Source organism: Erwinia sp. 009765445, from assembly GCF_058137865.1.
Genome location: NZ_JBYUWC010000007.1, coordinates 1 through 56,192, shown reverse-complemented (window position 1 = coordinate 56,192; position 56,192 = coordinate 1). Strand labels below are relative to the sequence as shown.

Here is a 56,192-nt window from a genome sequence, read left to right as displayed (position 1 = left end):
GACGGCAACGGAGAAGGGGTCGCCAGGCTGGATGGCATGGTGCACGAGGCCGCCATTCCAGTGGCTTAGCATGGTGAACACCGGAAAGCCGGTGGTCAGGTCATCATGTACTTCCGGCGTGCACCACACCTGATGCGGGCAGCCTTCGCGCAGGCTCAGCAGGCCGGTAGTGTGATCGATCTGGCTGTCGGTCAGGATAACAGAGCCAATCGCCGTGCCGCGCAGTACGCCTTCTTTGTTCAGCGCAGGCGTGGCCGCTATCTGATGGGCAATGTCCGGAGAAGCGTTGCACAGCACAAAGTCGATGCCGTCATCGCTGATAGCGATGGAAGACTGAGTGCGCGCGGAAGTTTTCAGGGTGCCGTTACGCACCCCCTGACAGTTTCTGCAGTTGCAGTTCCACTGAGGGAAACCACCGCCCGCCGCAGAACCCAGAACGTTAATCTGCATGTTTTTACCAGGTGAAAAAGAAGATGCCCACAGCTGGCCGTGGGCATGGGTGATTAGCGGTTAGAGATGTACAGCGTAACTTCCAGACCTAAGCGTAAATCAACAAATTTAGGTTTAGTCCACATAGTCATGTTCCTCTTGATGTTAACGAAAGAACCGCCTTTAAGTTCGGCAGGTAAACAGCTTATTGTCAAATATCGAAGATTCGGCGGCGCAGATGTTACGCCTATGTCACATCGATATCAACCCTGTGTTCGGCAGGAATTTGGGTGGAAAAATGCCTGAACGTTCCAGGTGGTTCATTCTCCCCATGTTTTTTTCAGAACCCGTAACCAGTTGCGCCAGCAGATTTTTTCAATCAGCCGATCTGAATATCCCGCTGCAACCATCGCATCGATCAGACGCGGCAGCCCGGCGACATCGCCCAACCCGGCGGGCACGCTGATGCCGTCAAAATCCGACCCCAGGCCGATCCGATCTTCGCCCAGCTTGTCCATCAGGCCATCCAGATGCCGGACGATCTCGCCGAGCGGCGTGTCGCTGTCACGCTTGCCATCCGCACGAAGAAACGCATTGCCGAAGTTCACGCCCACAAAGCCGTCGCTTTCGGCAATGGCCGCCAGCTGACGGGCGGTGAGGTTACGCGGCTGCGGACACAGCGCATGCACGTTAGAGTGGGTGGCAACCAGCGGTGCGGAGCTGTGTTGAGCGGTCTGCCAGAAGGCTTTCTCATTCATATGAGACAGGTCGATCAGCAGTCTCTTCTGATTACAGAGCCGCAGCAGATTCAGTCCGGCGAGCGTCAGACCTTCACCCCTGTCCGGCGAGCCGGGAAAATCACCTGTCACTCCGGTGCCAAAGACGTTTTGCAGATTCCACAGCGGACCGATGCTGCGCAGCCCGGCAGCGATCCAGCTATCAAGCTGGCTGCACTCTTCGTCCAGCGCTTCAGCCCCTTCGATATGCAACACCATCGCCAGCACGCCTTGCGAGAGGCACTGTTCAATTTCAGCGGCGGTACGGCAGAGACGGGCCATCCCCTCTGACTGGTCTGCAATTCTGTGCAGCAGGGCGATCTGTGCTTCAGTGATGGCTAACGGGCTGTGCTGCGCTTCATCATAAGCTGCATTATTCTGCTTAACGTACTGAGCTGGTGGCACAAAAACAGCGAACAAACCGCCAGCAAAACCTCCCTGACGCATACGTGGCAGATCAAGATGCCCCCTCCCCGACCCATGAAGAAAATCAGCCACGGCGGTATCTGCAGACGGCTGCAGCCACAGACGCAGCAGCAGATCGTTGTGGCCGTCAAAGACAGGCTGAAGAGAAACGGAAGACTTTGGGTTCAGGATGTTAGTCAAATCAGGCTCAGTGTTATGAATCAGCAGGTATGTTTTTAATAAAAAAATGATACCCCGGAACAGACTGAGAGTGCCCGGCTAAAAAGTGCGGTCAAAGTTAAAGAAATCGCATGGCTGGCCGGTTTTCCGCCAGAAATTGTTACCGGTGCTTGACGGCGTGACACGATGTGTCTGATTGTTACTGCTGAAAAATTCGCCGATCTGCTTACCTGCCTGAAAGGAGCACTCTGATGTCCCGACTGACCGCGAAAGATTTCTCTCCCGAACTGCTCGAGATTTATGATTACTACGTTCACGGCAAAATTAATAAGCGTGAGTTTCTGTCTCTGGCCGGTAAGTTTGCGGTCGGCGGGCTGACAGCGGCGGCGCTGTTGGCCTCGCTCAGCCCCAATTATGCGCTGGCGGAACAGGTAGAGTTCACCGATCCGGACATCCTGCCGGAATATATTCACTACCCTTCACCCAACGGTAATCAGACCGTGCGCGGCTATCTGGTGCGTCCGGCGAAAGCAACCGGCAAGGTGCCTGCCGTAGTTGTGGTGCATGAGAATCGTGGACTCAATCCCTATATCGAAGACGTCGCGCGCCGCGTGGCGAAGGCCGGTTTTATCGCGCTGGCCCCGGATGGGCTGAGCGTGATGGGCGGCTATCCCGGCAATGATGAAAAGGGCCGCGAGATGCAGCAGCAGATCGACCCGACCAAATTGATGAACGACTTTTTCGCCGCGATCGAATTTTTGATTAAGGATGATCGAACGACCGGGAAAGTGGGCATTACCGGTTTCTGCTATGGAGGCGGCGTTGCTAATGCGGCGGCAGTGGCTTATCCGGAGCTGGCCTGCGCCGTGCCGTTTTATGGTCGCCAGCCGGATGCCAAAGATGTGGCCCGTATTAAAGCTCCGCTGCTGCTGCATTATGCCGGACTGGACACGCGGATTACCGAAGGCTGGCCTGCTTATGAGGCGGCGCTGAAGGAGAATCATAAAATTTATGAGGCACATATTTACCCGGAAGTGAACCACGGCTTCCATAACGACTCGACTCCTCGCTACGATAAAAAAGCCGCCGACCTGGCCTGGGAGAGAACGGTAAGCTGGTTCAATAAGTATCTGGTGTAACGAGAAAAAAGTCTGGCAGGCCGCCAGTCAATAATCTTTGCGAAGGAGTACTCAAAAAGGCCAGCTATCTTTTGACCGGGCGTTTTTTGTTCAGCATTATTAGCCGGTAGAGAAGACCAGGGAGGGGATATGAGTGCTCAGGCGAAACCAGCAAACGGATTTTCCCGGTTTGCAGAGTCCAGAAAAGAAAGGAGGCAAACTATGAACGGTGAGGGTTGTGCCACTCGTTTCGCCCGCCTTGAATCGGATATGTCATATGTTAAGCGTGACATCATTGAGATAAAAGGCGAGCTGAAAGATATTCGCGCTGACATGAAAGATTTTCGCACAGTAGTCCGCGATGACATTAAAGACCTCCGCACAGATATGCGCACCGGTTTCCGGCTGATGTTCGGTGCACTGATTTCCGTTGCTGTCACGCTGGCCGGGATTATGGCAAGGGGATTTAACTGGCTTTAACGCCCGCACTCCAGATTGGGTACTGATTACCTGCTCGTTGTAAAAAGGTTGATTGACGGGAGCCGATAATTGCTTATCGTAATGTAACCAGATATATAACGAAGAGCACCTCATGATCTCCAGATTCAATATATTAACTCCGGCCCGCCTGGCGGGTGCCGTTGCTGTTGTCCTGTCTCTTTCCGGCTACGCCCATGCTGCAGAAGATTTCCGTGTGACCTACGCGGGTTCAATGGGCGTGGTGATGGACAAAGCGCTGGGTCCGGCCTTTGCCAAAAGCAATCAGGTGAATTATCAGGGGCAGGGGCAGGGGGCCTACGGGATGGCGAACCTGCTTGCGTCGAAAAAAGTGGTGGCAGATGTGTTCGTTTCTATCACCCCAGGCCCGATTGCCGTGCTGCAAAAAGCCGGACTGGTGGATAAAGCTGAACCGGTTGCCAGCACCAGCATGGTGATTGCGTATAACCCCAAAGGGAAATACGCGGAAGCCTTCAACGCTATCCGTGACAACAAGGCTGGCGCGGAGCCGTGGTGGAAAGTGCTGCAAACGCCTTCTCTGCGCTTTGGGCGCACCGATCCGGCTACCGATCCGCAGGGGCAGAACATCATTTTCACCATGATGCTGGCCAGCCGCTATTACCAGCAGCCGGACCTGGTGGAAAAAGTGTTGGGTGAAACACAGAATCCGCACCAGGTGTTTGCTGAGGGCGGCTTGCTGACGCGACTGGAAGCCGGACAGGTTGATGCCGCTTCCGGTTATGAGAGCGCCACGCGTTCCGCCCATCTGCCCTACATCAGGCTGCCGGATGAAATTAACCTGAGCAATCCGGAGATGGATGCCAGCTGGTACAGCAAGGTGAGTTTTGATATCACCAATGCTAAAGGCCAGAAAAAAACGCTGCACACTCAGCAGCTGGTATTTTATGCAGCAGTGCTGAAAAACGCGCCACATCCGGAGCTGGCGCAGAAGTTTATGAAGTTTATGCAGAGCAAAGAAGGCCAGGCGCTGTTTGAGAAAAACGGTTATGGCGCGCCAAAAGGCGGGGCAATGTAATTTGCGTTCGCTCTGGCTGGGGATGCCGGCAGTTCTGCTGCTGCTCATCCCCTTTCTGACCCTGGCATGGCTGACGCCGTGGTCCGGCTTTCATCTTGCTTATGGCGACGGTCAGGCCGTTGCCACATCGCTGGGGATGAGCGCGATTGCTCTCCCGCTGATTATTCTGCTGGGGTTGCCACTGGCGTTATGGCTGGCGAGAACCGGCTCCCGCTGGCGCGGTGTAGTGGAGGTGGCGGTACTGATCCCCCTGCTGGCACCACCTCTGGCGATGGGGATCCTGCTGGTCTCTGTATTCGGGCCTTACGGGTCAATTGGTGAGGCGCTTTCCGCGATTGGTCTGGCGCTGAATAACAACGCTGGCGCTTTTGTGACAGCGCAGATTTATGGCGGGCTGCCTTATTTTGTATTGGCAGCCCGGGCCGCTTTTGAAAACGTGCCGGTGGAGATTGAAGAAGCCGGGCAGACACTGGGTGCTTCAGCCTGGCAAATCTTCTGGCGACTGACTCTGCCGCAGGCGGCAAGAGGGCTGGCCGCTGCGCTGGCAATCACCTGGGTAAGGGTGATTGGCGAATTCGGCATCGTACTGGTGTTCAGTTACTTCCCGCAGGGTATCCCGGTGAAACTCTTTATCAACCTGCAAAATGACGGCGTTGATTCCGTCTATGCCCTGCTGTGGGTGCTGCTGGTGACCACTTTGCCACTGCCGTTATGGTGTGTGATGCGCGCCGGACGCAAAGCCTTTTAAGAGGCCAGCGGCCCATATCACGAAGCCTTCGCTACTGTCCGTTTACTCTTCTGAACCCTCAGCGCACCCGGCGTGGAACCTGTCGTGCGTTTAAACGCCCGGCTGAAGGCGGCCAGCGAGCCGTAACCCAGTCGCCATGCCACGGTTTCAATCGCTTCACCTTCCCGTCCAATCCACTGCATTGCCAGCTGCATGCGCAGCTCCGTCAGGTAGCGCACCGGCGTCATACCCGTTACCGCCAGAAACCGCTCGGCAAACACCGAGCGCGAGCTGCCCATTTCAGCTGCCAGCTGCGCTACGGTCCAGTTTTTTCCCGGTTCGCGATGCAGGGCAACCAGCGCTTTGCCCAGCCGTGGATCGCGAAGCGCCTGCAGCCAGCCACCGGCATCGCCACAGCCAGATTCCACCCAGCCACGGACGATAAATGCTGCCACCACGTCAGCCAGCCTTGAAAGGATCCCCGCATAGCCCGCACGTCTCGCCAGCGACTCCCGCTCCATCGCCTCCAGCATTGGCTGCAGTTCCGGGTATTTGCGCATCAGCGTATCTGCCAGCAGTACCTCCGGCATGGCGCTGACCAGCATCTGCATGCCGCCGAGGTCGAACTCCATGCAGCCGCTGAAAATCAGCGTAGTGGATCCCTGCAATTCCTGTGGTTCCTGCGGGCAGGATTTAACGCAGCAGACATTGCCGCAGACCGGGGTGGTATCGAAGGCGCGAATGTCCTTACAGGGGACATCTGGCGAAGAGAGCAGCACATGATCGATCCCCTGTGGCAGCAGCAGTGCATCGCCCGTATTGAGGGAATAAACGGTGCCGGTACCGGTGCGCAACAGCACCGGGCCACGACTGACAAAGTGAAACTGGGCACGACCTGGTGCATTGATAAAACCGATACCGAACGGCGCGGTCAGTTCAATACGCCGGTATTGCACACCCAGCAGACGCATGCCCAGCAGCAGCTCACTGGCCAGATCGTGGTTTTCTGCAGCCATTTTTCACCTTCCGGACGATTAATCAATAATTGCGGATTTTACATCATAGACCATCCGGTGCCAGCCTTTTACGCTTAGACTAACTTAATCCTGACGGAAAATTCCAGATGAACACACAACAACAGGCCATACCGGCTGATGAAAAGCCCCAGTGGGGCGCAGTCTTTTCCATGGCGCTTGGCGTGTTCGGACTGGTCACCGCAGAGTTCCTGCCGGCCAGCCTGCTGACGCCGATGGCCGCCAGCCTTGGCGTAACTGAAGGAATAACCGGCCAGGCCGTAACGGTGACCGCCGTCTTCGCGCTGCTGACCAGCTTTTTCAGCGCCGCAGTGACCCGCCGGATGGATCGTCGCTGGGTGATGCTGACCTTCTCAGCGATGTTGATTGTCTCGAACCTGCTGGTGGCCTTTGCCCCGAACCTCTCCTTTATCCTCGTTGCCCGCGTGCTGCTGGGGATTGCGATTGGTGGCTTCTGGACGCTGGCCGCCGCCACGGCAATGAGGCTGGTGCCCGAAGCGATGATCCCGCGTGCTTTATCGATCGTCTTCAGCGGCGTCTCGGTAGCGACAATCGTTGCCGCGCCAATGGGCAGCTACTTTGGCCATCTGATTGGCTGGCGCAACGTGTTTATCGCCGCCTCGCTGATTGGCCTGCTGGCGCTGGTCTGCCAGACGATCACTCTGCCTAAAATGCCGCCGAATCCGCTGAGCAAAGGTAGCTCGATCCTCTCGCTGATTGGGCGTCCTGGCATGCAGACCGCACTGCTGGCGATCATCATGGTCTTCTCCGGCCACTTCGCTTTCTTTACCTATCTGCGACCGTTCCTTGAAAGCGTCACCGGCGTGGGAGTGAACGGTTTATCGATGATCCTGCTGGGCTTTGGCGTTGCCAACTTTGCCGGTACGCTGATAGCAGGGATGCTGCTGGAGCGTAATCTGCACCTGACGCTGATCGGCATGCCGCTGGCGATGGGGCTGCTCGGCGTGGCGCTGGTCGGATTGGGATCTGCCCCAGTCAGCGACGCGATCCTGGTGGCGCTGTGGGGCATGGCCTTTGGCGCTGGCCCGGTGGGCTGGTCAACCTGGATCACCCGCACCATGCCGGAAGAGGCTGAAAGTGGTGGTGGTCTGCTGGTGGCGGCGATCCAGCTGGCAATTACTATCGGTGCGGCTGCAGGAGGTGTGGTGTTCAATGCCACCGGCGCTAAAGGCGTATTTATGGGCAGTGCGCTGGCGCTGCTGGTGGCCACGCTGATCATCTTTAGCGCATTACGCCCGAAAATCGCTTCCGTCTGTACTGCCGACAGCGACTGATTTTGCGGCCAGCAGAAAGGCTATTTCCTGCGGCCAGCAATACTTAATTCGCTTGAAAATAACGTCGGGAAACCATTTTCCCGGCGTTGCTCTTACCCTAACAGGCAATTTCCCCGAGCATCTTCGTCAGCTGGTCTGATAACTTTCGGCAATTTACGTTGACGATAATAGTGAAGAGAACCTAATCTGAGGTTACAAGCCACGCCCCACGTACTCTCCCGGCAATCACGTGGATATAACTTCTGGAAAAATCATGGTATCAACAACGACAATGCTGGCTGGACAGCAGCAGGCAGACCGGGTTTCTCTTGCCCGGATTTATCACCAGGCAGGTGTGCTGATGCTGTTTATCCGTTGGGGCCTGCTGTTGATTTCGGCACTCCTGGGCTGGTTTTTTGCTGAACTGCAGCTGGCCCTGATCGCAGGGGGGGATCCTGACGCTCAGCGCCACTGTTGTTAAAGTGTTGCTGCCGGGAAGCCTGTTTACCCGCCTCTATTTTTCCGTTGTCCTGCTGGCCTACGCCGCTTTGCTGATCCAACTGGGGGAGGGCGATACCGAATATCACTTCTCCATTTTTGTGCTGCTTTCCGCGCTGCTGGCCTATCGCGATTACAGACCGTTACTGGTGGGGGCTGCAACCGCCGCAGTTCATCACGCGCTGTTTAACTATCTTCAGGAACACGATTTATTTGGCGTGATGGTGTTTATGCATCCCGGATTTCATATGGTGGTGTTCCATGCGCTGTTTGTGGTGGCGCAGACCGCTATTCTGATTTACATCGCACTGAATATGGCCGCCGATGCCCGCTCCGCCCGCGAAGTGGCGCATCTGGCCTCCTGGATCACCCGCGAGCCGGGCAAGCTGACGCTGGCGCAGGATGAGGAGGCGACAAAGACCGAATTTGGCAAAACCTTTAACAATACCCTCGGCACCATGGGCAACACGCTTTGTCGGGTCAGTTCCGGCGTCGGTGAACTGCTGACGGCATCGGAAAGCATCCTCAAACGTAATGCGGCCCTGTCAGCGCGAACCGATGAGTAGGCGAGGGCGCTGGACTCAGCCGCCAGTGCGATGGAGCAGATGAATTCCGCTGCGACACTGACCAGTGCAAAAGCGCAGGAAGCTCGTGAGTTGGCGAATGGAGCCAGCAAACTGGCGTTAAAAGGCGGCAGTAATATTTACGATGCAGTGGATTCCATGGCGCAAATCAGCGACGCATCCCGTCGCATCAACGCCATTCTGGAATTGATCGACAGCATCGCTTTCCAGACCAATATTCTGTCGCTGAATGCCTCAGTAGAAGCCGCCAGCGCCGGTATGCACGGCAAAGGTTTTGCGGTGGTGGCTTCTGAAGTTCGCACTCTGGCAATTCGCTGTGAAGAGGCTGCAAAGGATATCCGCCAGACGATCGGCAACTCAGTCGAAGCGACCCATAACGGTTCACAGCAGGTCGAACATGCCGGAAAAACAATGGAGGAGATCATCTTCAGTATTGAGGAGCTGACTCAGCTGGTCGGTGAGCTGTCAGAGATGAGCGAACAGCAGCGCAGCAGTATCGCCCAGATGCGCGACAGTATTGCCAGCATCGACCGCAGCGTGCAGGACAACGTTGAGCACGTGGCGGAAACGGTCCAGGTGGCGCAGCTTCAGCAGCAGGCGGATGCGGTAAACCAGGCGATAGGGGTGTTCAGATTCGCCTGAACAGGCTGCGGGAACTGTTCGTCCCAGGCGGGAGAACTGGTCGGACGATAAACTCGCCCGGCCAACATGTCAGATCCCATCAGTGGAGCTGACGGCAGTATTCTTGCGGTCGGCCACTTCTCTCAGCCGTGCGAAAATTCTGTCCAGGTATATCCCTCAGCAGCCGGATTGACCTGGCCGACAGCGCTACCAGAGAAGTGGACGGTGAAAAGGGTGGCCTGATGGCGTGAGGCATAATCAAGCAGCCAGGCTCTGGCGCTGCAGGCCGCCGGTTTATCGCGGCAGAAAACTGAAGAGAGCCCGGGATGGGGTACCTGCAATTTGTTGTGCATCACATCGCCAGTAAATAACGCCACCTGTCCCGCCGATTCAAAGGCAATACTCATGTGGCTGGCGCTGTGGCCGTGAGTCGGCAGGAAGCGGATACCCGGCAAATATTCCCCGCCGTCCTCGGCCATTGTTTCCACTTTCCCGGCATCGATCAGCGGCTGCACGCTGTCGGCAAAAACGATCGCGCGCGGGGCGGCTTCAGCCGTCTGATACCATGCTATTTCCCCTGCAGGGATCACCCATTTTGCATTGGGGAAGGAAGGCACCCAGCGCTCGCCGTTCCGGATGGTGTTCCACCCCACATGATCGGTATGCAGGTGAGTGTGCAGAACACCGTCGATATCTTCCGGGCGCAGGCCGGTTGCCAGCAGATTGTCCATCCACGGGCTGTTCAATTGATCAAAGAGCGGGCTGAACGGGCGCGATTTGCCGTTTCCCGTGGCGGTATCAATCAGAAAGTGCCCCTGTGGTGATTCCACCAGCCAGCTGTGGACGCTCATTTCCAGCGGGCTTTCCAGCGTCATACCTTCCGGTAGCTGGCTTTCAGCGAGGTCCGGAAGGAGTTTTGCTGCGGGCAGGCTGAACGATTGTTCAATGAGTTTAGTGATTTTCAGTTCACCAACGGTCCATGAGGGCAGAGTGGTCATATCGTTCCTTATTTTGTGGCTAAATCAGGGCGTCAGGTTTTATCAATATGCCCTAAATCCCGCTCCGGGAAACAGACATTCCGCACCCGCTGCTTCAACTCCTTCACTTCCGGAAAACCGCCATCGATTTTGCGATCCCAAATAAGCTGTCCGTTGATGGCGATCTGATAAATACCGCCAGTGCCCGGGACCAGGGTAACCGAGGCCAGATCGGTGCTGAAGGTATGCAGCAATTCCTGCGCCATCCAGCCGGCACGCAGCAGCCAGTTGCACTGGGAACAGTACTCAATAGTTACGGCGGGAGACGTTTTCATGGTGGGGGTCCTCAAAAAATCAGGCCCTCATCTTCTGGTGACGAATGAGGACTGTCAACCTGGTGGTTTACTGAATTGTGAATAAATTATGGAGATCGTTGATATAAAGAATCAATCTGATTATCATTCTCATTTGTAACTCTGGGTCAGGGATCGACATCCATAACGCGCAGCAGGCGCAGGCTTTTTTTTCGCGGTTTTTCACGCCAGCGGCAGCAATGTATGAGTCGATACTAATAAAGAATAAAGGCTTACTAAAATGCGTAAACTCTTTTCCTCACAGGGAATTGTCCACACCACGGTGCTGTTCGGCACGCTGGTGACCTCCGGCTATTCCGTCGGGGCTGAAACAGCCACCGATACCACCTCAGCGACCACCACCTCTGGCAAGCCGCTAAAAGTCTCCGCAAAAAAAAACACGCCTTCTGAACCGCTGATGGTTGTTACCGCCCCACGGCAGGAGCAAGAAGCGGGCAGCAAAACCACCGTCACCGCCGAAGAGATGCAGAACAAAGGTGCCAATGATTTTGGCTCCATCATGCGCTATGAACCGTTGATCAGCGCCACCGGAACCAGCGGCGGCTCTTCGGCAGGCAAGAGCGGCTTCGACCGTAGTGGTTACACTGGCTATAACATTCGTGGTCTGGAAAGTAACCGTGTCGGGCTGGATGTGGATGGCATTCCACAACCTGCTGCAACCGGCCGCAGCTATGTCGGGCGTGCCGGTCTGAATACCTTTGGTATCGGGCGCGATTACATCGACCCCTATATGTATGGTCAGGTGGATATCGAATCGGGTGCCACCTCAACCTCGAAGGCCAATAACGCCATCGGCGGCGCAGTTTCATTCGTGCCGAAATCGGCGGATGATTATCTGTCTCTGGACAAGTCCACTTACTTTGGTTATCAGTCGGATTATGACTCCTCCAACCGCAGCTGGCACAACGGCATCACTGCCGCTGCTGGTGATGAAACGCTGCGTGGCGTGTTCGTCTACAGCCGCCGCGACGGTCAGGAAACCCGTAATAACAGCGGAACGATCGATGCGTATCCGGCCAACTGGCATTCCAACGCGCTGATGGCTTCAGGTATCTGGCAGCCCAACGATGAGCACAAGCTGACCGGCACCGTCGACTATTACGACAAGACCAACCATACCCATTACGACGCCTGGGACAGCACTGGCAAAACCATCTGGGGCACCGCGCAGCAGCAGAGTAACACCCGCCGCTGGGGCGTCAGCCTCAAGGATGAGTGGACGCCTGCCAATGCGTTTATCGACAGCCTGACTTCACGGGTGTTCTGGCAGCAGACCCAGGCGCACGACAACACCTATATGCCTTCCAGCGCCACGGCGATGGAGCGGGTCTATTCCGATTATGATGTCGATACCTGGGGCTTTGACACCCAGCTGGCAAAAATGCTTGGGCGTCATGAGCTGAGCGGCGGCCTGAACGGCAGCATCAGCGACACCAAACGTCCGTTTCGCCAGGAGCCTCCGGCCAGCCAGTACAGCGTGATCATGCAGCCGGACGCCAACAGCCGCAGCTACACGCTGGGCGGTTATGTGCAGGATAAAATCCACTTCGATCTCGACGGCCATGACTTCAGCGTTGTGCCGGGCGTTCGTGTGGCTCATCAGTCCACTAAACCTGAAAACCTCAGCAGCCTGACCACCGGTAGCAGCGTGCTGACGGAGGACCAGCTGCAAACCCTGTATGGCAAAGAGAACACCGATACCCAGCTGCTGCCATCGCTGAGCTTTAACTACGATCTGACACCAACGCTGATGACCTACGTGATGTACAAGCGCGGCGCACAGTTCCCGAATGCCAGCCAGCTGTATGGTTCCTGGAACCTCGGTTCAAGCTATGCCGGATCGCAGCAGTACGCATTAATCGGCAACAGCGATCTGAAAACAGAAACCAGCGACAACTACGAATGGGGCCTGAAAGGGGAGCCGGTGGAGGGCGTCTCGCTGAACGCAGCGATGTTCTATAACACCTATAAGAACTTTATCGCCTACACCCGCTATACCCGCTCCGGCAACCCGTCGATGTTCGGCAATGTTCCGTCGAATATCTACACTATTTATCAGGCTGAGAACCGTGATAAGGCCTATATCTATGGTGGCCAGCTCAGCACTAAACTGAACTTCGGCACCTGGTTTGAAGAGGTCAACGGCCTGAGCGCCACCTTCGCGCTGGGCTACAGTGAAGGGAAGTCTAAATCCAGCTACTCCGGCGACAGCTATGTCGACCTGGACAGCGTGGCTCCGGTGAAAGCCATTGTCGGCGTGGCGTGGGACGATCCTGCCAAACGTTACGGTGCTGCCGTGACCGCGACCTTTGTCAAAGGCAAGCGCGCCACCGACACTAACCGTGAAAGCTATACCAACAACGGTACTGCTCTGACGGACTCTACCAGCGAGTATATGCGCGTGCCGGGCTACGGTATGGTGGATATGACGGCTTACTGGCAGGTGGCGAAAAATGTCCGGGTGAACGGTGGCATCTATAACCTGACTGACCGTAAATACTGGGATTATCTGAGCAGCCGTAACCTGACAGAAAGCACCAATCAGGATGCTTATGATAAAGCGCTGGCAGTGATGCCCGGCCGCACCTTCCAGCTGGGCGTCAATGTCGACTTCTGATCGTAACGCCTTCTAATTAACCACACGTTGCCCTGCGCACTTCGCAGGGCTCAAAGGAGAGCAAATGCGGAGTACCCTATACCAACGTTTTCAGGCGCTGAAGACAGAGCAGCCGAAAAAATATGCCCGTGAGCTGGCTGGCCTGCTTGGCGTCAGTGAAGCTGAGCTGACTCAGGCCCGCACTCAGGATGATGCGGTGGCGCTGAAGCCCGATTTCACCGCGTTATTACCGGCGCTGGAAGCGGTGGGTGAAACCAAATCTATTACCCGTAACGAGTATGCCGTGCATGAGCAGATAGGGCGTTATGAAAACTTACATCTGGGCGGGCATGCCGGGCTGATCCTCAACCCACGTGCGCTTGACCAGCGTATATTCCCTTCACAGTGGAAAAGTGCCTTTGCGCTGCTGGAGCAAACCGCGCGTGGCGATCGCCACAGCATCCAGATTTTCGATGCGCACGGTGATGCCATCCTGAAAATTTACACCACGCCAGAAACTAACATGACGGCCTGGCAGGCGTTAGTGGCGGAGTTCACCGCCAAAGAGTCCCCTGCGCTGACCGTTACTCCGGCGCAGCCGGTGGCGTTAAATCAGCAACCGGACAATGCGCTGATCGAGCAGGAATGGCGTGCCATGACGGACGTACATCAGTTCTTTGGCCTGTTAAAACGCCACAACATTTCCCGTCAGCAGGCGTTTCGTGCCGTGGCCAGCGATCTGGCAATCAGGGTGGATAACAGCGCGCTGAGCGAGCTGCTGAAGCTGGCGCAGAACGATGGCAACGAGATCATGATTTTCATCGGTAACCGCGGCTGCGTGCAGATCTTCACCGGCGTGGTGGAGAAGCTGATGCCGATGGAGAACTGGCTGAACATCTTCAACCCGACATTCACTCTGCACCTGATGGAAGACTCCATCGCCGAGAGCTGGGTAACCCGCAAATCAACGGCAAACGGCACGGTGACCAGTCTGGAACTCTTTGCTGCCGATGGCACGCAGATTGTCCAGCTGTACGGTCAGCGCACCGAAGGTGAGCCGGAACAAGCCCGCTGGCGCGAACAGATCGCCATCCTGACTGATGAAGGAGCCGCCGCATGAAAGCGTGGCTGATAGCATTGCTGGCGCTGCCTTTATCGCTGATGGCGGAACAGCGGGTAGTGTCGATTGGCGGTGACGTGACGGAAATCATCTACGCGCTGGATGCGCAGCAGAGCCTGGTGGCCCGCGATTCCACCAGCCTGCAGCCTGCTGTGGCCACTAAACTGCCTGACGTAGGCTATATGCGCCAGCTGAATGCGGAAGGGATCCTGGCGATGAAGCCGACGCTGGTGATTGCCAGCGAGCTGGCAAAACCCTCTATTGCGCTGCAACAGGTTGAGCAGGCTGGCGTGAAGGTGGTGACGGTGACGGGCGAACCTTCGCTGAGCGCCATCCATCGGAAAATTGCCACCATCGCCAGCACGCTGAACCGGGAAGAACAGGGCAAAGCGCTGGAAGCGAAGATGGACAGCCAGCTGTCTGGCGTGTCGGACAAGCCGCTGCCGGTTAAGGTGCTCTATATCCTTAATCCCTCCGGCATGAAGGCGATGGCGGCCGGAACGGATACCGCCGCAGATGGCGCGATCCGCAGCGCAGGGTTGCAGAACGCCATGGGCAACATTCCGCACTATCAGGCGCTGACCCAGGAAGGCATTGTGGCGAGTGCGCCACAGCTGGTGGTGATTGGCGAAGACGGGCTGAAGGCGATGGGCGACGAAGATAAAATCTGGCAGTTGCCTGGTCTGGCGCTGACTCCGGCAGGGAAAAATCACAACCTGCTGGTGGTGGACGAGATGTCGCTGCTGGGCTTTGGTCTGCAAACCCCGGCCGCGATTTCCAGACTGCGTAACGCAGCAGAAGCCGTGGCGCAATGAAAACGGTGAACGTGCAGCGCGGGCTGCTGGTGATGCTGGTATTGATGGTGGCGATGGTACTGCTGGCGGCGAATATCGGCGCGATGCGACTGTCCCTGCCCGTGGTCTGGCACGCCCCAGCTGACAGCATGATCTGGAAGATCTGGTGGAATATCCGTTTGCCGCGCGTTCTCCTTGCCGTGCTGGTGGGTGCCGCGCTGGCACTCTCCGGCGCGATGATGCAGGGCCTGTTTCGTAACCCTCTGGCCGATCCCGGCCTGATGGGGATCAGCAGCGGCGCTTCGCTGATGCTGGCTTTTTCCATTGTTATCCCTGTGGCTCTGCCCGCTGCGCTGGCACTATGGTGGCCGATGCTGGCCGCCTTTGTGGGCAGTATTACGGTAACGGTGATTATTTTTATCCTCAGCCGCCACAGCAGTGCCACGCTTTCCCGGCTGTTACTGGCCGGAATAGCCATTAATGCTCTTTGTGGTGCGGCAGTAGGGATCCTGTCGTGGCTCAGCAACGATCAGCAACTGCGCCAGCTTTCGCTTTGGGGTATGGGCTCGCTGGGCCAGGCGCAGTGGTCAACGGTGCTGGCCTGTGCTGCGGTGATCCTGCCTGCCATGCTGGCGACTCAGTGGCAGGCGCGTCGGCTTAATTTATTGCAGCTGGGCGATGAAGAAGCGCATTACCTCGGCGTGGATGTTCGCCGCACCCAGCGGATCCTGCTGGTGCTCAGCGCGCTGATGGTTGCTGCTGCAGTGGCGGTCAGTGGCATCATCGGTTTTGTCGGGTTGGTGGTGCCACATCTGATCCGTCTGTGCATGGGCGGCGATCACCGCTGGCTGCTGCCGGGCGCGACATTACTCGGGGCTATTCTGATGCTGCTGGCTGACACCCTGGCCCGCACGATGGTGGCTCCGGCTGAAATGCCGGTAGGGTTGTTGACCAGCCTGCTTGGTGCTCCGTGGTTTTTATGGCTGATCCTGCGTCGCCAGGAAGGTCGAGATGAGTAGAATTTTACAGGCGGTTGGCGCTTCTTATCGGGCAGGGCAGCGGTTGCTGATTGACCATGTGTCACTGACGCTGCAGCCGGGCGAAATGGTCTCGCTGATTGGACCGAATGGTGCAGGTAAATCCACGCTTCTGCGGATGCTGACCGGATTTCTGCCAGCAAGCCAGGGGAGCTGTACCCTTGATAACCGGCTGATTGAAAGCTGGCCGCGCGATCGTCTGGCCCGCAGCAGGGCGGTGATGCGTCAGCAGAGCCACGTTGAGTTTGCCGTGCCGGTGCGGGACGTGGTGGCAATGGGCCGTGCGCCCTGGCCGGGACGGGCCAGCCAGCGAATGGTCGACGAAGTGATGCAGCTTACGGGCTGCGACGATCTGGCAAACCGCGACTATCGCTATCTTTCCGGTGGCGAGCAGCAGCGGGTGCAGCTCGCCAGAGCACTGGCACAGCTGTGGCATGATGATGGCCCACAGGGCTGGCTGTTTCTGGATGAGCCGACCTCGGCGCTGGATCTCTATCACCAGCAGCACGCTTTACGACTGCTGCATCAACTGACCCGCAAGGGCCAGCTGGCGGTATGTTGCGTCCTGCACGAACTGAATCTGGCGGCCTTGTGGTCAGACAGAATGTTGCTGCTGCATCAGGGCTCACTGGTGGCCAGTGGCACGCCAGCAGAGGTGATGACTGAAGAGACGCTAACCCGCTGGTATCAGGCCGATCTGCAGGTTCATCACCACAGCCAGGACGCGGTGCCACAAATCGTCCTGCGGCGATAAAAGCAGGAAGCCCTGAAGATTGTCGCAGCCAGCTTCTTCCCGTATCTGCCGCTGCGCTTCCGTCTCCACGCCTTCCGCCGTCACCTCCAGCCCCAGCGAATGCCCAAGCCGGATCACCGTTTCCACTATGGTGGTGGCATTCGGCTGGATGCCGGGCATCCGGGCAAAGCAGCGGTCAATCTTCGGGAACTGCGTCAGGTAATTCAGACTGGAATAGCCGGTGCCAAAATCATCCAGCGCGATCCGGTATCTTTTCCCCGCAGCGATATCAGGCTCTTATGAAGTAAAGACATTATTCCATAGTCTGTTACCGGCAAAGGGTAACTCATTCTTTTACGGGAAATTATTCAGTCCACTTTAAAATCATGCAGCGCATCGCGGTTAATTTCGATACCCAGCCCTGGGCCTGTCGGGATTGCCACCCGTCCCTGATGATGGGTTATCGGCGTGGTCAGGATGGCCTGACGGATTGGGTGCTCGGTGCGGTCAAACTCCAGCAGAGGCTCGGTGGGGGACAGCGATACCGGCGTGTGCGACGGCACCAGCGCCATCCACTGCAGCGAGGCGGCGATGCCGATACCGGTGCCCCAGACGTGAGGATTAGTCCGGATGCTGAAGGCCATCGCCATATCGGCGATTTTCTTGCACTCAGACAGGCCGCCAGCGGAACAGATGTCCGGTTGCAGAATATCCATCGCGCCGTGGTCAGAAGCCAGCATCAGCGTGGTCTCGTCATCCATCTCTTGCAGCAGTTTACCAATGCTCTTATCCAGCACCTTGTAGCACTCGCGCATCACATCATCGTAAGCCTGCGCCTTGCCTGCCTCATAAAATGGTGATTGTGGATCCACCTGGCCGAGGCAGTTATGGTGCGACTCGTCTGCCAGGCGGTGCACGGTGGCCCACAGGGAGAAGTCATGTTTCTGTGTCAGGCTAATGGCGGTGTCGCACAGCCAAAGGGATTGCTCATCACCCTCCTGCAGCGTGGCTGGCAGATAGCTCTCCTGCGGGGATGCCTTCACCACCCACTTGCTGTAAAACGGGCCGAAATTCTTCAGCAGCTCGTTGCCCAACGCCTGGTCGGACGTCAGGCGATCCTTGCGGGTGACCTGGCTTTGCAGGATCTCAATCTCATTCAGTGCAGGCTGATAGCGTACGAGGAAGAAGCGCACGCTGCCCTCCACGCCGTGGTTGCTCAGCGGCAGCCAGTCGCTCCACTGGCCCAGAGTCAGAGTGACATTTTCATCTGCCAGGCGCAGCACTGGCTGGCTGGCGGACTCGTCGAGGGTCATTGCCAGCGAAAGCCCCTGCTGAGCCTGCATGGTCAGGCGGGTGGTGCCCTCGTGCTGCTCCAGCGGCTGCCAGGCCCCCTTTTCGTGATAGGCCAGCGAGGAGGAGGGCGGCCAGCCCAGCTTCTGCTGCCGGGCCTGCTTATTGCCGGTGTGCTGTTCATAAAGGGTGGTGTGGCCCATTGCTTTAAACTGCTCGGCAGGCCATGCCGCCGCGCGTCCCCAGTAGGGCGCAAAGCTGAAATGCGGCGAGTCCGCAGCGACGGTTTCCGGGAAATGACCAGAGATGCCCGCAGCCCTTTGTTTTTCATCAGTGAAAGCAGATTACCGGTCGCTGCATTGTCGGCCGGACTGCCCTGACCAATCCATGAGGTTCCGGGGCACTGACCGGCCATAAACGTCACCCAGTTCACGTCGCCCCAGGCGGAAATAAACGGCAGCAGCTCGCAGGCGGCACCCCGCTGAAAAAGAGTGCGGATATGGGGCAGGATCCCCTCGTCGGAGTACCTTTTCAGCAGGGGCATCGTCAGCCCGTCGACCCCAAATACGATGACTTTACGCATGTCTTCTCCTTAAATAAGTGCCTTCAGCGGGCAGAGACTGAAATGGAAACGGACTGGCCATACAGCGGCGTTTTATTGATGATGCAGTCCATTACGCTGTTCATACTGCTGCGAATATGCTGGCGCATTGCCTCTTCCGCGCGGTTCTCATCGCGTGCCAGCAGCGCCAGCAGCACCTCGCGGTGTTCATAATAGGACTGCAATTTGCGACCGGGCAGGCGGCTGGCGATGATGTGAAACTGCCGCAGCCGGTCGATGTAGTTGGTCATGATGGTATTGATGTAGTGGTTGTCGATGCAGGTGCAAATCATCTCGTGCAGCGAATCGCCGGGATCGCTGACCGCCGCCTCATCTGCCAGCAGGCTGGTTTCAATCGAGGCGAGGTAGTGCTGCATCTGCTGCAGTTGCTCTTCGCTCAGCCGGTGAGTGGCGTTGCGGGTGGCGATGCCCTCCAGCGCCTCGCGGATCAGAAACAGCTCCTGAATATCCCGCAGCTTAATTTCCGCGACGAACCAGCCCTTGCGCGGGGCCAGCTCAACGAAGCTCTCCTGCTGCAGCCGGTAGAGCGCTTCACGTACCGGCGTGCGGCTCATTGCCAGCTGCTCAATCAGCCCCATTTCCGTCAGCGAGCTGCCCGGCGCGATCTCCATATTGAGGATCATCTCTTTGATCCTCTCGTAGGCGATAAAGCTCAGCGATTTTTTGATATTGCCCGTTGTGGCAGGAGACATAGTCACACTCCTTCTTTTATCTGGCATCTTGCTCAGGGGGGATCTCTTTCAGCTGAAAGCGCTGGATCTTGCCGACCATAAACAGATAGCAAAGCACCACCACTACCGCATGAGCGACCACGAACAGCAGGACGCCGTTGAACGAGCAGAATAAAGCCGATGGCGATAGGTGTGGTGATGCTGGAGGCATTGCTGAAGGTATTCAGCACGCTGCCTGACAGGCCGGAAATCTGCGACGGCGCGGTGTCGGCGTTGACCGTCCATCCCATGCCACCAATACCTTTGCCGAGGAAAGAGAGCGTCATAATAAAGACCACCGCGCTTTCGGAAGAGGTGTAGTTTCACAGCACCATCATCGTACAGAGCACCATGCCGCTGACAATCGGGATTTTGCGTGCCACAGAAACGGAGGTGCCGCGCTTAATCAGCAGATCGGAAACAAAACCACCCAGCAAGCCGCCGAGGAAGCCACAAATCGCCGGAACCGCGGCCACCATGCCCGCCTTCATAATGTTCATGTGCTTTTCCTGCACCAGATAGACCGGAAACCAGGTAATAAAGAAGAAGCCGATGGCGTTGAGGCAGTACTGCGCCAGAGAGATACCCAGCATCATCCGGCTGGTCAGCAACTGTTTCAGGTAGCCCAGATGCGGTCCTTTCTGGTCTGCACGCCCGCCGCCATCCATGTCCACCAGCGCACCGCCGCTGGTCATGTACTCCAGCTCCGCGTCATTGACTTTGGGATGATCTTTCGGGTTGTGGATCCACTTTTTCCAGACTGGCAGAAACGCTATCCCCGGCAAGCCCATCACGGTAAAGGCGGCGTGCCAGCCGTAGCTGTGGATCAGCCAGCCCATTAGCGGCGCAAAGAACACGGTGGAGCCATATTGCGCCGAGTTAAAGATGGCGGCAGCGGTGCCACGTTCCGCAGCAGGGAACCAGGCGGCGACAATCCGGCTGTTGGCAGGGAAAGAGGGGGCTTCTGAGCCGCCGACCAGGAAGCGCAGCACAAACAGCACTGCCACCGCCGCCGCGCCGGTCACGAAGCCTGCCAGCCCGGTCATCAGGGTGAACAGTGACCAGAAAAAGATGCTGAAAGCATGGATTTTTTTCGAGCCAAAGTGGTCAAGCAGCCAGCCGCCGGGCAACTGAAAAATCACGTAGGCCCAGCCGAAGGCGGAGAAGATAAAGCCCATATCCACCGGGCTGAGGCCCAGCTCATTCGCCATACTGGGGCCGGCGAGGGAGATGGTGGCCCGGTCGGCGTAATTAATCAGCGTGATAAAGAACAACACAAAAACCACTACCCAGCGGGTATTGGTCCTTTTTGCTGTCAGTGCGTCTTCCGTCAGCGGAAGAACTTTCTGGTCACCCTGCTGCTGATGCATAGCGGAACCCCTTGTCTGATAACGCCTGGTGGCATTGTTAATGCATTGCATTTAATTTGTATATGAATTGTATGCAACGTAGAAAGGGCGGATTTTCACGTCAAGCAACGAGGCAAAGCAGATCGGGGTTCTGTGAGGCTGAACACGAAACGAGCAGGAGAAAGGCGTTGTGAAGTGGAGTCTGATGCAGGCGGGCAGCCTGAAACTGCCCGCTACTGTGCTGTGATATTACTGGAAGGATCGGCGGTCACCGGCATCGGTGCGACGTCAGATGGCAGGAAGATATGGTCGAGAATATTCCTTGCCAGCGGCGCAGCGGTTACACCGTTAACTCCACCGTTTTCCAGGATCAATGCCATCGCCACCTTAGGATTATTGAACGGCGCAAAGGCAGTATAGAAAATATGGTCGCGCAGACGCTGCGGGATCATCTTAGCGTTATAGACCTGGTTCTGCTTCAGGCCAAATACCTGCGAGGTGCCACTTTTCGCCGCGATGCCGTAAGGCGCGGTATGAAAATACTTATAACCGGTGCCGTTTGGCGCATTTGCCATACCAAACATCGCATGGCGTACCAGGCTCCAGTAAGGCGAGTTGGCATCACCAATCTGCTGGGCAGGGATCGTCTGCCTCCACGGCACCACTTCTTTGCCCTGTTTCTCTTCGTACATCAGGTGTGGCTGGATCACCCGGCCATTGTTGATCAGCGTATCCAGCGCCTTCACCATCTGGATCGGTGTGGCAATCCAGTAGCCCTGGCCGATCCCCACCGAGACGGTATCCCCCTGATACCAGCCTTTTTTATGCACTCTCTGCTTCCATTCCCGGCTTGGCAACAGCCCGTTGTACTCTTCGTTCAGGTCGATGCCGGTGGACTTACCGTAACCGAACTGGCTGAGCATGGTGTGAATACGGTCAATGCCCATCATAAACGCCACCTGATAGAAGAAAGTGTCCGCTGACTCCTCAATCGCCCGGGTGACATCCAGCATGCCGTGGCCGGATTTTTTCCAGTCGCGATACTTGCGCTGGGTGCCCGGCAGTGTCCATGTGGAAGCTCCAAAGAAGGAGGTTGAAGGCGTGATCACGTGGGTTAACAGCGCCGACATCGCCATATAAGGCTTAACGGTGGAAGCCGGTGGATAAAGTCCCTGGGTGACGCGATTAATCAACGGCAGATCTTTATTCCCCAGCAGCTCTTTATATGCCTTATAGCTGATGCCCTTCACAAACGGATTGGGATCGTAACTGGGGCTGGAGACCATTGCCAGCACTTCGCCATCTTTGGGGTTTTCGATCAGCACTGCGGCACGCTGCCCGACCAGCTGGGTTTCAACATACTGCTGCAGGCGCAGATCCAGCGTCAGATAAATATTTTTACCCGCAACCGGAGGGACTTCTTTCAGTACGCGGATCACCCGGCCATGGTTATCCACTTCCACTTCCTGATAACCCGTTTTGCCGTGCAGCACCGATTCATAATAGCCCTCGATGCCCTGCTTACCGATATTGTGATCGGCGGCGTAGTTCTCCCCGATACCTTCTTTGTCCAGCCGTTTGAAATCGTTATCGTTGATTTTAGAGACGTAGCCGACCACATGAGCCAGGTCAGGACCGTAAGGGTACTGGCGATCTTCGTAGCTGTTGATATCCACGCCGGTGAACTTGTACTGGTTCACCGAGAAGCGGGCGACTTCTTCATCAGTCAGCTCGGTTTTCAGTACCACTGGCTTGTAGCGGCTGTTGGCGTGCAGCGCACGGGTAAAAGTATCGATATCGTCTGGAGAGAGATCGACAATGGGTGCCAGCTGGACCAGCAATGACTTCATATCCTGGACTTTGTACGGCAGGATCTCGATGTCATACCAGGTGACGTTTTTAACCAGTGGAATGCCATCGCGGTCGAAGATGATGCCGCGCGTTGGCGCAATGGGGATCATCTTGATGTCGTTCTGGTTAGAACGTGTCTGATAATACTGATTTTGCTCGATCTGCAGATGCCAGAGATTCACCACCAACGTGACGAATCCTGCCAGTACGACCCCAAAGGCGATTAAAGCCCTGCGAACAAACAGCCTCTCTTCTTCTTCAAAATCTCTGAATTTCATTACCGGGCAATCGCGTTATTATTTTTCATTTTCCTGCTTAATGATAAAGATTACGCAACAAATCACGACCCGAAAGATGCATCCCGGGCCGTTAAAGTGTGACATTTGTTGAAGATGTAACAAGGTGAGTCATTATGAGCAGTGCATTGTGCGGCAGAGTCAGCCCTGGCTGAAATACGTCTCAGAGAGCTTGCGGCATCTGGAAGTGCTGCTTCAGAAAGCTGACGGCCTCTGCTGCCCGGCTGGACAGAGGCCACTCCGCGCGGTGGATCAGCCAGATGGTATCCATCACCGGTGCTCCGCACTCCACCACGCTGATCTCCTGCTGGCGTAAAAAGGCCAGACGCGCAAACTGAGGGATGACCGCAAAACCCAAACCCCTGGCCACGGGTTCAAGGATCAGGCTGACCTGGTTACTGAAGCCGCGCTGAGGCAGATTGCGGATTCCGGGGTTGCCGGGAAACCGACGGCTGAGCAGACGGGTGGCCATCGGATGCCCGTCTGGGTGATCGATAAAGCCGATACGCTCCAGATCCTGCCAGCTATGCACCTCCTCTCCGCGTGGGATCACCAGCTCCAGTGGCTCTTCAGTAAAGGGTTCGGCGAGCAGTCGCCGGTCATCCGGTCTCAGGGTAATCAGCCCCATCTCAAACCGGTTGTGCAGCACTGCGTCCATCACTTCAGCGTCCGGCGCAAAGCGATGGCGGATTACCAGTTGCGGATGCTGTTGCTGCAGTGAAAGCAGCAGGGGATACAAACGCAGTCCAATACTGCCGGGACTGATCAGGCCGATTTCTCCGCAGGTGACGTCGGTTTCACTCATGCGCAATGTCAGGCGTTTTTCGGCCAGATCCAGCTCGTGGCAGTAATCCAGCAGCGCCTGTCCGGAAGGCGTCAGCTCCAGCGGCCGTTTGGTGCGCAGGATCAGCGGCCCGAGCTGCTGTTCCAGATGCCGGATATGCTGGCTGACCGCAGCCTGGGTAATGCCCAGACGCCCGGCAGTCCCGGTAAAGCTGCCGACTTCGGTCAGTACAGCAAAGGATTTCAACCACTGGGGATGCAGCATAATGAAATTTTATAATCCCTATAACCATAAGCCTGTTTTCATTATAGTCCGCCCGGCGTAGCCTGAACATCTCTTAAACCAGGGTCTCTGCCCATGGCAGAAAGGTATTTATGAGCACTGAACAAACATCAGGTCTTCCACAGAGCTGGCGCGGCTGGGTCTGGCTGGGCGGTGAGTCTCTGCTGGCGTTGCAGGAAAAGACCATTGAAGCGGAGCCGCTGCAGCCCGGTCAGGTGCTGGTGCGCAACGCGGCGGCGGGGCTGAACCCGGTCGACTGGAAGGTGCTGGAACCCAAAATCGGGCTGGCTCCCGGTGTTGACGGGGCCGGAACGGTGGTGGTCACAGGGCGCAGCGTGGCGGAAAGCTGGCTGGGCCAGCGGGTGGCTTACCACCAGAATCTGCATGCCCAGGCAGCTTTGCCGCTTACACCCCGCTGGCGGAAGAGGTGCTAATCCGCGTGCCGGATGCCCTCAGTTTTGCCCAGGCTGCCGCCATTCCCTGTCCGGCCCTGACCGCATGGCAGGCGCTGGAAAAGCTGCCGCAGCGGGCGGGAGCCGAAGTGATGATTGCCGGAGCCGGAGGGTCGGTTGGGCATTTTCTGCTGCAGCTGGCGGTGGCGAGAGGCTACCGGGTGACGGTGATGTGCCACGAGCGCCACTGGCAACGTCTGCAGGCGCTGGGTGCGGAAAGCTGTCTGGCCGATCCGGTTTCTGGCGAAAACCAGATGGGGAATGACCACCAGCGGCGTTACTTCGCGCTGATTGACTGCGTTGGAGCAGCCCATGCGCTGGCTCTGAGCGACGTGCTGAAGGCCAACGGCCATCTCGTCTGCATCATGGGACGTGCAGCAGAGTGGCCGTGCGAGCCTTTTGGCCGTGCGCTCTCCCTGCATGAAGTGGCACTGGGTGCCCTGCATCAGCACGGTAATCATGACGACTGGCGTGCATTAACGGCCAGCGGCGAACAGATCCTGCAGCAGCTGGCAACAGGAACGCTGCAGCATGAACAGCAGTTGGAGTTCTCCTTTGATCAACTGCCGCAGCAGCTGACAGCACTGCAACACCGCAACTTCAGCGGTAAACAAATCATTCTTTTCTGACCGAGGTAACTATGGCCGGGCTTTTTACTCCTTTTACGCTGAAAGACGTGACATTACGCAACCGCATTGCGGTCCCTCCGATGTGCCAGTACAGCGCAGTTGATGGCGTCAGCAATGACTGGCATCGGGTACATTACAACAGCCTGGCGCGCGGTGGTGCGGGGCTGGTTATTGTGGAGGCCACGGCGGTGTCGCCGGAAGGGCGCATTACACCAGCCTGCCTGGGGATCTGGAACGATGAGCAAGCTGCAAAGCTGGCGGAAATCGCCGGTGAGATTAAAGCCGCCGGTGCCGTACCGGGGATCCAGATTGCTCACGCCGGGCGAAAGGCCAGCGCCAATAAACCGTGGGAGGGCGATGATCACATCGCGAAAACTGATCCACGCAGCTGGGAAACGCTTGCCCCTTCCGCTACCGCCTTCGGGGCGAACCTGCCACAGGTGCCGCACGAAATGACGCTGGAAGAGATTGCCCGCGTGCGTAACGACTTTGCCGTGGCAGCCCGCCGCGCCCGGGATGCCGGGTTTGAGTGGCTTGAGCTGCATTTTGCACACGGTTATCTGGCTCAGAGCTTTTTCTCGGTGCATGCCAACCAGCGTCAGGATCGGTATGGCGGCAACCTGGAAGGACGCAGTCGCTTCCTGCTGGAAACACTGGCCGCTGTGCGGAATGAGTGGCCGGAAAATCTGCCGCTGACCGCACGCTTTGGCGTAATTGAATATGATGGCCGCGATGAACAGACGCTGGAAGAAGCCATTACGCTGACCCGCCAGTTCCGTGCCGGTGGGCTGGATCTGCTCAGCGTCAGCGTCGGCTTCTCCACCCCGGATGCCAGTATTCCCTGGGGACCGGCTTTTCTCGCTCCGATTGCTGAACGTGTCCGCCGTGAAGCCCAGATCCCGGTGGCTTCAGCCTGGGGGATTGACTCTCCGCTGATTGCTGACCAGACCATTGAAAACGGTGAGCTGGACCTGGTCATGGTGGGCAGGGCGCACCTCTCTAACCCGAACTGGCCCTATCAGGCGGCGCTGGCGCTGAAAAAGGAGCAGGCTTCCTGGGTGCTGCCTGCTCCTTATGCTCACTGGCTGGATCGTTATCGCGTCAGTGAATAGCTTCTGACCTTCTCAGGCGGGGAGTTAGCGCTCCCTGCCTGTCCCGCAGGTAAACAGTTGAATCTGGCATAAAGATTGATGATCTGCCGGTAGCAAAGCAGCGACATATCGTTGAGCCGGGACATGCCCAGTTTACGAAACGCATTCTGCTTATGGGAGCTGATGGTTTTCGCCGACAGGTTCAGTTTGCGGGAAATAAAATGGGGCGAGCGTCCGCCCGCCAGCTCCCGCAGCACGATATTTTCTTTTCTGGAAAGATGTTCAGTCTGATTGCGGTCATTACTGGTTAACTGTTTCAGCAGCGGCAGGATTTTTTTAAACGGACATTTTTTAGAAATGAGCCAGTACGGATGAAAACCGCTGTATTCTCCCTGCAGAGGCAAATCGACCACAAAAACAACATTTACGTTGAAATAACGGGTATGGCAGTTAATTTGGGGGGACTGGAAATGACAGGAGTAATTCACATCAACAATAACAATATCTTCTTGTCTGAAAGTGCAATAATAAAAAAGCAGTAAGCCACTCTCATAATTAAACACTTTCATCTCTGTACCGCTGGCGGCCATAACGCTTTTGAGTCCACTGACAAAAAATTTGTCATCAGAAATAATATAGATGCACATAATTCCCTCTGCGATTAATTATCCATAAACATGCGGTGGGGCTGCTGGTTTTCGTTCAGTAATAATAAATAGTGAACGTGGCGGTCGCTTCTGCTTTACCCGGAGTGACGTGCGGTGCAGTCTGAATATAGCGGGCTACAAGCGGTACTGACTGCTGAGCCGCGCCATTATCCGGCAGGGTGAACAACCGGCTGACACCAAAAGTAACCGGTTGGGGTGAGGGATCGCTTTTCTCTCCCCATGCGAGCTGAATGCCGATGCCAGTAGCGCTTTCCTTGCTACTTCTGAGGCCCATAATGCCCAGCCCGCTGTCGAGGATTTGGGTATTAGGGGAAAGCGTGACGCTGATGCTGTTACTGATTTTCCTCCCTTGTATCATCTGGCCATTCGCGTCAACTCCGCTGCCGACCATGCCATAAAACCGGGGGCAGCCAGTCAGCTTAATAGAAGCATCCTGCCACGGACTGACACTGCCGTTACTTTTAAAAGTTTTTGAAATCTCATAGCTACCCATCGGAACGGAAACATCCGGTGTGGTACATGTTCTTGATACAATGTTAATAGCGCCGGAAAAACTCAGGCTGCCAATATTAACCTGAGGCTGGCCAACCGAATAAAAGTAGTAATTGACCTTCGGTAAACGTTCTCCGCCAATGCTGCCCGGTATAATAACGCCGGTTTTAATTAATACAATGTCAAATTCAATTCCCGGTTGGGGTGTCCATGTGGAATCATTATTTTTCTGCAAACTGGTCAGTGGGTAATTAAAGGGGACCGTATATTGCGTACTGTTCCAGGCATACACCGCCATCCCGATACCGGGTACTTCTGTTTGATAAACCGTTCCAGCAGGGAAAGTGCTGTCAGACCAGTCAGAGACACGGCCTGAACCGCTGAATTCTCCAATGATCGCGGGTTGATCGGGGCCGGCGCTGTTGTCACAGTCAATCATCACCGGGCTGCCGGGCCTGAAGTGTTGACGATAAATTATGGTTCCGTTGCTGGCATCCGGACCGATGGTCAGAGCGCTGCTTTGCAGAGGTAAAACGGCGGCATGCAGCGCCGAATCCCTGATCCCGCAGGCCGCCAGCAGGGAGGAGGAATAGCCTGCCAGCAGCAGGGCGGAGAGGACCAGAATCTCAGGTCTGATAAGATTTTTCATGCTTAAATTCCTCGTTTATTCAGCCAGTTAACTGGCGGTTGTTAACGGACTGCCGGTCCCGGTTTTTCGCATGGACTGTCGAAACGCTGCAGGCGTGGAGAGCGGGCTTTTTCAGCGGGCTGCAGGAGATAGTTCACCGTGCAGTAGCCGTCCTGACCTTCTCCCCACTTCACCCTGAGCTGCCCCTGCATTTCGCTGACCCGGACATAAATCTGTCCTGCCTGGCCCACTGACCCCAGAGGGGTTCCGTCGCTGTCACTGATCTCTGCACCAAATCGCACCGGTTCTCCGTCATAAAGAGCATTGATCAGCAGCGGAGTGCCCTGGCGGGTGGCGTACTTCACTGCCACCACCGCGCCGGAGCGAGGGACAACCTGCTGGGTGGTGTTTTCCAGCTCAACCTCACTGGAAGCGCCGACGGGATCGATGCTGACTTCATTAATCTGATAGGCATCCAGATAAGGCACGGCGGCAAATCCGGCATGGTCAACGTAAATGCCCGGATACGAAGAGACCCTGGCACCCTCGGCTCCACGAGCTTCGACAAGGGCAAAGGTGTCTGAGGTGTAAGGCGTCAGGGTGAGGCCGCCCGCATGGGCCAGCACCGTCCCGCTGAGGCTGAGCGTGCCGCTCTGATAGCCGGTACCCTTGCTGAGAGAACTGCTGATGGAGGCCAGCTGACTGCGATAGCTGCCGGTAACCGATCCCATACTGCTACCCGCAGCGGTTCTGGCTGCGGTTACGCCATAGCTGAAGGGGTTATCCTTGCCCACCGAGCCTGAGACAGTGGCCTGTTCGGCATAGCGCCCGCTGCCGTCACGGGTCAAATCAACCCGGAGCTGCGGCACTGAATGCGTGTCGCTCCTGCCCAGAGGGAAACTGAAATTCATCAGATAGTTATCCTCTGCAATCCCGGTGGAGGACCAGGTTCGGTTGGCGCTCAGCCCCCAGCTGAGTGGGCCGAATCTGTTGCTGTAGCTGAGCTGGAACTGACGGGTATTGCCATCCCGGTTCCAGTAATCCTGCTGGTAGCCGCTGAAGGTGAACTGGCCAAAGCCGTCCGGCAGCGTCTGGATGGCGGTCAGCATCAGCCGCTGTCTGGCACGCCAGGCCAGCGCGGAGAACCGATCGTTTGCAAATGCTTCACGGTTTTGCAAAGTACTCAGCAAATCCTGATAGCCTTTAGTCGAGAACCGCCAGGCAGACAGGGAAAGGTTGCTGTTGGTGGCCTCAATGATTTTGCTGTAGCTGAGGCGATAGCTCTCACCGCCGGAGCCCTGCTGGCTGCCTGGCAGTGGGGCGGTATCGCGGGAATGTGTGACATCCAGCGCAAATGCTCCCACCTCTGTCCCTATCGCTGCTCCCAGCTGCAGCGCGGCATAACGATCGCTGAGCTGCAGACCACCCCAGCCCGTGACGGCATTGCTGATACCCTGTTGCCAGCTGGCCTGCCACAGGGCCGGATGACTGCGCAGGCTGCTGCTGCGAATTTTTCCGGCGGTGAAGTCATATCGGTAATTGCCCGGTCGCAACAGCTGAGCAATGGCGGAGTAAGGCACGCTGAAATGTTGCTCCGTTCCGTCCGATTCATGGACCGTGACGGCCAGATCGCTGCCATAGCCAGCAGGATAGAGGTCGTTAATCAGAAACTCTCCGGGAGAGACGGTTGTTTCATAAATCAGCCGGTCGTTCTGCCGGACGCTGACGCGGGCCGTTGTCCGCGCAATGCCCCGAATTTCTGGCGCGTAGCCACGAAGGGCGTCAGGCAGCATGCGGTCATCGCTGGCAAGCTGGACTCCGGTAAAGGGCAGGGTATCGAAGATCTCACCCGGCGTGGAGGTCTGGCCTGCCAGCATCCGACCCTGCAGAAAAGGGACATCCCGCTGGACATAGGTGTTCAGCGAGCTGTAGCTGCCTTGCTGATGCTCCTGCCAGCTGGCGCTGCCGTTATGCCGCAGATACCAGCTCCCAAGATTCAGCCCGGCATTAAGGGTGCCCCAGGCGGACTGATAAACTTCTCCCCGGCTTTCACTGCGCCAGGCACTGACGGTATAGCCCAGCGGCAGGGCGGGGATGCCGCTGTCCCACAGGGAGGGATCGGTTGCCCCGCGGGCGGTCCTGGCCAGGTAAATCTGCGGCACGTTAATATCCAGCCGCTGTTCATTGCTGTCATAAATCACCTGCGCCTGAGGGAATTTTTTCTGCAGATCGCTACAGGCTGAGGGCTTGTTTTCGTCGCTGAACAGACCCGGCGGGATCCTGCTTGCGGCGAAGGGGATTTTTTTTAACAGGGATTGATCAAGGCAGGCATAAATTGAGCCGTCCGGGCGGGCGACCATGCGAATTTTATATTGTCCGGTAGTTCGGTTATTGATATAGACCGCCGTGAGGTATGTGCCGGGCATTGCCGCTGCGCTTTTGGCGAAGCGGCTCAGGTCAACGGAACTTTTGTCGCTGACATACAAAAATGAGTTATCAAACTCAGCGTCTTCCGCATCTGCGGGGGGGGCGGAGGGCGGTTCAGTCGCCGCCGGGCCCGGGCAGGAAAAATGCACCAGAAAACAAAAAAGCAGCATCCGGGCTCCTTTTCTGCCCTTGCCACGCAGGGAAGTTTTCATTGAAATCCTTTTCAGAAAGCATCCAGGTCAGTCGTTGCCGTGACCGGGCGTTGGGACAGAAATCATGCTGGCTGCTACTCCTGCAGCGTGGCGCTGAAATCGATGATTGCGCCAAAGTCATTGACGAATTCACCGTTAATTGTATCGCCCTGTTTGCCGGACAAATTGAACGTCTGAGACTGAAATGGCGCGACCATTTTTCCGTCAACCTTTTTCCCGCCCAGTGTGATACTCGCCAGCGAAGCGTAATAAGGCGTGAGATTACTGGCAGTAATTTGTCCATCGCGGGAATACCACTTCATGGTTTTCACCGTATCGCTGGCGTGACCTGACAGCCCGGCAGGACGGTAGAAAAATTTGATCCGGGTACGAAAGGCCATCTGCAGATAATTTGTCTCTTTAAGCAGCTTATTCTTCGCCGGAACTTCCAGCACGTTCAGCCAGAATAAAGTCTCCCGGTCTTCGGGTAAGGTTGGATCGGTCTGGCTGATGCGCAGAGTCTGTCCTTTACCGGCATCAATGCGGTTAAAGGGGGGAGTCAGAACAAAAGGAACGTGGATATTTTCCGGTTTGCTCTTCATATCGCCGTCGTCAAGCCAGCTTTGGATCAGCACCGGACGCTCGCCCATGTTGGTCACTTTAACGCTGACTTCACGGGAATCTGACGGATAGATAACCCTTGTCCCGCTGACCACAATGCTGGCAGATAGCAGGGGACTGAATAATGTAAAAAATATCGCACAACAGAGGGCAGGAGAGAATGAAATAGTTTTATTCATGCCGTTTTTCTTTATCCAGTAAAAAAGGCAGAGGAATAAATTCCTCTGCCACTGCTGTTATTTATAAATGATGGAATAAGTTACGCTGCTATTCACCAGGCCTGGGATGGTCGCCTGGTTGGCATAATACTCAACCAGGTATGGCAGGCTTAAACTGCCATTAGCGATATCACCGTAGAAGTTATTGGTTTCCTGGCTTGTGTTACCAACTATAATAACCGGTGTATTGGTATTGCTGCCGTCGCGCAGCTGCAGGGATACGTTGGTACCAGCCGAGCCGGTGTTGCTCAGACGACCGTTGCTGTCCACGTTCTGGCCGGATTCAAAGAATGCCGTGGCGGTATTCAGCGTGCCTTCACAGTTGCTCAGGTCAATGCTGAATTTGGTCTGACCCGCGGTAGCGCCGGCAGTGGAAAGCTGGCTGACGCCAACTACAGGAAGAGTAACGTTGGCATCGGAACCCTGCCCATCGACAGACACATTACAGGTTGTTGCCTGCAGTTCACCATTAAAGGTAATGGTGCCATCAGAGGCTGAAGCGATATTCACTGAAGAGAGCGCAGCCACAATGACCGCCGAGAACGTTGCGTATTTCATAGACAATCCTTTAATTTCAGATGATTTAAGTAAATCCATTTTTTCTGGACGAAATCTACATTTTTCCTCGCAGAGAGGTATTTGCAGGTAGACAGCTGCAAATTATTTTCTATTCGTAGTAATAAATAGCTTTTACTTTATTTTCGGCGATTTGATATCCCCGGAGAGGACCTGTTTCCACTCGGGTGATAAAATCATCCGAAAGCCCCAGAAGGGAAAGCTTGTTGCGCAAGCATTGCATAACCTGCCACAGGCGCTGCGAGGATGAACTGAGGCCATGTTTATCCCAGACATTCAGTAAAATATCTTCATGCTGAATGATTTTTCCCTCAGAGTTTTCCAACAGATAAATAAACAGCCGCATCATGGTTTTTCTCATCTGTACCACGGACGAGTTATCCCGACTCAGCTGGCTGATATTGATGACTCTGTTTTGAAAAATATTGACCTGTATATCCCTTTCAATCACATAACCAAAAACCTTCCTGTTATGTTGATCCATTTTACTGCCTCCTTGGCGAACCATCGTAACGATGTTTCAGGAACGTCTTCGCACCCTGTGACCTCAACGGTTGCGATAAATATTACCTTTTCTAATGAAAGTTCCTCAACCACAGTGAAAAAACGACCGGTCTGGATAATTGTGAGTTAATTTAGTATTAAAACCCGACCATTAAGTAAATGGCGGTTTAAAGTGTTAATTTTAAGTGGGTATAAAAGAATTAAATTCTGATTTGATTGGCGACCAAATCATCAACATGTAATTCTTTTTTTATTGAGTAAGGGAGTTTTAAATATCGGCTGTCTGAATAAGTATTGCATTTATGTTAAAAGGTAATGCTGTAAAAATTTCTGAAAATATTCAAAAACAATGTCGGTTAATTTTGTTTTTCTTTAGGTATTAGTAAGTTGTTTTTTTTCGGGTTTTCGAATAATCACCCTGAAGGTAAATGAAGTGTGAAAAACGGCAGGGTAAAAAACCAGGCGGAATCTGAGTTGTGATAAATTTTAACCAAAAACATCAATGGCCCACCCTTTTATATAAGAGTTAATAAGAATTTTCCCATATTATCCTGGCAGTAAGGGGCGTGAGAAGAATAATTCTAAATATGAGAAGTTTGTCGCAAAAAATTACTGAGGCAGAGTTCACGGGAAACCTGCCTCTTTTTTAAATTACCGTGTTCAGGAAATGGCCTGCCGGATTTTGTGTGCGTACTGCATGGCTCCCGTTCACTCTTTTAATCCTCCTGCAGGGCGGCGGGAGAGCGACTGCAGAGGCCGACGGCCGTGCTTCTCCGGTTGTGACAGGCAACAGAAATAACATGCCTTCACGTTTTCACCAAAGCGAACTTTGGCGACGGTCAGTGCCTGCAGGGAGTTATACAAACTCCCGATAAAGACCAGCGCATTTTTCGCGGGCAGCTTGCTGCATCCTCCCCGATGAAGTAAATGAAAGTCTGTATGATCGGTTTGCTTCGTAACATAATAATATTCAGCTGGCATTCTGATTGGCCCACCTTTAAGGGACTAAAAATGGATGTAAGAAATGTAGGTTTAATGTTGCGGGGCCATTATAAAACGATTAGCACCCACCAAATTATTTTACAGATTAACCCCCGGTGAAGTTGATTAGGTGAGGTTATCAATCAGTGGAATGGAGGGGGGGGTTACTTATGATACACATCCGACCAGATCGGCTATCTGTTTCAGTCTGTGTCTGCAAGTGCGAAAAATCTCATTCAAGATGTTTAACTTTTTGCTCCGGAGTAAGCGCACTGTGAAAGGGGGGGGCGGGAAATAAATCTACAGAAAATCAGGAGTGTTTACGTTTATTGACATAAAAAGGTTTCGTTCCGCATGAACGGATCGCCCTGTTTACGTAAACAGTCGCGTATTGTTGAGCGTTTCGTTCAGACATCGGGAGACGATCTGATACGGCGTAAATTATCAATGCTGATAATTTTCACCGCGAAAAAACTTCAGCGCTGTGCAACTAAAAAATTATTTTTCACTACGTTAAGGAAGCCCGCCGTTGGGATTCATCAACAGAAATGCTAAATTATTTCCCTTTATCTGCAGGCATCAAAATTCGCAGGCAGGCATCAATCCCTTGTTTTAACTGGACCTTATTTGCGGCAGAAAGTTGCTGGTAACGCTGGATAGCTCCCTGCGCTGAAGCCGGGTCAAACTTTATCTTATCTACAGCATAGGAGGAATTTTCATTGATGATCACTTCCTGCAGCTTTTCTTTAAACTCTCCGGCTGAAGCTGGCTCGCCCATATCATTAATGACCACGCAGACGGCAGCATAATAGTGGGGGTCCTGCTGATGTGGTCTGAAGGCCAGATAAAGCCCGACAGCAATAAGCAGCAGGAGGGTAACAGCAATGGTGAGTCTGGTTTTCATACGGTCGGTTCAGAGTGCTGAAAAAAAGTGCAGGGAGCTTACCTGCCTGCCCGAGGAACTGCCAGCACTAAATCCTTCGCGGCCAGGCCATATCGGCATTGACCAGATGCAGGCCGGGCGCCGTTTGCCAGAGGAGCGCTGGCGCTGGATCAGAACACCCGTCGACATGCGCAGCTCTCGGTCGATATGCTGCTGCGTTATCTCGAAAAGGGCGAAGCGCCGTCCGGGGATGAGGGATAAGGTGAAATTTATGATCTATACCGAAGAGAATTATGGCTGAGGGCAGTATCAGAGGATAACCCGCCAGCAGTAACCAAATCAGGTCACGCCAGTCACGGCCACCTAATCAGGTCACCGTCCGGATTACGCTCAGCTTACGCTGCCGCTGTTCGCTCCAGACGGTGAACAGCCCCGCCGTCGCCACAATGACCGCGCCAGTTATCGTACTGGTGGTGGGCAGGCTGTTGAGGAACAGATAGCCAATCAGCATTGACCACACCAGCGTGGTGTAGTCGAACGGTGCCAGCAGCGAAGCATCAGCATAGCGCAGGCTCAGGGTGATCAGGATTTGCGCCATCCCGCCAAAGAAACCACAGCCGATCAGCAGCAACAGCTGAGTGCTGTCCGGCACCGCCCAGCCAAATAACACCGTGGTCAGGCCAATCAGCATGGTCATCAGCGAGAAATAAAACACGATCGCACCAGGCCGTTCCATGCCGTTTAAAAAGCGAATTTGTACGGATGATACGGCGGTGCAAAGCGCGGCCAGCAGAGCAAGAATAATCCCCAGCCCGGCACTGATATCCACCCTATGGCCGGAGAGCAACGAACCGCCTTCACTCAGATGCGCCGAGAGCATCACCAGAATGCCGGAGAAGCCGACAATCACCGCCAGCCAGCGGGAAAAGCGTACGGTTTCCTTCAGCAGCAGCGCGGCCAGGATTACCGTGAACAGCGGGGCGGCATAGCCAATGGCCGTGGCATCCGTCAGCGAAATATAGACCAGCGCGATATAGTTAAAATACATTCCTCCGGTGCCGGAAAAGCCGCGAATTAAATGGCCGAACAGGTTGCGGGTTTTCAGCTGCGGCAAAATATTGCCCTGTAACTTCAGCCAGAACAGCAGCGGAAACAGCGCGACAAATGAGCGGAAAAAGATCACTTCACCGGTAGGAATATTGCCTTTCAGCCCTTTAACACAGGCCAGCATTAACGTTGCGCACAGTGCCGCCATTATTTTCAGCAGCACGCCCATTCTGGAATTCATTATTGACCTTCATTCTGATTGCCGCAGCAGTATGCTCTCTACCTTAGAACGGGCTGCAGCAGGATGGTCATATAAAATGCATATCGCGTGACAGGGTTTCCCTCTTATACAACATGGGGTGCGGCTTATATAGTCGCCCTCTGTTAATGACAATAAGGTCGGGGAACTGTTGATGAAACTGAAGTTACTGTCTTGCGCCATGCTGGCAATGCCACTGGCGATGGCTTTCTCTTCTGCACAGGCGGATGCCCTGTCGGATATTCAGGCACGCGGCCAGCTGAACTGCGCGGTCTATTCAGATGTTCCTCCCTTTTCCTCGCCGGACCTGAAAACCCGTCAGTTGGTCGGGATGGATGTGGATTTATGCGGCGCGCTGGCGAAGCAGATGGGGGTAAAACTCAATCTGATGCCGACCTCGATTGAGGCCCGTATTGCCGTTATTGCCACCAATCGTGCTGATGTGCTGATTGCCAACCTGGCCTATACCAAATCACGCGGCAAGCAGATTCAGTTCAGCGATCCGTACTACGTGGCGAAAGAGATGCTGGTGGTGAAAAAGCCGAATGTCGATAAAACCCGCGCCGACTTCAAAGGCAAACGCATCAGCGCCACCAAAGGCACCACCTCTGAACAGTCCATTTATCTGGCCGGAGCCAAAGCGATCACCTTCCAGGATGCCGCCTCAGCGTTTCTGGCGCAGGAACAGAATAAAGCCGTGGGCTTTGTCACTAACACCATGACCGGCATCAAGATGATCACTCAGGCCGGCAAGGGCGGTATTGAGCTGGGGATGATCAAAGAACCGATGGCGCTGGAGCCTATTGGTATTGGCATGAAGAAGGATGAGCCTGCCCTGCTGGCGAAGGTTAACAGCAGTCTGAAAGCGATGGACGATGCGGGCACTATCGATCAGATCTGGGATAAATGGATCGGGCCGAATACCGAATACAAGATGGTGCGCGAAGAGAAGGTGCAGCCGTTGTCCAGCCTGAAATTCGAACCTCTGGAATAACCCATGACGATGCTGTTTCGCGAGGCGCCTTCCGGCGCCTTTATGCGGTTTGCCAGTGGCGGCAGCGAGGTAAAAATCTCCACGATTGGTACCCGCGCCTGGCTGGTGGAAGCGCCTGGTGAGTTTGACCTGCCAGCCCAGCGCCGCATCTGGTCAATGGCCGCTTCACTTCAGCCCCTGGAGGAAGTGGCTTCTCTCATTCCCGGCGTCACCAACCTGCTGGTGATCTTCCACCATACCCCGGCCGATTATGAAGCCACGCTGCAGCTGCTGAACCGTCACTGGCAGCAGGCGCAGTCGGTGCATCCTGAAGGCAAACTGATTGAAATTCCAGTAATTTATGGCGGTGAATACGCCACCGATTTGGCTGCTGTCTGTCAGCACACCGGCCTCTCCGCCCGGGAAGTTATCCATCGTCATATGCAGGGCAACTATACCGTTTTTGCCTTGGGCAGCGCCCCCGGTTTCGCGTATCTGCACGGGCTGGACCGTGCCATTGCCACCCCGAGAAAAAAAGTGCCTTCGCTGCATATGCTTAAAGGCACGGTCACTATCGGCGGGGCGCAGGCTGGCGTCTCGGCGCTGACCGGCCCCAACGGCTGGAACGCGATTGGTTTTGCCCAACTGGAGGTCTTTGACCCGCTGGCTGACTCCCCCGCGCTGATGGCACCGGGCGACCGGGTAACCGGAGTGACATTATTAATCTGACCACCCGCGGGAAAGAGGCCCTGGCGCGGTTGGGTGAACCCGATCCAGATATTTTCTCCGGTAAAAAGCGATCTTCTTTTTCATCGCCTCTGCGGGAACACTCTGTTCGCCAGAGCGAAAAGCGCTGAGAGGGGGTGAGACATGCAGCTTTATCTGTGTGAGAAACCGTCTCAGGCGAAAGATATTGCGCGGGTTCTCGGCATCAGTAAACGGGGACAGGGATTTATCAGCGGTGGCAATATCACCGTCACCTGGGCCATTGGCCATCTGCTGGAGCAGGCCAGCCCGGATGCTTATGGCGAACAGTTTGGTAAACCCTGGCGGGCCGATGTGCTCCCGGTTTTACCTGATAACTGGAAAATGGTGGTCAAACCCCAGACCCGGGATCAGTTTACGGTTATCAGTAAGTTGCTGAAGCAGGCCGGAGAGGTGATTATTGCCACCGATGCTGACCGGGAAGGTGAGGTTATTGCCCGTGAGCTGCTGGCTTATTGTGGATATCGTGGCAAAGTACGTCGGCTATGGTTATCCGCGCTGGACGAAGCCAGCGTCCGGGAGGCGCTGGCCGGTATTCTTCCCGGGGAAAATACGGCAAAACTGTATGACGCCGGGCTGGGGCGCAGCAGGGCGGACTGGCTTATCGGCATGAATCTGACCCGCCTTTATACTCTGATAGCTCGTGAATCCGGTGTTTCCGACGTGTTGTCTGTTGGGCGGGTTCAGACGCCGACGCTGGCCATTGTGGTTAACCGTGATAAAGAAATCGCTGATTTTGTCCCGGTCCCATGGTGGCAGGTGCAGGCTCTGCTTGAGAAAGATGGCGTGCGTTTCAGCGCGATCTGGCAGGCGGCGGCGCAGTACTGCGATGATGAAAAGCGCTGCGTGAATCAGCAGGCGGCGAAAGCCGTTGGACAACTCTGCCAGCAGCAGAAGGGCGCAACGGTACTTGAAGTGAGCCAGAAGCGCGATAAAACACCGGCCCCGCTTTGCTTCGATCTGGGAACGCTGCAGCAGGTCTGCTCCCGTAAATTCGGGATGGGGGCTAAAGAGACGCTGGCTGTCGCCCAGTCATTATATGAAACGCATAAAGCGACGACCTATCCGCGAACCGACTGTGGTTATCTTCCGACATCGATGCAGCAGGAAATTCCTGATGTACTGACCGCCGTCACCAAATCCGATCCGTCAGTTGCACCGGTGCTGACCCAACTGGACCGCGGGTTTGTCTCCCGGGTCTGGAATGATAAAAAAATCACGGCACACCATGCCATTATTCCCACACGCCAGGCATTTGATCTCTCGCGCCTCAGCGCGGATGAGCTGAAGGTTTATCAGCTTATTCGACAGCATTATTTTGCGCAGTTTTTGCCGTTGCAGGAGTCTGATGTGACCGACGCCTCTTTTAACATCGGCGGGCAGTTGTTCCGGGCCAGAGGGAAAGTCAATGTTGTCATGGGCTGGAAACTGTTATTTCAGAAGGACCATCAGAATGAGCAATCTGAAGATACCAGTGATAACGATGCCGACATGGCGCTGCCACCGTTAAACAAAGGTGACAACTGTATTGTCAATGGCGCAGCGGTGGAAGACAAAAAAACCAGTCCACCACCCCCGTTTACCGAGGGAACGTTGATTGCTGCGATGAAAAATGCTGCCAGTTTTGTCAGCGACCCGAAGCTGAAAAAAGTGCTGCGTGATAATGCGGGACTGGGAACCGAAGCGACCCGGGCCGGGGTACTGGAGACGCTTTTCTCCCGTCATTACCTGGAGAAAAAAGGCAAACATATCCACGCCACGTTGCTGGCCAGGGAACTGATAGCGGCGTTGCCCGAAACGCTGACCAGCCCCGGTATGACCGCGCTGTGGGAACAGGCGCTGGATGATATCGCTCAGGGGAAAATGCCGCTGGATACCTTTATGCAGAAACAGCTGCAGTGGACCCGCCATCTGGTTGACAAAGGGAGGAGTGATACAGTGAAGATTACCGCGCCTGTGACACCACCCTGCCCGGTTTGTAAGGGGCCGACCCGCAAGCGTAAGGGAAAGAATGGTGATTTCTGGGGATGTATTCGTTATCCGGAGTGTAGCGGTATTATTGCAGGGAAAAATGGCGGGAAGGGCCGGAAAACCGCGCGGGGCAAAAAACCGGCAGCAAAGACGAAAGCGGAATTCTCTGCACCGCAATAATGGTTTTGGGTACACCAGGGCAGTAAGTTCTGCTATTGTAAACCCGCTTTGATGCAAAGGTACCCCGCAGGCTACGGGGCTGTCACGGACTTTAACGGGATCTGATGATAGCCTGGCCCGGCAGGCAGTGAATTGTACGTTCCGACTGGCCTGCAAGACGCATACACTCCGTGAAAACCGCGTCGGGATAATGTCCTTAATCCCCGGAGAATGATGAGACACCGCAGGTTCTGGTACTGGCCATAAGGGCGTCGGCAACGGCGCCTTTTTTTATTCTGCAACTCGCAGCAGCACCTCCTCTGGTTTCAGGTTGACATTCTCGCCGGGCAGTTTAATGATGGTCGTGCTTAATTGTCGTTTTTACGACCACCAATGTTTCAGCGGTCTGTGAGAAACGCCTTCGGGTGGCTGCAAAAGAATTCTCCCGTAGCCTGAAAGGGAGAGCATATTGAATGTGGTACATCTGCGCACCTTTGAAAGCAGATATCGCCAGTACATGCGCACTATGACGCGGCGATGAAGGTTTCTTAATGACTCACCAGACAGTCGGAATTTAGCTGATTCTGACTCCCCGACGGGAAAAACACTCCCGTCCGGGCAGATGTTTTCTCCGTCGTATCTTATTTTTACCTCCATGGAGAAAACATCATGTCTGCAAATAATCCTGCTTCCGGCAAAACGGAATATTTCAACCTGACCATTAAAGGTCTGGGATATCTCAGCAATATTCGCCAGGTCAATCTTCAGAACGGCTCTTTTCTCAGTTGTGTGATTAACGCGCTGAGTGGTCCGACGGATAACCCGGTATATGTTCGCTTTGATGTTTCCGTTGCCGGCAAAGAAGCGACCAGCCTGATTGGTCGCTGTCAGAAAGCCGTTGATGAGGATAAAAAAGTCCTTATCGGCTTCACCTTAAGTAATCCGTCCACGGATATCTTTACGCTTAACAAAGGCGATCATGCCGGCGAGCAGCGTGTCAGCCTGAAAGCCCGCTTAATAAAAGTGGACTGGATAAAAATAGGCCAGGATATGGTTTATAAGACTGAAAAACCGGACTCCATGCCGCCTCAGAACGGTACTGCTCAGCCCGAATACGCTGAAAATTCTTTCTGAGTTATTTTTACCCTCACCTCCCTGAATAACGGACCTTCCTTCAGGGAGGTCTGTTTTCTTTATTAAGGAAACACATCATGAATAATTCAACAGGAATTCTGGCAGCAGAGTCCGGTTTTACTTTACCTTTGCAGGTGCTCAAAAGCGGTCGCGGTTATTATATCGGTACGGCAAATCATGAGGGACCTGTTTCCCGTGAGTCTGAAGAATACTTCAGTACCCATAAAAAAGCGGTTCAGGCGTTCACCACTGGTGCCTGGACTCAACGTGAGTGGGCATAAGGAGAGAGCATCATGGCTTCACGTGGAATTAACAAAGTCATTCTGGTTGGAAATTTAGGCCAGGATCCTGAAGTGCGCTATATGCCCAACAGTAACGCAGTGACCACGCTGTCGATCGCGACTTCAGAGAGCTGGCGCGATAAGCAAACCGGCGAAATGAAAGAGCAGACCGAATGGCACCGTGTTGTGCTGTTCGGCAAACTGGCGGAAGTGGCCAGTGAATATCTGCGTAAAGGCTCACAAGTGTATATTGAAGGCCAGTTACGTACCCGTAAATGGCAGGATCAGCATGGCCAGGATCGTTATTCTACCGAAGTGGTGGTCAACGTGAACGGTAGCATGCAGATGCTGGGTAGTCGTCAGCACTCGGGCAGCTCCTCCTCTCAACACCAGGGCTCTCAACAGCAGGGATGGGGACAACCTCAGCAGCCTGTATCAGGTGGTCAGCCGTCCCAGGTTGGGCCGTCGTCAACCGGAAGCTCTGCTGCCGGCATGCCGATGGATTTTGACGACGACATCCCCTTTATCGGGTGTGGCTATGGCGTTAATCGCGTGACCATACACGCAATCTGACAGGGAGAATATTGTGCCTACAGTATTAAGGATCGGCGCTTATCGATTCTACTTTTACAGCCATGAACCTAATGAACCGGCGCATGTCCATATTGATAAAGGCAATGCAACCGCTAAAATATGGTTACATGATATCAGTGTCGCGCGTAGTGTGGGATTTGCTTCGCACGAGCTTCGTGAATTACAACGTCTGGTTAAAGAATATCAGATAACACTCCGGGAGGCCTGGGATGCTTACTTTACAAAGTGAGAATGATATTCGCGTAATGAATGTCTGTATTGATGATGATCGCCTGACTGTTGATCTCATGGATGGACGCAGTATCTCTGTGCCCGTTGCCTGGTTCCCGCGTCTTGCTGCTGGTACAACTGAGCAGCGACAAAACTGGGAGCTGTGTGGTGCTGGTTATGGTATCCACTGGCCTGAACTGGATGAGGACCTGAGTACCGAAGGGCTGCTTCGTGGTGCTAAAGGTGCGATTCCACGACATTAACCGGTGTAATTTGACAAACAGAACGCTGACCTTACTGTCGGCGTTTTTTTTCATCTGTGGAAAATCAGTTGTTAATTGAGTGAATGCGGGGGGATTTCGCACAGTGAGGCCTGTTAATCACTGTAAAGGAAACCCCGGATGAAATTTCAACCCCGTTATAAGACCCTGTCTGTTGTTCTGCCGCTGCTTTTACTGGCCGGCTGCTCCTCTCCACCTCAGAAACTACAACAGCGTGAAGCCGCTGTACCCACGCCTTCCGTGGCTGTCACCCGCAATGTTCAGACCGTCGCGCCTGATGAATATGCCAGAACGCCGGAGGTGGTGCGTTATGACCGTTATCTGCTGGTCAGCACGGATCCGATGGCTGCCCAGCGCGATCCGCTGTCGCAGATTATTGATATACGTATCCCGTCATCCCTGCATCCGACAGTGGCGGATGCCCTGCGCTATACCCTGAAGCAGTCCGGCTATTCACTTTGCGCCACGGGACCGGCAAACGGTGTTCTATATCGCCAGCCACTGCCAGCCGTGCAGTATCAGCTGGGGCCCATGCGCCTGCGTACCGCACTGCAGGTGATGGCTGGCCCGGCCTGGCAACTGGAGGTTGATGATGTTCAGCGAGTGGTCTGCCACAGTCTGCGTGACGGGTATCAGTTACCGGCCAGTCAGTTACCGCCTGTCCAGGTTCCCCGGAAGGTACCCACCCCGGCTACGGGAGGGTTTCTGAAAAAATGAGCGAAAAGAAAATCACTGAGTCTGTTCCCGCCGGGGAAAAGAGGCGTCTGTGGTCATGGTGGTCTGCTGCCGGCGTCTGTCTTTGTCTGATGATGGCAGCGGCCGGCTTTGTATTGTACGTGCTGGTCAGCGGCGTGACTGACCTGGATACGCGTCTTTCACGTCTGGAAGCACAGGATAATACAGCCACAACCAGCACGATGTTATCCACTCTTCAGTCGCAGGTCTCAACGCTGCAGGCCGGGCTGGCCGATAACCAGCAGCGCGTGGCCGCACTACAGAAAGAGACTGAAGCCCGGACCGGGCCCTCGCAGGAACTGGCCACTCTGCAGGCATCTGCAGCACGGCTGCAACAGGCGCAGCAGGAGATGGAGACCCGGCTGAGTGCGCTTGCTGACCAGCTGAATGCCCTGAAAGCGGTACCGGCTGCTGCGACTCCGGTTCCGGAAAAAACACCGACAGAAGTCAAAAAACAGTTACCCGTTAAACCCCGTTCGACGGCTGTTGTTGCACGTCATGCGCCGTTTGTGCTGACCGGCGTGGAAAGACGAGGCGCGGAGTCCTGGGCGGCGGTGGCCCCCCGCGGTTACCACAGCCTGTCGCAGATAGCGCTTATCGGGGAAGGGGAAACGGTCTCCGGCTGGACGCTGGTTCGTGCCGGTTACAGCGAAGCGACTTTCCGTGTCAACGGGCGCCTGACTGCCCTTAAGGTGGAGTAAGCCATCATGCAATTGAAACTGACTTTTCTGGCGCTGGTCATGCTGAGTTCGCAGGCTCTGGCGGGCACAGATATCTCCGTCGTTGAAAACTCGCAAACCACACAGAGCCAGACGCAGTCCCTGCAGCAGAAAGCTGGCGAATGGGGGCTAAGCCCGGAGGATTACCAGCGGTATCAGCAACTGATGAATGGCCCCAGGGGGATTCAGTCCCCGGGGCTGGACCCACTCTCGGCGCTGGGGATTGAGGCCCGCACGCCGGCAGAGCGCCGTCAGTATGCGGAAAAATGGGTTAAAGAGGAGTTTGCCCGTACGCAAAAAGAACTGGATTTCCAGCGGGAAATCAATACGGCATGGCAACGGCTTTATCCGGACAGACTGCCGGTGAATCTGGGGAATGCTGCCGGTGTTGCCCGGGATACCGGGGGGCGTCTGGCGTTGTTCGTTAAGTCGAAGAACTGTCCGACCTGCGATGCGCGGCTGTCTGCGGTGCTCAGTGACAATCGTCCGGTTGATATTTACCTGGTCGACAGCGAGGGGAGTGACGATAAGTTACGCCAGTGGGCCCGTGCTCACCGTATCCCGGCGGAAAAAGTCCGTTCCCGCCAGATTACGCTGAACCATGACGGTGGCCGCTGGCTGCGCTTTGGCGACGGAATGATGCCGGTGTTGCTGCAACAGGGAGAAAAAGGATGGCATATCGCCGCATTCTGATCGCCCTGATGCTGGCTGTAAGTGGCAGTGCAACGGCAGCAGGTGAGACTGTACCGGAAGGGTATATCCGGGTGGCCGTTGCGCATGGAGTACCGCCGGAAGCGCTCTATTCTGTCTCGCTAACGGAAACCGCTATGGCACCACGATCAATTGCTGCGGTGGTCAGGCAGAAGACAAATCTGCCTGCGGTGAGTCGTCCCTGGCCGTGGACGATTAATGTGGCGGGTAAGGGATACCGCTACGCCAGCCGTCTGGAGGCCTGGCGGGCACTGCAGGTTTTTATGTCACGCTATTCCCTTAAACGTATTGATGTCGGTCTGGCTCAGGTAAACCTGGGCTGGAACGGGCATCACTTTGTGTCGACCTGGGCGGCGTTTGACCCGTACACCAACCTCAATGCTGCAGCCAGCATTCTGCGCGAGTGCTGGGAGCGTAAACCGGGTAGCTGGCTGGATGCGGCCGGTTGTTATCACCATCCGGCGGGTGGGCAAGCTGCAGCACGATACAAAACTATCGTGAAACGTCATCTTGTCCGTCTCAGCGGCACGCCCCGCCAGTCCTCTTTGTTGCCGCCTTCTTTATTACCGCAGACAGTGGCAGCCATTGCCCCTGAACCTGGTTTTATCTGGACTGAGCCCGGGAGTGAACCCTGATGAAAAAACTGTTTTTAATGATGTGTCTTTTTCTGCCCCTGACGGGCCATGCCGGACTGAACGTCCTCGCTGACCTCGGCGGGGAGGATGCCACGCCTTATTTTGACGGCATTAATAAACAACCCGGCCTGCCGGAGGCGTCACCGGCAACCCCGCCAGTTTCTGCGATGGCAGCAATGTTTCCGATCAGCACGCCGGAGATGACGCCGGGGACGGTGGAGGATCGTCCGCTGCAGTTGCCGGGCATTGGTGCGCTTTTCCTTATCGGTGATGACGAACAGTCACGGTACTGGCTGGCGGAGAATGCGCAGGCGCTAATTGCCCGACATGCGGCAGGCATGATTGTCAGTGTTGACAGTGCGTCGGCTGTTGAGTCATTGCGGGATCTGGCTCCCGGTGTTCCGATGGCGCCGGCATCCGGCTCTGAGCTGGCCCGCCGTTTGCAGTTACGGCATTACCCAGTGCTGATCACCGATACCGGATTGTCCCGACAGGTGCGGCCGTGATGAGCGCACTGCAACTGAGTGCTGCGCTGTTGGTCAACCCGTTGCCGGCCCTGCTTCTGGCGGCGCTGTTTATCATGGTGATGCTGCGTCTGAGCTTTCGCCAGCGGGAGAAAGCCAGCGTTCGTCGCCACCGTCGCTATCAGGCTGCGGCGGCACGGGTGCTGGAAAAACTGGGCACTCTGCCGGGGGACGGCCAGCGTATGCGGTACCTGCGCAAAATTAACCCTTATGTATTTGAGGAATTGCTGTTGCTGGCGCTGGAACGACAGGGGCTGACGGTCGTTCGTAATGCGTCTTACAGCGGGGATGGCGGCACTGACGGACAGGTCATTATTGATGACGAATGCTGGTTGATCCAGGCCAAACGCTACAGCCGGGCGATTACACCTGCCCATATTCGCGACTTTGACCAGCTTCTTGAACAGCGTACCTGCTGCGGTTTTTTCATTCACACCGGGCGGACCGGACACATGAGTCGGGCGGTCTGCTCCACCTCTCCGCGTCTTTTTATCATCAGCGGCCAGCGCTTGCTGGATCTGCTTGCCGGCCGACATGGCTGGCTATCAGGTTGTTCATATTTTCAGAGGACATCTGTATGACATTTTCTTTACAGCGTTTACTGCGGACCGGCTGTCTCAGCCTCGCCCGTTTACTTTTTTTGTGGCCAGCGTTACTGACCGGAGCCGTGATGCTGGTGATGGCCTTCCTGTCGTATCAGGGGGGCGTCACATCGCGGCTGGATTATTACACGTATGAGGCTGCCCGCTGGCGCAACGCGCCGGAAGGGAGCCTTATGGTGCGGCGCTGTATCGATGCCGCTACGGACAATGCCGTATTCCCTGTTGCACCGCTGAGCGGGGATGAGTGGCGTGTGATGGCAGCAAGGGAAACTGACTGCCCGACAGTGGCGGAACCGTTTGAACAGGCAGCTGAAAACGATATCCGTGCATTACACCTGCTGATGAAAATTGTTCTGGTGATCAGCGTTTGCCTGGAACTGTTTATGACGGTTCGTGCTCGTAGGGGAAGGGGGCACAGTGGCGCGGTGGCGCATGTTCGCATGGCAAAGGGCGGCGTCCGTATCGTCAGGGAGGAAGATAATGAGTAACCGCTACGTGATTGAAGCCCTGCTGCGTCCGGCGGTTGAGCTGAATACTGCTGTCGTGGCCGGTATGGCGGCATATGTTTGTGTACAGGCTCCCTGGGCTGTGGCGCTGGCACCTTCAGTCAGTTATGTGACCGCGTCTGGCTTCGCGGTGTTATCCGTTGTGCGTGCCCGGCAGGGGATGAAGATCCTTCGTTATCGCCGCAATCTGACCCGGCTCCCCCGCTACGTCATGAGCGCCGGACAGATACCGGTCAGCCTGCCGCCGTTTGCCGATGCGCATAAACTGGTTGAAGAGGGACTGGCGGCACATGCCGTTGATGAGAGCGATCTCCCCGATATCGATGCCGACAGCGACGGAGAGGGTGAAGACGAGGATAAGCGGGATATTCTCGGTGAGATGGAGATTTCAGCCCGGATGATGATAACGGGCGGCGATCCGAAAGAAGAAACCGAAATGAAGCGTGCCGACCGGGCTATGATCCGTGAAGCGCTGCTGATGGCCGCGCATGCAACATATAAAGAAGGGAGGCAGATGCTACCTTCTGACCTGCAGAAAGCGTTATACAGCATTGCCGGTGATGACAGCGATGAGGGGCAGAATGTCCGTAATGCCCAGCGTAAGGCGAAAGCCGCAGAGATGGCGGAGGCGCTGGGGATGTTCACTCAGGAAGGCAGCTTTGAGGCGGAGCTGTTCAACCGCGAGGGGGAATTGTGGCCTGAAGCGGATGTGACCCTGGTGGATCTCGGTCATCTGGCGCGTGAGGGTTATGAAGCGCAGATGGCGCTGACCATGGTGTCAATGACCAACATGATTAACAATATTGCGGAGCGGGATCAGTATCTCGGCCGCGATATAGTCTTCGCGGTGGATGAGGCGCATATTGTGACGGTTAATCCACTGCTGTCGCCGTATATGACCAAAGTGGTCAAAATGTGGCGAAAGCTGGGGGCCTGGCTGTGGCTGGCCACGCAGAACCTGAAGGATTTCCCGGATATTGCGGAGAAAATGTTGAATATGGCGGAATGGTGGATTTGCCTCACCATGCCACCGGAAGAGGTGAAAGACATCAGCCGGTTCCGTGCACTCACACCTGAACAGGAAGCCGTGCTGCTTTCCGCCCGTAAGCTGTCAGGTTGCTATACAGAAGGGGTGGTGCTGGCCAAACGTATTGAGGCGCTGTTCCGTGCTGTTCCCCCCAGTCTGTATCTTGCGCTGGGCATGACGGAGAAAGAGGAAAAGGCGGAACGCCGGGCGCTGATGCGTGAGCATCACTGTAGCGAACTGGACGCGGCGAAGCTGATTGCCCGTAAACTGGACCGGTTGCGCGGACTGACTGACGCACACGACGAGGAGAGCACAGCAGCATGATGACGCTGAAGTATCCGGTACCCTGTGCCTGCGGTAATGACAGCCCGGATAACACTGTTTTCACCCTGCCCCCGCAGGGTGAACCCGGGATATCAGTGGTGACGCAGGCTAATCTGCAACGTCTGAGCGAACACATCCGACAGCGACTGAACGGCCCGGTGACCGTTACCTGTCACCCTCATCGGGTGGGCCTGAGCAGCTGTGTGGCGGTGACGGTGGAGGGCAGACTCCGCAGAGCGGTTAATATTCTTATTACCGTTAGTGGGCAGGGAAGCTGGCCGGCAGAGGAGGAGTACGAACATCCCCGCTGGTATATTACCGTGACGGACGCGGCCGATATGCTCTATCTGGTGCTTTGGTTAGGTGATATATTAGACTAAATTTTGAATAACTTGATGGTTTGGCCATTCTCCACTGGCCTACTATCAGGCGACAATGGCGGCGGACTGGCGGAGAAATACCGGGTAGGTGATTAGGAACCAAGTCAGTCAATGGTAAGGAATTGGTATGGCTTTATTGGATGTAATAAAAGGCTGTTGGTCAGCAAAAGAAACTGGTGCTTCGATTAATGAACAACAGGGAGTCTACGATACCTTAACGCCGAAAATAATTACTGATAGCAGTGTTGAACCTTATTTTGATGCGCTGGATTTTGCTTTTTCTAAATCAGATGTGAAAAATATTGCTATTACTGGGCCTTATGGTGCAGGTAAAAGCACAGTTATTCTTTCTTATCTTAAATCTCGCCTTAAAAAAGATTTTATCAATGTGTCACTTGCTGATTTTTCCTTATCAGGAAAGAGTGAAAAATCAGAATCAGAGAACGTAGAGATTGAATTAAGCATACTCCAGCAGATCCTGTACAAGGAAAGTAAAGATAATCTTCCTGATTCACGTATTGATCGGATTCAGAATAGAAATGAAAAACACATTCTTTCTCTGTTCGCTACTGTATTAACAGTGGTTGGACCGATATTATTGTTAGCTGTGACGCTTTTTCCTAAAAAAATCCTGTCCTTATTTAGGGTAGATGAAGTTACGCTAAATGCGATCATTGATGCCTATCCAGCACGGTTGGTATTTAGCGCTGTTATGGGAACGGTTGGTTTGTTTTTTATTGTTCGGGCTGCTTCCAAAGCCGGTATTTTCGATAAGAAAATCAAGCTTAGCAAGATAGCATTTCTTCAGGGCAGTGCCGATATAGCATCCCAAGATACTTCTTCACTGCTTAATAACTGCCTGGATGAGATTGTCTATTTCTTTTCCCGTTCACAACATAAAATTGTGGTATTTGAGGATTTAGACAGGTTAGGTAATGCCGAAGTATTTGTTAAGTTAAGAGAGATTAACCAGATAGTTAATAATAATATCCAGGGTGAGCCGGTTAGATTTGTCTATGCCTGCCGGGATGATATTTTCCTTGGCGCAGATATCCGGACTAAATTTTTTGACTTTATTTTACCAGTAATCCCGGTGATGGATTCCCGGAATGCCTACACTCATTTGAAGAACAAATTAAATGATTTTCCGGCCAATGAGCAGGCGCTTCTTAAACAGATGTCGTTGTATATAAGTGATATGCGCTCTTTGCAAAATATTGTCAATGAGTTCAATCTGTTCAAGAAGGTGGTTGATGATAACAGGAATCAGGCGAAGGTTTTTTCACTTATCTTTTATAAGAACATTTACGCACAAGATTATAACTTGACGGATAAAAAATCCGGTGTTCTATATTCATTTATTCATGACTATCGTCTGCGTAAGCTACATGAAAATTATTTCATTAGTCTGGATGAGCGATTGCAGCAGCTTAATGCTAAATTAGCAAAGATAAAAAATGAGTCTGCTACCTCTGATGCCGATGTGCGTAAACAAATTATTAGCCGCTTTATTTCTCCGGAGTTGTGGTCAATTGTCCATTTCTCTGAAAGAGAGAATTACTGGCAAGGTTCTGGCGTGACTAGAGCGGAAGACTTATATAAAGACGAAAATAAATTTATTGCCTTTTTTAGTAAAAAAGTACAGTTATACATAGGGTATGGGACTAACAATAATTCAAAGTATGTTCTTATTGATATTAGTACGATAATTGAAGAATATAACCGAAGAGTTGAAGCTATCGCCAAAGATAAAGCCGCAGAATATCAAAAGACCGTCAGTGAAATTGACGAGGTTAGGGAAAATATTCGTACTCGGAATTCCATCTCACTGGCCGAATTATTAAAATTGATTGGTTGGGAAAGATTTAAGACGATTGTTGAGGGCTATATTGAAAAATGTGACGATCGCACTATTATTGACCTGGAGCAGCTGGAAACTATCCGCAATGGATTCCGCTTTGGCGGCTTAGAGGCTCTTTATTACCTGTTGACCAATAGTCATATCATGCAGGATTTCATGATGTTCCGGTCTGTCTTTCATCAGGGAACTATCTCTGTTAATGATAATGACTATATCAAAGCCGTTGGTCGTCATATGGGTTATGAAGAAGTAAACCAAAATTTCTTACTGGACAACCCCAAAGATGTGCTGGCGGAATTGATTGGCCAGCGTTATCAATATCGCGCTGGTGCTATCCACCATCAAATCGTAGCACTATTGCTCGATAGCCGTCATAACGTTGACACAAAAACTTTGTCTGAAATGGTTGCGATGATATTTCAGCAATCCTCTACAGATATTCTGGCTATATTTAATGTTTTAGAGTCCAGATTTGTTGATGCCGAATATTTCACCCAGTTAGTGATCTTTTCCTTGGGAGATAACCGCTATCTGGATAAGATGATCGCGGTGATTGAGGAACAGGAACGCAGCAGTATCGTCACGTCAATTGTTACGAAGATGATAGCTTTAATCTCACCTGAGATATCAGCCAATCAGAAAAATTATCGACAATTCATTGTCGAGCAAGGATTTAGTTTGATTTCTTTTGTGGAAGATAGCAATCTTCAACTATTTCTTAACAATATCAAACTTCTTGGTGTTATTTACCAAGATATTTCTTTACCGATCACTCCCTCTGAAACTCAGGCATTAACCTTTATCGCCGAAAATCAGATGTATACTCTGGATAAGAGAAATTACAGAGTTATCGTTGCTGGATTGTTACAATATGAAAATATACCTTGCGATCGGGTAGATGAGCTGCCGTGGTCATTACTGGAGAAGTACCAATTATCCAGCGTAAAAGAGTACGTGAATGACAATGTAGATATTTTTGTTCGGGAAATATTTATAGGTTCCAAAGAAAGTAGTGAGGCTATTGTATCGGTGCTTACCCACCCAAATTTAAGTGAAGAACTTAAAATTGTTATACTGAAAAATATGCAATTCACTGTGGCGGATTTACATGGTTTTCCAGAGCATATTGATGTTGATATGGATGAATTATCATACCATGATCTATTCTACCGCTACGATCGCGTAGCACCGGGTTGGGATGCTTTATTAAATTATATTTGCGAAGGGTGCAATCTTGAGATATTAACCAAGTATATTGAAGAACATGCTCAGATTTTGAGCCAAAAGGAAGTGGGCTTGGTTGATGGGGATCGTTATGATCTTCTTTACATGAAAGTTATTTGCAATGATAAGCTCAGTGATAGTGCATATTCCTCAGTGTTAAAACCAGTTTATATTAATATTCATCATTGGGATGAAAGGTTGAGTCTGGTTAACTTTCTGCGCCTGATAAAAAATAGCAAAGTAGAGTTGGATACAGAATCCTTTAAACAGGCAGTGCAATGTTTCATTTCGGACACTGCTAAGGGAAGTATTGAACCATTTGTACTGTGGTTTTCTCAATTTAAAGAAACCTTTTTCTCCGATACAGATTATTATCTTCGGGATGAGCATGACGATACTTTTCTTGAGGAAATGTTGGTTGCTATTCATAACTCCCAGTGCTTCACTTTTTCGGAAAAAGCCACGCTGCTGTTCAAATACCGTGAGCGTTACCATGAGTCCTTCCTTGATGAGCTAACTATCTCTAACGAAGGTTTACTCGCTATAATTGCGCTTTCTACTGATGATAATTTTTCCATGAATCTGATAGCCAGGCTGTTAAAAAATGGCTATCGCAGTCGAGTGGAGATCGCACGTCTGGTGGGCAGGCTTGAAGAAAAAGAATTCTCTAAGATATTTAATCAAAAAAGCGCAACACTGAATCTCAGTAATGGTCAACAAGCGGAGCTATTCCTGTCTGCTTTACAGCAAGCTGGTCTTATTAAGAAATGGTCACTTCGGGAAGCAGGCAAATATCACGTACACTGCTGTTATGAAGAGGATGAGAACTACATTGATTGAGAATAAGGGCAACTGCCTTCTCCCGTTTCTATGCGGACGGGAGAAAAGGAGCTGTTCTGCATCTGAATAGCGCCACAAAAAGCAAGTTATGTGTTGTCCTACGGCAGCTACATGCTCATGAATGGCAAGTATAGAGGTATCAGGAACGGCTATATTAGCAGTTGTAATTAGCAGGACATGACATTTACTGGTAAAAGGCAAGCTCAGCGTAACACCAGTAATTAATTTTTATTTTTGGGTTTTTAGTTTTTCGATGTTTTATTGAGCGTTGGGGAGCACGCTGTCAGGCGATTCAGTCTGATGGAGTCTCCCTAATGAAATTACGCAATTTTCTCCTTCTGCCGGCATTGTTGCCGGTGTCCGTTCTGGCCAGCACGGTGGTATATACCGACAGCCAGCACTTGCCTGAAAATCTTTCCCCGGATGTCGTGGTTGTGTTGCTGGATGAACCTGAACGCCTGCAGGCGAAAGTGTTTGGCCAGCTTCCGGCTGACCCGGAGCTGGCAGCAATGCAGGCCAGGCAGGTGATGTCCTCCCCTCAGTGGCAACAAAAGCAGCAGCAACTGGTCACGGCATATCGCCAGGTAGGCCCCTTCGCTGGAACTCGTTTTAGGCTCCAGTACCGCTGATCTGGTGATGTTGAGTGGTTTAGACGCTCTGCTTTACTGGGTCAGCGTCAATATGCCGGACTATGCGGAAGGCGTTCCGGATCAGGAACCGATATTTCTGTCCCGCAATCATCTCGCATTACTGCGCGATGACATCCGCAACGGCTGGTTCTCGTCGTACAACAACGATCCGACCTACGGAGAGATGTTCTGTACCGAGTTGCAGCTGATTGCCGTGTGGGCGGAATACTGCATCCGTACGCTGGATATGGAGCGGGAAAGTGTTTTCCTGTTTGCGATCTGGTAAGTGCTGATTCGTCTTAACTCTTCAGCGGTGCTGTAACGCCGCCTGAATAACACCAACCCGGCAGGGAGACCTCCTGCCGGAGGCCCCTGTCTTTCAGGAGTGCGAATATGCTGCGTTTTCACGGAAAAGACCTTAAAGCTGTTTTGACCGAGTCCTTAAGTAACGACAGGCCTGTGGTACTCACCTGTGACGTAACCGTGTCTTTGTCCGTTCAGGATGGCGAACGTTTCCGTTCGCCCCCCGGACGTGAAGACCAGTTACGGCACCAGGCATTTGCAGATGGCTGTCATCCCGACAGGGATCAGGGATGGGCTACGCTGGCCCCTGTGCTGGTCGACAATGCTGTTTTCACTAAACCTCTCGTCCTGACGGAAGGGCGTATATGGGACATGCTGACGAAGAATCATCAGCTCACTCTGATGCTTTCAGAGAACGATATTGCGGTATACAGCGGTGAACGGCGTTATGTGCCAGTGGCCGGTTACCGGGATCTGACGGACAGGCTGCATGTGACAGCCTCCGGGCATTTTACTGCCTGCAGCAGTCGCAGCGAGCTGAAGTGCTGGCGTATGACAGCATTGCGGTTGCTTGAGGATGCTCGTCCCGTTGTGTGCCGTCATGCCAGACCTGCAGACCATAACCGGTTTTTGATTGCCGCCCATCATCTGCAGCGCCGGACAGAATGTGTTTCACCTGACGGGGCGCTGCTGCTTCTGAGCGCCTGATTTAACGACCACCCGCCTGCGGCGTGCCTCACACCCGCAGGGGAGGGGCACGCCTGTTTTAAGGAGTGCTCCATGAAAACTGATAACCGCAAAACCACTGCCACGGTTTGTAAAAAGCCGGCGGCATGCAAAACCTCCTCCTCCGGCAAACGTCGCCAGGCAGGAACGGCCGCGACGCTCACTGGCAGCGGCGATATTTATCGTCTGGTCACTGACCGGATAATTGTCGCGCTGGAAAACGGTATACCCCCCTGGCGACGGCCGTGGTGAAACGCGCAGCAGAGGATAAACACCCTGATGCCGGTCAACTCGCTTACCGGCCGGGACTACAGTGGCGTGAATGTTCTGCTGCTGTGGCTCGCGGCTGAAGAGCGCGGTTTTACCAGCGACCGCTGGCTGACATACAACCAGGCACAGGAGGCCGGAGGTCAGGTCCGCAAGGGCGAAACCGCCACGCTTGCGGTGATATACCGCGACTGGACAAAGCAGGCAGAAGACAGCAACGGCAATAAGCTGTTTGATGCTGACGGTAAGCCGCAGATGGAAACGGTGCCGATGTTGCGCTAGTTTCCTTTGTTCAATGTTGAACAGTGCGATGATCTTCCCGACCAGGTATGTGGCACTGCCACCGTCACCCGGCCGCAGGAGGATTTCGCTGGTGTCAGTCCGGCACAACTGCAGCAGGTCCTGTCGGTGGTGAATGCCACCGGCGTGCAGTTTTCACCCCGGCCGCAGAACCGGGCGTATTACCGTGCCGCCACAGACCAGATAGTGCTGCCCCTGACATCGCAGTTTGATGCTGAGGGTGACTACTGGTCAACGGTGCTTCACGAGCTGGTGCATGCCAGTGGCCATGCGAAGCGACTGAACCGTGAAGGGATAACTCGGGCGTCAAAGAAATTTGGCGACCCGGTGTATGCCTTCGAGGAGTTGATAGCCGAAATTGGCAGTGCCTTTCTGTGCGCACATCTCGGGATAACCGGTGATTTGCAGCATGAAAGTTATGTTGACGGATGGCTGTCAAAACTGAAATCCGACAAAAAGGCGCTGTTCAGTGCCTGCCGGCAGGCCCGGGAAGCGTCGGAATATTTGCTCGCGCCACTCAACCGTCAGGCTGAAACGGCGTAATTAATCTACCGGGTGACGGCAGTAATACAACCGTCACTCTCCCGTGAGGGCATTGTTCCTCACGGGACGATGCCCTCTTTTTTTATTGAAAAAAGGAGTATCAACTTATGTCTGAATGGTGCCAGAACCGTTTTGAAATTACCGGTAAATCTGTCTGTATCGATGTGTTGTTGCAGTGGATAAACGGTGCAGACACGCCGCGTTATCGCCACGCAATACTGCAGAGTATACAGCTGTTCCTGGCAGGGTGTGCGGGGATACTGAAACCGGTGCGAACTGTCTCGTACATCCCCTTTCAGGGGCTGGTTCGTCATGGTGTCGGGCAGTCAACGGCCGCTAACCTTGCGTTTGAGCAGTGGCTGGAGCTGCTGCAGAAAGACGTGGCGCTGGATACGGAGACTATACGCCGGATTGACCGGCTGTATCACCAGTCCTGCCTGGGGGCGCTGAAGTGGGAAAATATCCCTCAGGCGTCACGGGACATCATGGCTATGCTGATGAAAAGGCAGTATGCGGACTGGTTCGGTCTGGCCGGCCTGAACGATGAGCCTGATGCTGCGGTTTGCTGGGAACGTCTGCGGGAATACCCGGAACGGTCGCAGCCCTGCGATATGCTGATGGTTATTCCGACGCGGCTGGCCACAGAGCTTAATGGCTCCGGTGGGCTGCTGACGGGAGTATCCACAACGTTGAGCTTCTACAGCCGCATTTACGGGATGGAGTGGCCAGCCGGGCATAATGTAAACCTGCACCGCCATGCCGCTAACGGGTTAACGTTGCGGCTGGATTCTCCATGGTATCCGCCGTCAGGTGAGGTGGTGGCCGGTATTTCCGCTCTCTTTGAGTGTGAAGTGCGACATACGTACAGCGAACCGGTCAGCGGCCTCAGTGGTTATGACTGTTATGACCTCGGGGCGCATGTGGATGGCCACCAGGGGTTGCCGGTGGACACTCTACAGTCCGCGCCGGCTCGGTATCTGGTCAGTAGTGAACAGCCGCATCCTGAGCCGGAGACGGCTGGTTACAGCGAAGTCCGTGGATAACCGGTTTCTGACCATTTAACCGCGCTGCAGCCTTCACCGGCTGCAGCTTTTTTACCCTCAGGGGAACACTGTTCTCCTGCCCGGGATACGTGTTCCTCTTTTTTATGGAGAATGCGTATGGCCGGTTTTATTGACCATGAAAAAGCGTTTATCTCACTTTTTAATCAGACCGCACGATATCATCACTGTCAATACCATTCAAATAGTGACCCACCCTGCCAAAGTAAAACTGACCCACCCCTGTCAGTGGTTAGCCAGAAACG

57 protein-coding genes and 5 pseudogenes (1 of these 62 running past the window's edge) are annotated in these 56,192 nt (G+C 54.2%); 40 read left to right on the top strand and 22 right to left on the bottom strand.

The features are described from left to right. The 3 genes from pqqB to AC3Y5R_RS09115 form a co-directional block, all read right to left on the bottom strand. Positions 1–450: the 5' portion of a pyrroloquinoline quinone biosynthesis protein PqqB gene (gene pqqB, locus AC3Y5R_RS09125; protein WP_489921060.1), read on the bottom strand. Its footprint begins 462 nt before the window's first position; the window shows 450 of its 912 coding nt (coding positions 1–450); it begins with the start codon at positions 448–450; its stop codon lies off the left edge, out of view. A 53-nt stretch (positions 451–503) separates the two neighbouring features. Beyond that, positions 504–575 carry a pyrroloquinoline quinone precursor peptide PqqA gene (gene pqqA / locus AC3Y5R_RS09120; RefSeq protein ID WP_071822147.1) on the bottom strand — a complete coding sequence of 24 codons (72 nt, stop codon included), beginning with the start codon at positions 573–575 and terminating at the stop codon, positions 504–506. A 174-nt stretch (positions 576–749) separates the two neighbouring features. Next, positions 750–1,811 carry a dipeptidase gene (locus tag AC3Y5R_RS09115; RefSeq protein ID WP_489921059.1) on the bottom strand — a complete coding sequence of 354 codons (1,062 nt, stop codon included), beginning with the start codon at positions 1,809–1,811 and terminating at the stop codon, positions 750–752. Between the two features lie 230 nt (positions 1,812–2,041). Here AC3Y5R_RS09115 and yghX point away from each other — a divergent pair, with 230 nt between their 5' ends. The 4 genes from yghX to AC3Y5R_RS09095 all read left to right on the top strand — a co-directional run bounded on the left by yghX (position 2,042) and on the right by AC3Y5R_RS09095 (position 5,190). Further along, positions 2,042–2,929, top strand: a complete 888-nt coding sequence (gene yghX / locus AC3Y5R_RS09110) for a YghX family hydrolase (protein ID WP_489921058.1) — start codon at positions 2,042–2,044, stop codon at positions 2,927–2,929. A gap of 201 nt (positions 2,930–3,130) precedes the next feature. Further along, positions 3,131–3,388: a hypothetical protein gene (locus AC3Y5R_RS09105; protein ID WP_489921057.1), complete on the top strand. Its 258-nt coding sequence runs from the start codon at positions 3,131–3,133 to the stop codon at positions 3,386–3,388. Positions 3,389–3,500: 112 nt separating this feature from the next. After that, positions 3,501–4,442: an extracellular solute-binding protein gene (locus tag AC3Y5R_RS09100; protein ID WP_489921056.1), complete on the top strand. Its 942-nt coding sequence runs from the start codon at positions 3,501–3,503 to the stop codon at positions 4,440–4,442. Continuing rightward, positions 4,414–5,190 (top strand): ABC transporter permease subunit, encoded by a 777-nt coding sequence (locus AC3Y5R_RS09095; RefSeq protein ID WP_489921055.1) that lies wholly within the window; start codon positions 4,414–4,416, stop codon positions 5,188–5,190. Before AC3Y5R_RS09100 ends, AC3Y5R_RS09095 begins: the two co-directional genes overlap by 29 nt. A 17-nt stretch (positions 5,191–5,207) precedes the next feature. Here the strand turns inward: AC3Y5R_RS09095 and AC3Y5R_RS09090 are convergent, their stop codons facing one another. Continuing rightward, positions 5,208–6,185, bottom strand: a complete 978-nt coding sequence (locus tag AC3Y5R_RS09090) for an AraC family transcriptional regulator (protein WP_489921054.1) — start codon at positions 6,183–6,185, stop codon at positions 5,208–5,210. Positions 6,186–6,292: 107 nt separating this feature from the next. On the opposite strand from AC3Y5R_RS09090, the gene AC3Y5R_RS09085 reads away from it, so the two are divergent. The 4 genes from AC3Y5R_RS09085 to AC3Y5R_RS09070 all read left to right on the top strand — a co-directional run bounded on the left by AC3Y5R_RS09085 (position 6,293) and on the right by AC3Y5R_RS09070 (position 9,201). Continuing rightward, positions 6,293–7,498: an MFS transporter gene (locus tag AC3Y5R_RS09085; protein WP_489921053.1), complete on the top strand. Its 1,206-nt coding sequence runs from the start codon at positions 6,293–6,295 to the stop codon at positions 7,496–7,498. Positions 7,499–7,751: 253 nt separating this feature from the next. Continuing rightward, positions 7,752–7,958 carry a hypothetical protein gene (locus AC3Y5R_RS09080; RefSeq protein WP_489921052.1) on the top strand — a complete coding sequence of 69 codons (207 nt, stop codon included), beginning with the start codon at positions 7,752–7,754 and terminating at the stop codon, positions 7,956–7,958. A gap of 1 nt (position 7,959) precedes the next feature. Continuing rightward, positions 7,960–8,541, top strand: a complete 582-nt coding sequence (locus AC3Y5R_RS09075) for a hypothetical protein (protein WP_489921051.1) — start codon at positions 7,960–7,962, stop codon at positions 8,539–8,541. Positions 8,542–8,580: 39 nt separating this feature from the next. Beyond that, positions 8,581–9,201 carry a methyl-accepting chemotaxis protein gene (locus AC3Y5R_RS09070; RefSeq protein WP_489921050.1) on the top strand — a complete coding sequence of 207 codons (621 nt, stop codon included), beginning with the start codon at positions 8,581–8,583 and terminating at the stop codon, positions 9,199–9,201. A 122-nt stretch (positions 9,202–9,323) separates the two neighbouring features. Here AC3Y5R_RS09070 and AC3Y5R_RS09065 read toward each other — a convergent pair whose 3' ends face one another. Both AC3Y5R_RS09065 and AC3Y5R_RS09060 read right to left on the bottom strand, forming a co-directional pair. Continuing rightward, positions 9,324–10,178 carry an MBL fold metallo-hydrolase gene (locus tag AC3Y5R_RS09065; RefSeq protein WP_489921049.1) on the bottom strand — a complete coding sequence of 285 codons (855 nt, stop codon included), beginning with the start codon at positions 10,176–10,178 and terminating at the stop codon, positions 9,324–9,326. A gap of 32 nt (positions 10,179–10,210) precedes the next feature. Then, positions 10,211–10,492, bottom strand: coding sequence for an Rdx family protein (locus AC3Y5R_RS09060; RefSeq protein WP_489921048.1), 282 nt, complete (start codon positions 10,490–10,492; stop codon positions 10,211–10,213). A gap of 259 nt (positions 10,493–10,751) precedes the next feature. On the opposite strand from AC3Y5R_RS09060, the gene AC3Y5R_RS09055 reads away from it, so the two are divergent. From AC3Y5R_RS09055 to AC3Y5R_RS09035, 5 genes are all read left to right on the top strand, one after another. Continuing rightward, on the top strand, positions 10,752–13,148 hold the full coding sequence (locus tag AC3Y5R_RS09055) for a TonB-dependent receptor domain-containing protein (RefSeq protein WP_489921047.1): 2,397 nt from the start codon (positions 10,752–10,754) through the stop codon (positions 13,146–13,148). Between the two features lie 64 nt (positions 13,149–13,212). Beyond that, positions 13,213–14,247, top strand: coding sequence for a hemin-degrading factor (locus AC3Y5R_RS09050; RefSeq protein WP_489921046.1), 1,035 nt, complete (start codon positions 13,213–13,215; stop codon positions 14,245–14,247). Then, a complete protein-coding gene (locus tag AC3Y5R_RS09045; RefSeq protein WP_489921045.1) occupies positions 14,244–15,062 on the top strand; it encodes a heme/hemin ABC transporter substrate-binding protein in 819 nt (272 codons plus the stop codon). The genes AC3Y5R_RS09050 and AC3Y5R_RS09045 overlap by 4 nt, the downstream gene beginning before the upstream one ends. Further along, entirely contained in the window at positions 15,059–16,060 is a 1,002-nt protein-coding gene (locus AC3Y5R_RS09040; RefSeq protein WP_158784601.1) for a FecCD family ABC transporter permease, read from the top strand. The genes AC3Y5R_RS09045 and AC3Y5R_RS09040 overlap by 4 nt, the downstream gene beginning before the upstream one ends. After that, positions 16,053–16,832 (top strand): heme ABC transporter ATP-binding protein, encoded by a 780-nt coding sequence (locus AC3Y5R_RS09035; RefSeq protein WP_489921044.1) that lies wholly within the window; start codon positions 16,053–16,055, stop codon positions 16,830–16,832. The genes AC3Y5R_RS09040 and AC3Y5R_RS09035 overlap by 8 nt, the downstream gene beginning before the upstream one ends. Here the strand turns inward: AC3Y5R_RS09035 and AC3Y5R_RS09030 are convergent. From AC3Y5R_RS09030 to AC3Y5R_RS09000, 7 genes and pseudogenes are all read right to left on the bottom strand, one after another. After that, positions 16,752–17,030 carry an EAL domain-containing protein gene (locus AC3Y5R_RS09030; protein WP_489921229.1) on the bottom strand — a complete coding sequence of 93 codons (279 nt, stop codon included), beginning with the start codon at positions 17,028–17,030 and terminating at the stop codon, positions 16,752–16,754. The two genes, AC3Y5R_RS09035 and AC3Y5R_RS09030, sit on opposite strands and share 81 nt — an antisense overlap. A 149-nt stretch (positions 17,031–17,179) precedes the next feature. Continuing rightward, positions 17,180–18,304 (bottom strand): enolase C-terminal domain-like protein, encoded by a 1,125-nt coding sequence (locus AC3Y5R_RS09025; protein WP_489921043.1) that lies wholly within the window; start codon positions 18,302–18,304, stop codon positions 17,180–17,182. 191 nt (positions 18,305–18,495) lie between these two features. Beyond that, a pseudogene (locus AC3Y5R_RS09020) lies at positions 18,496–18,684 on the bottom strand (alkaline phosphatase family protein); the annotation flags it as partial. Between the two features lie 23 nt (positions 18,685–18,707). After that, positions 18,708–19,415, bottom strand: a complete 708-nt coding sequence (locus AC3Y5R_RS09015) for a GntR family transcriptional regulator (RefSeq protein ID WP_489921042.1) — start codon at positions 19,413–19,415, stop codon at positions 18,708–18,710. Positions 19,416–19,431: 16 nt separating this feature from the next. After that, positions 19,432–20,803: pseudogene (locus tag AC3Y5R_RS09010) on the bottom strand (MFS transporter). A 212-nt stretch (positions 20,804–21,015) separates the two neighbouring features. Then, positions 21,016–22,911, bottom strand: coding sequence for a penicillin-binding protein 2 (gene mrdA, locus AC3Y5R_RS09005; RefSeq protein ID WP_489921041.1), 1,896 nt, complete (start codon positions 22,909–22,911; stop codon positions 21,016–21,018). 181 nt (positions 22,912–23,092) lie between these two features. Continuing rightward, complete coding sequence (locus tag AC3Y5R_RS09000; RefSeq protein WP_489921040.1) at positions 23,093–23,977, bottom strand: LysR family transcriptional regulator; 885 nt, start codon at positions 23,975–23,977, stop codon at positions 23,093–23,095. Positions 23,978–24,087: 110 nt separating this feature from the next. On the opposite strand from AC3Y5R_RS09000, the gene AC3Y5R_RS08995 reads away from it, so the two are divergent. The 3 genes from AC3Y5R_RS08995 to AC3Y5R_RS08985 are packed head-to-tail and all read left to right on the top strand — an operon-like array spanning position 24,088 to position 26,188. Beyond that, the gene (locus AC3Y5R_RS08995; protein WP_489921039.1) at positions 24,088–24,429 is read left to right on the top strand and encodes an alcohol dehydrogenase catalytic domain-containing protein; all 342 of its coding nucleotides are present in this window, start codon (positions 24,088–24,090) and stop codon (positions 24,427–24,429) included. Then, the gene (locus tag AC3Y5R_RS08990; protein WP_489921038.1) at positions 24,423–25,076 is read left to right on the top strand and encodes an MDR/zinc-dependent alcohol dehydrogenase-like family protein; all 654 of its coding nucleotides are present in this window, start codon (positions 24,423–24,425) and stop codon (positions 25,074–25,076) included. The genes AC3Y5R_RS08995 and AC3Y5R_RS08990 overlap by 7 nt, the downstream gene beginning before the upstream one ends. Positions 25,077–25,087: 11 nt before the next feature. Next, a complete protein-coding gene (locus AC3Y5R_RS08985; protein ID WP_489921037.1) occupies positions 25,088–26,188 on the top strand; it encodes an NADH:flavin oxidoreductase/NADH oxidase in 1,101 nt (366 codons plus the stop codon). Here the strand turns inward: AC3Y5R_RS08985 and AC3Y5R_RS08980 are convergent. The 9 genes from AC3Y5R_RS08980 to AC3Y5R_RS08940 all read right to left on the bottom strand — a co-directional run bounded on the left by AC3Y5R_RS08980 (position 26,170) and on the right by AC3Y5R_RS08940 (position 35,644). After that, positions 26,170–26,580, bottom strand: coding sequence for a response regulator transcription factor (locus tag AC3Y5R_RS08980; RefSeq protein WP_489921036.1), 411 nt, complete (start codon positions 26,578–26,580; stop codon positions 26,170–26,172). The genes AC3Y5R_RS08985 and AC3Y5R_RS08980 overlap by 19 nt on opposite strands. A 289-nt stretch (positions 26,581–26,869) precedes the next feature. Continuing rightward, on the bottom strand, positions 26,870–27,976 hold the full coding sequence (locus AC3Y5R_RS08975; RefSeq protein WP_489921035.1) for a fimbrial protein: 1,107 nt from the start codon (positions 27,974–27,976) through the stop codon (positions 26,870–26,872). Positions 27,977–28,017: 41 nt separating this feature from the next. Next, on the bottom strand, positions 28,018–30,594 hold the full coding sequence (locus AC3Y5R_RS08970) for a fimbria/pilus outer membrane usher protein (protein WP_489921034.1): 2,577 nt from the start codon (positions 30,592–30,594) through the stop codon (positions 28,018–28,020). A 74-nt stretch (positions 30,595–30,668) separates the two neighbouring features. After that, positions 30,669–31,373, bottom strand: coding sequence for a fimbrial biogenesis chaperone (locus AC3Y5R_RS08965; RefSeq protein WP_489921033.1), 705 nt, complete (start codon positions 31,371–31,373; stop codon positions 30,669–30,671). 57 nt (positions 31,374–31,430) lie between these two features. After that, complete coding sequence (locus AC3Y5R_RS08960; protein WP_489921032.1) at positions 31,431–31,970, bottom strand: fimbrial protein; 540 nt, start codon at positions 31,968–31,970, stop codon at positions 31,431–31,433. 109 nt (positions 31,971–32,079) lie between these two features. After that, complete coding sequence (locus AC3Y5R_RS08955) at positions 32,080–32,472, bottom strand: winged helix-turn-helix domain-containing protein (RefSeq protein WP_158784614.1); 393 nt, start codon at positions 32,470–32,472, stop codon at positions 32,080–32,082. A 728-nt stretch (positions 32,473–33,200) separates the two neighbouring features. After that, on the bottom strand, positions 33,201–33,473 hold the full coding sequence (locus AC3Y5R_RS08950) for a hypothetical protein (protein ID WP_489921031.1): 273 nt from the start codon (positions 33,471–33,473) through the stop codon (positions 33,201–33,203). Positions 33,474–34,029: 556 nt separating this feature from the next. Further along, positions 34,030–34,377, bottom strand: coding sequence for a hypothetical protein (locus AC3Y5R_RS08945; RefSeq protein WP_489921030.1), 348 nt, complete (start codon positions 34,375–34,377; stop codon positions 34,030–34,032). 346 nt (positions 34,378–34,723) lie between these two features. Then, positions 34,724–35,644, bottom strand: coding sequence for a DMT family transporter (locus AC3Y5R_RS08940; protein ID WP_489921029.1), 921 nt, complete (start codon positions 35,642–35,644; stop codon positions 34,724–34,726). Positions 35,645–35,816: 172 nt separating this feature from the next. Between AC3Y5R_RS08940 and AC3Y5R_RS08935 the strand changes: the two genes are divergently transcribed. From AC3Y5R_RS08935 to AC3Y5R_RS08820, 24 genes and pseudogenes are all read left to right on the top strand, one after another. After that, positions 35,817–36,656, top strand: a complete 840-nt coding sequence (locus AC3Y5R_RS08935) for a transporter substrate-binding domain-containing protein (protein ID WP_489921028.1) — start codon at positions 35,817–35,819, stop codon at positions 36,654–36,656. A 3-nt stretch (positions 36,657–36,659) separates the two neighbouring features. Then, positions 36,660–37,364, top strand: coding sequence for a 5-oxoprolinase subunit PxpB (gene pxpB, locus AC3Y5R_RS08930; protein ID WP_489921027.1), 705 nt, complete (start codon positions 36,660–36,662; stop codon positions 37,362–37,364). Beyond that, positions 37,340–37,492: pseudogene (locus tag AC3Y5R_RS08925) on the top strand (AcaB family transcriptional regulator); the annotation flags it as partial. The gene pxpB and the pseudogene AC3Y5R_RS08925, both read left to right, overlap by 25 nt. 13 nt (positions 37,493–37,505) lie before the next feature. Continuing rightward, complete coding sequence (locus AC3Y5R_RS08920) at positions 37,506–39,551, top strand: DNA topoisomerase III (protein ID WP_489921026.1); 2,046 nt, start codon at positions 37,506–37,508, stop codon at positions 39,549–39,551. A gap of 648 nt (positions 39,552–40,199) precedes the next feature. Further along, on the top strand, positions 40,200–40,664 hold the full coding sequence (locus AC3Y5R_RS08915; RefSeq protein ID WP_032191372.1) for an STY4534 family ICE replication protein: 465 nt from the start codon (positions 40,200–40,202) through the stop codon (positions 40,662–40,664). Between the two features lie 77 nt (positions 40,665–40,741). Beyond that, the gene (locus AC3Y5R_RS08910) at positions 40,742–40,945 is read left to right on the top strand and encodes a hypothetical protein (RefSeq protein WP_032191374.1); all 204 of its coding nucleotides are present in this window, start codon (positions 40,742–40,744) and stop codon (positions 40,943–40,945) included. Positions 40,946–40,957: 12 nt separating this feature from the next. Beyond that, positions 40,958–41,518 carry a single-stranded DNA-binding protein gene (locus AC3Y5R_RS08905; RefSeq protein WP_032191375.1) on the top strand — a complete coding sequence of 187 codons (561 nt, stop codon included), beginning with the start codon at positions 40,958–40,960 and terminating at the stop codon, positions 41,516–41,518. 13 nt (positions 41,519–41,531) lie between these two features. Further along, entirely contained in the window at positions 41,532–41,768 is a 237-nt protein-coding gene (locus AC3Y5R_RS08900; protein WP_016190698.1) for a DUF4160 domain-containing protein, read from the top strand. After that, positions 41,749–42,012, top strand: a complete 264-nt coding sequence (locus tag AC3Y5R_RS08895; protein ID WP_032191376.1) for a DUF2442 domain-containing protein — start codon at positions 41,749–41,751, stop codon at positions 42,010–42,012. The genes AC3Y5R_RS08900 and AC3Y5R_RS08895 overlap by 20 nt, the downstream gene beginning before the upstream one ends. Before the next feature lie 138 nt (positions 42,013–42,150). Then, positions 42,151–42,747: a PFGI-1 class ICE element type IV pilus protein PilL2 gene (gene pilL2, locus AC3Y5R_RS08890; RefSeq protein WP_032191377.1), complete on the top strand. Its 597-nt coding sequence runs from the start codon at positions 42,151–42,153 to the stop codon at positions 42,745–42,747. Then, on the top strand, positions 42,744–43,466 hold the full coding sequence (locus AC3Y5R_RS08885) for a hypothetical protein (RefSeq protein ID WP_033567099.1): 723 nt from the start codon (positions 42,744–42,746) through the stop codon (positions 43,464–43,466). The genes pilL2 and AC3Y5R_RS08885 overlap by 4 nt, the downstream gene beginning before the upstream one ends. A 6-nt stretch (positions 43,467–43,472) precedes the next feature. Beyond that, positions 43,473–44,177: a TIGR03759 family integrating conjugative element protein gene (locus AC3Y5R_RS08880; protein ID WP_032191379.1), complete on the top strand. Its 705-nt coding sequence runs from the start codon at positions 43,473–43,475 to the stop codon at positions 44,175–44,177. Then, on the top strand, positions 44,156–44,830 hold the full coding sequence (locus tag AC3Y5R_RS08875) for a lysozyme family protein (RefSeq protein WP_123828783.1): 675 nt from the start codon (positions 44,156–44,158) through the stop codon (positions 44,828–44,830). Before AC3Y5R_RS08880 ends, AC3Y5R_RS08875 begins: the two co-directional genes overlap by 22 nt. Next, positions 44,830–45,336: an integrating conjugative element protein gene (locus AC3Y5R_RS08870; protein ID WP_162122441.1), complete on the top strand. Its 507-nt coding sequence runs from the start codon at positions 44,830–44,832 to the stop codon at positions 45,334–45,336. The genes AC3Y5R_RS08875 and AC3Y5R_RS08870 overlap by 1 nt, the downstream gene beginning before the upstream one ends. After that, a complete protein-coding gene (locus tag AC3Y5R_RS08865) occupies positions 45,336–45,935 on the top strand; it encodes a restriction endonuclease (RefSeq protein WP_489921025.1) in 600 nt (199 codons plus the stop codon). The genes AC3Y5R_RS08870 and AC3Y5R_RS08865 overlap by 1 nt, the downstream gene beginning before the upstream one ends. After that, a complete protein-coding gene (locus tag AC3Y5R_RS08860; RefSeq protein WP_116523494.1) occupies positions 45,932–46,444 on the top strand; it encodes a hypothetical protein in 513 nt (170 codons plus the stop codon). The genes AC3Y5R_RS08865 and AC3Y5R_RS08860 overlap by 4 nt, the downstream gene beginning before the upstream one ends. A gap of 250 nt (positions 46,445–46,694) precedes the next feature. Continuing rightward, positions 46,695–47,813 (top strand): annotated as a pseudogene (locus AC3Y5R_RS08855) (conjugative transfer ATPase); the annotation flags it as partial. Further along, on the top strand, positions 47,810–48,193 hold the full coding sequence (locus AC3Y5R_RS08850; protein WP_489921024.1) for an acetyltransferase: 384 nt from the start codon (positions 47,810–47,812) through the stop codon (positions 48,191–48,193). The pseudogene AC3Y5R_RS08855 and the gene AC3Y5R_RS08850, both read left to right, overlap by 4 nt. A 127-nt stretch (positions 48,194–48,320) precedes the next feature. Next, positions 48,321–52,118, top strand: a complete 3,798-nt coding sequence (locus AC3Y5R_RS08845) for a YobI family P-loop NTPase (RefSeq protein ID WP_489921023.1) — start codon at positions 48,321–48,323, stop codon at positions 52,116–52,118. 314 nt (positions 52,119–52,432) lie between these two features. Beyond that, positions 52,433–52,747, top strand: coding sequence for a DUF1525 domain-containing protein (locus AC3Y5R_RS08840; protein WP_489921022.1), 315 nt, complete (start codon positions 52,433–52,435; stop codon positions 52,745–52,747). A gap of 7 nt (positions 52,748–52,754) precedes the next feature. Then, the gene (locus tag AC3Y5R_RS08835; RefSeq protein WP_489921021.1) at positions 52,755–53,033 is read left to right on the top strand and encodes a hypothetical protein; all 279 of its coding nucleotides are present in this window, start codon (positions 52,755–52,757) and stop codon (positions 53,031–53,033) included. Between the two features lie 197 nt (positions 53,034–53,230). Then, entirely contained in the window at positions 53,231–53,758 is a 528-nt protein-coding gene (locus tag AC3Y5R_RS08830; protein WP_489921020.1) for a DUF3085 domain-containing protein, read from the top strand. Positions 53,759–53,830: 72 nt separating this feature from the next. Beyond that, positions 53,831–54,886 (top strand): annotated as a pseudogene (locus AC3Y5R_RS08825) (ArdC family protein). Positions 54,887–54,993: 107 nt separating this feature from the next. Then, positions 54,994–55,929 (top strand): DUF1281 domain-containing protein, encoded by a 936-nt coding sequence (locus tag AC3Y5R_RS08820; RefSeq protein WP_489921019.1) that lies wholly within the window; start codon positions 54,994–54,996, stop codon positions 55,927–55,929. The last annotated feature ends 263 nt before the right edge of the window (positions 55,930–56,192 follow it).

Bases quoted from the DNA above. Each gene is read 5' to 3' on its own strand.
- yghX (WP_489921058.1), top strand. From the start codon at position 2,042: ATGTCCCGACTGACCGCGAAAGATTTCTCTCCCGAACTGCTCGAGATT.
- AC3Y5R_RS09105 (WP_489921057.1), top strand. From the start codon at position 3,131: ATGAACGGTGAGGGTTGTGCCACTCGTTTCGCCCGCCTTGAATCGGAT.
- AC3Y5R_RS09100 (WP_489921056.1), top strand. From the start codon at position 3,501: ATGATCTCCAGATTCAATATATTAACTCCGGCCCGCCTGGCGGGTGCC.
- AC3Y5R_RS09095 (WP_489921055.1), top strand. From the start codon at position 4,414: ATGGCGCGCCAAAAGGCGGGGCAATGTAATTTGCGTTCGCTCTGGCTG.
- AC3Y5R_RS09090 (WP_489921054.1), bottom strand. From the start codon at position 6,185: ATGGCTGCAGAAAACCACGATCTGGCCAGTGAGCTGCTGCTGGGCATG.
- AC3Y5R_RS09085 (WP_489921053.1), top strand. From the start codon at position 6,293: ATGAACACACAACAACAGGCCATACCGGCTGATGAAAAGCCCCAGTGG.
- AC3Y5R_RS09080 (WP_489921052.1), top strand. From the start codon at position 7,752: ATGGTATCAACAACGACAATGCTGGCTGGACAGCAGCAGGCAGACCGG.
- AC3Y5R_RS09070 (WP_489921050.1), top strand. From the start codon at position 8,581: ATGAATTCCGCTGCGACACTGACCAGTGCAAAAGCGCAGGAAGCTCGT.
- AC3Y5R_RS09065 (WP_489921049.1), bottom strand. From the start codon at position 10,178: ATGACCACTCTGCCCTCATGGACCGTTGGTGAACTGAAAATCACTAAA.
- AC3Y5R_RS09060 (WP_489921048.1), bottom strand. From the start codon at position 10,492: ATGAAAACGTCTCCCGCCGTAACTATTGAGTACTGTTCCCAGTGCAAC.
- AC3Y5R_RS09055 (WP_489921047.1), top strand. From the start codon at position 10,752: ATGCGTAAACTCTTTTCCTCACAGGGAATTGTCCACACCACGGTGCTG.
- AC3Y5R_RS09050 (WP_489921046.1), top strand. From the start codon at position 13,213: ATGCGGAGTACCCTATACCAACGTTTTCAGGCGCTGAAGACAGAGCAG.
- AC3Y5R_RS09045 (WP_489921045.1), top strand. From the start codon at position 14,244: ATGAAAGCGTGGCTGATAGCATTGCTGGCGCTGCCTTTATCGCTGATG.
- AC3Y5R_RS09040 (WP_158784601.1), top strand. From the start codon at position 15,059: ATGAAAACGGTGAACGTGCAGCGCGGGCTGCTGGTGATGCTGGTATTG.
- AC3Y5R_RS09035 (WP_489921044.1), top strand. From the start codon at position 16,053: ATGAGTAGAATTTTACAGGCGGTTGGCGCTTCTTATCGGGCAGGGCAG.
- AC3Y5R_RS09025 (WP_489921043.1), bottom strand. From the start codon at position 18,304: ATGGGCCACACCACCCTTTATGAACAGCACACCGGCAATAAGCAGGCC.
- AC3Y5R_RS09015 (WP_489921042.1), bottom strand. From the start codon at position 19,415: ATGTCTCCTGCCACAACGGGCAATATCAAAAAATCGCTGAGCTTTATC.
- mrdA (WP_489921041.1), bottom strand. From the start codon at position 22,911: ATGAAATTCAGAGATTTTGAAGAAGAAGAGAGGCTGTTTGTTCGCAGG.
- AC3Y5R_RS09000 (WP_489921040.1), bottom strand. From the start codon at position 23,977: ATGCTGCATCCCCAGTGGTTGAAATCCTTTGCTGTACTGACCGAAGTC.
- AC3Y5R_RS08995 (WP_489921039.1), top strand. From the start codon at position 24,088: ATGAGCACTGAACAAACATCAGGTCTTCCACAGAGCTGGCGCGGCTGG.
- AC3Y5R_RS08985 (WP_489921037.1), top strand. From the start codon at position 25,088: ATGGCCGGGCTTTTTACTCCTTTTACGCTGAAAGACGTGACATTACGC.
- AC3Y5R_RS08975 (WP_489921035.1), bottom strand. From the start codon at position 27,976: ATGAAAAATCTTATCAGACCTGAGATTCTGGTCCTCTCCGCCCTGCTG.
- AC3Y5R_RS08970 (WP_489921034.1), bottom strand. From the start codon at position 30,594: ATGAAAACTTCCCTGCGTGGCAAGGGCAGAAAAGGAGCCCGGATGCTG.
- AC3Y5R_RS08965 (WP_489921033.1), bottom strand. From the start codon at position 31,373: ATGAATAAAACTATTTCATTCTCTCCTGCCCTCTGTTGTGCGATATTT.
- AC3Y5R_RS08960 (WP_489921032.1), bottom strand. From the start codon at position 31,970: ATGAAATACGCAACGTTCTCGGCGGTCATTGTGGCTGCGCTCTCTTCA.
- AC3Y5R_RS08955 (WP_158784614.1), bottom strand. From the start codon at position 32,472: ATGGATCAACATAACAGGAAGGTTTTTGGTTATGTGATTGAAAGGGAT.
- AC3Y5R_RS08950 (WP_489921031.1), bottom strand. From the start codon at position 33,473: ATGCCAGCTGAATATTATTATGTTACGAAGCAAACCGATCATACAGAC.
- AC3Y5R_RS08945 (WP_489921030.1), bottom strand. From the start codon at position 34,377: ATGAAAACCAGACTCACCATTGCTGTTACCCTCCTGCTGCTTATTGCT.
- AC3Y5R_RS08940 (WP_489921029.1), bottom strand. From the start codon at position 35,644: ATGAATTCCAGAATGGGCGTGCTGCTGAAAATAATGGCGGCACTGTGC.
- AC3Y5R_RS08935 (WP_489921028.1), top strand. From the start codon at position 35,817: ATGAAACTGAAGTTACTGTCTTGCGCCATGCTGGCAATGCCACTGGCG.
- pxpB (WP_489921027.1), top strand. From the start codon at position 36,660: ATGACGATGCTGTTTCGCGAGGCGCCTTCCGGCGCCTTTATGCGGTTT.
- AC3Y5R_RS08920 (WP_489921026.1), top strand. From the start codon at position 37,506: ATGCAGCTTTATCTGTGTGAGAAACCGTCTCAGGCGAAAGATATTGCG.
- AC3Y5R_RS08915 (WP_032191372.1), top strand. From the start codon at position 40,200: ATGTCTGCAAATAATCCTGCTTCCGGCAAAACGGAATATTTCAACCTG.
- AC3Y5R_RS08910 (WP_032191374.1), top strand. From the start codon at position 40,742: ATGAATAATTCAACAGGAATTCTGGCAGCAGAGTCCGGTTTTACTTTA.
- AC3Y5R_RS08905 (WP_032191375.1), top strand. From the start codon at position 40,958: ATGGCTTCACGTGGAATTAACAAAGTCATTCTGGTTGGAAATTTAGGC.
- AC3Y5R_RS08895 (WP_032191376.1), top strand. From the start codon at position 41,749: ATGCTTACTTTACAAAGTGAGAATGATATTCGCGTAATGAATGTCTGT.
- pilL2 (WP_032191377.1), top strand. From the start codon at position 42,151: ATGAAATTTCAACCCCGTTATAAGACCCTGTCTGTTGTTCTGCCGCTG.
- AC3Y5R_RS08885 (WP_033567099.1), top strand. From the start codon at position 42,744: ATGAGCGAAAAGAAAATCACTGAGTCTGTTCCCGCCGGGGAAAAGAGG.
- AC3Y5R_RS08880 (WP_032191379.1), top strand. From the start codon at position 43,473: ATGCAATTGAAACTGACTTTTCTGGCGCTGGTCATGCTGAGTTCGCAG.
- AC3Y5R_RS08875 (WP_123828783.1), top strand. From the start codon at position 44,156: ATGGCATATCGCCGCATTCTGATCGCCCTGATGCTGGCTGTAAGTGGC.
- AC3Y5R_RS08870 (WP_162122441.1), top strand. From the start codon at position 44,830: ATGAAAAAACTGTTTTTAATGATGTGTCTTTTTCTGCCCCTGACGGGC.
- AC3Y5R_RS08865 (WP_489921025.1), top strand. From the start codon at position 45,336: ATGAGCGCACTGCAACTGAGTGCTGCGCTGTTGGTCAACCCGTTGCCG.
- AC3Y5R_RS08860 (WP_116523494.1), top strand. From the start codon at position 45,932: ATGACATTTTCTTTACAGCGTTTACTGCGGACCGGCTGTCTCAGCCTC.
- AC3Y5R_RS08850 (WP_489921024.1), top strand. From the start codon at position 47,810: ATGATGACGCTGAAGTATCCGGTACCCTGTGCCTGCGGTAATGACAGC.
- AC3Y5R_RS08845 (WP_489921023.1), top strand. From the start codon at position 48,321: ATGGCTTTATTGGATGTAATAAAAGGCTGTTGGTCAGCAAAAGAAACT.
- AC3Y5R_RS08840 (WP_489921022.1), top strand. From the start codon at position 52,433: ATGAAATTACGCAATTTTCTCCTTCTGCCGGCATTGTTGCCGGTGTCC.
- AC3Y5R_RS08835 (WP_489921021.1), top strand. From the start codon at position 52,755: ATGTTGAGTGGTTTAGACGCTCTGCTTTACTGGGTCAGCGTCAATATG.
- AC3Y5R_RS08820 (WP_489921019.1), top strand. From the start codon at position 54,994: ATGTCTGAATGGTGCCAGAACCGTTTTGAAATTACCGGTAAATCTGTC.